The organism is Helicobacter bizzozeronii, assembly GCF_900196775.1.
Taxonomy (GTDB): domain Bacteria; phylum Campylobacterota; class Campylobacteria; order Campylobacterales; family Helicobacteraceae; genus Helicobacter; species Helicobacter bizzozeronii.
Map to the genome: position 1 here is coordinate 1 of NZ_FZLB01000016.1, position 57,671 is coordinate 57,671.

At 46.7% G+C, this 57,671-nt stretch carries 53 protein-coding genes (1 of these 53 running past the window's edge); 18 read left to right on the plus strand and 35 right to left on the minus strand.

From position 1 onward, the window contains the following. From C5684_RS02120 to ybeY, 4 genes are all read left to right on the plus strand, one after another. Positions 1-1,111 (plus strand): hypothetical protein (locus C5684_RS02120; protein WP_233708628.1); only part of this gene is annotated, 1,111 nt, incomplete at its 5' end. Next, positions 1,095-2,240, plus strand: coding sequence for a hypothetical protein (locus tag C5684_RS09450; RefSeq protein WP_158650174.1), 1,146 nt, complete (start codon positions 1,095-1,097; stop codon positions 2,238-2,240). The genes C5684_RS02120 and C5684_RS09450, both read left to right, overlap by 17 nt. Positions 2,241-2,266: 26 nt before the next feature. After that, positions 2,267-3,163, plus strand: a complete 897-nt coding sequence (locus C5684_RS02130; RefSeq protein ID WP_013891199.1) for a hypothetical protein — start codon at positions 2,267-2,269, stop codon at positions 3,161-3,163. Positions 3,164-3,259: 96 nt separating this feature from the next. After that, complete coding sequence (ybeY, locus tag C5684_RS02135) at positions 3,260-3,628, plus strand: rRNA maturation RNase YbeY (RefSeq protein WP_407645755.1); 369 nt, start codon at positions 3,260-3,262, stop codon at positions 3,626-3,628. Here the strand turns inward: ybeY and tilS are convergent. Beyond that, positions 3,585-4,631, minus strand: coding sequence for a tRNA lysidine(34) synthetase TilS (gene tilS, locus C5684_RS02140; protein ID WP_104639271.1), 1,047 nt, complete (start codon positions 4,629-4,631; stop codon positions 3,585-3,587). The genes ybeY and tilS overlap by 44 nt on opposite strands. 88 nt (positions 4,632-4,719) lie before the next feature. On the opposite strand from tilS, the gene C5684_RS02145 reads away from it, so the two are divergent. The 3 genes from C5684_RS02145 to C5684_RS02155 are packed head-to-tail and all read left to right on the plus strand — an operon-like array spanning position 4,720 to position 7,694. Continuing rightward, the gene (locus tag C5684_RS02145) at positions 4,720-6,030 is read left to right on the plus strand and encodes an NCS2 family permease (protein ID WP_104639272.1); all 1,311 of its coding nucleotides are present in this window, start codon (positions 4,720-4,722) and stop codon (positions 6,028-6,030) included. 10 nt (positions 6,031-6,040) lie between these two features. Then, positions 6,041-6,877: a type II restriction endonuclease gene (locus C5684_RS02150; RefSeq protein WP_104639273.1), complete on the plus strand. Its 837-nt coding sequence runs from the start codon at positions 6,041-6,043 to the stop codon at positions 6,875-6,877. Next, positions 6,867-7,694, plus strand: a complete 828-nt coding sequence (locus C5684_RS02155) for a DNA-methyltransferase (protein WP_104639274.1) — start codon at positions 6,867-6,869, stop codon at positions 7,692-7,694. Before C5684_RS02150 ends, C5684_RS02155 begins: the two co-directional genes overlap by 11 nt. Positions 7,695-7,700: 6 nt before the next feature. Here C5684_RS02155 and C5684_RS02160 read toward each other — a convergent pair whose 3' ends face one another. Together C5684_RS02160 and typA are read right to left on the minus strand one after the other, a co-directional pair. Then, a complete protein-coding gene (locus C5684_RS02160) occupies positions 7,701-10,061 on the minus strand; it encodes a ribonucleoside-diphosphate reductase subunit alpha (protein ID WP_104639275.1) in 2,361 nt (786 codons plus the stop codon). Positions 10,062-10,071: 10 nt separating this feature from the next. Next, complete coding sequence (typA, locus tag C5684_RS02165) at positions 10,072-11,874, minus strand: translational GTPase TypA (RefSeq protein WP_104639276.1); 1,803 nt, start codon at positions 11,872-11,874, stop codon at positions 10,072-10,074. Positions 11,875-12,034: 160 nt separating this feature from the next. Here typA and dnaE point away from each other — a divergent pair, with 160 nt between their 5' ends. The 3 genes from dnaE to C5684_RS02180 are packed head-to-tail and all read left to right on the plus strand — an operon-like array spanning position 12,035 to position 17,395. Next, positions 12,035-15,634 (plus strand): DNA polymerase III subunit alpha, encoded by a 3,600-nt coding sequence (gene dnaE / locus C5684_RS02170; RefSeq protein WP_104639277.1) that lies wholly within the window; start codon positions 12,035-12,037, stop codon positions 15,632-15,634. Further along, the gene (locus C5684_RS02175) at positions 15,634-16,389 is read left to right on the plus strand and encodes a pseudouridine synthase (protein ID WP_199764470.1); all 756 of its coding nucleotides are present in this window, start codon (positions 15,634-15,636) and stop codon (positions 16,387-16,389) included. The genes dnaE and C5684_RS02175 overlap by 1 nt, the downstream gene beginning before the upstream one ends. Next, positions 16,382-17,395: an oxidoreductase gene (locus tag C5684_RS02180; protein WP_104639279.1), complete on the plus strand. Its 1,014-nt coding sequence runs from the start codon at positions 16,382-16,384 to the stop codon at positions 17,393-17,395. The genes C5684_RS02175 and C5684_RS02180 overlap by 8 nt, the downstream gene beginning before the upstream one ends. A gap of 37 nt (positions 17,396-17,432) precedes the next feature. Here C5684_RS02180 and C5684_RS02185 read toward each other — a convergent pair whose 3' ends face one another. The 11 genes from C5684_RS02185 to greA are packed head-to-tail and all read right to left on the minus strand — an operon-like array spanning position 17,433 to position 26,734. Continuing rightward, the gene (locus tag C5684_RS02185) at positions 17,433-19,139 is read right to left on the minus strand and encodes a phosphoethanolamine transferase (protein ID WP_104639280.1); all 1,707 of its coding nucleotides are present in this window, start codon (positions 19,137-19,139) and stop codon (positions 17,433-17,435) included. Beyond that, positions 19,132-19,701 (minus strand): D-sedoheptulose 7-phosphate isomerase, encoded by a 570-nt coding sequence (gmhA, locus tag C5684_RS02190; RefSeq protein ID WP_013891211.1) that lies wholly within the window; start codon positions 19,699-19,701, stop codon positions 19,132-19,134. The genes C5684_RS02185 and gmhA overlap by 8 nt, the downstream gene beginning before the upstream one ends. After that, a complete protein-coding gene (rfaE1, locus tag C5684_RS02195) occupies positions 19,671-21,128 on the minus strand; it encodes a D-glycero-beta-D-manno-heptose-7-phosphate kinase (protein ID WP_104639281.1) in 1,458 nt (485 codons plus the stop codon). The genes gmhA and rfaE1 overlap by 31 nt, the downstream gene beginning before the upstream one ends. Further along, positions 21,128-22,096: an ADP-glyceromanno-heptose 6-epimerase gene (rfaD, locus tag C5684_RS02200; protein ID WP_104639282.1), complete on the minus strand. Its 969-nt coding sequence runs from the start codon at positions 22,094-22,096 to the stop codon at positions 21,128-21,130. Before rfaD ends, rfaE1 begins: the two co-directional genes overlap by 1 nt. A 40-nt stretch (positions 22,097-22,136) precedes the next feature. Then, positions 22,137-22,661 (minus strand): D-glycero-alpha-D-manno-heptose-1,7-bisphosphate 7-phosphatase, encoded by a 525-nt coding sequence (locus C5684_RS02205; protein ID WP_104639283.1) that lies wholly within the window; start codon positions 22,659-22,661, stop codon positions 22,137-22,139. Beyond that, positions 22,661-23,329 carry a sulfite exporter TauE/SafE family protein gene (locus C5684_RS02210; RefSeq protein ID WP_233708629.1) on the minus strand — a complete coding sequence of 223 codons (669 nt, stop codon included), beginning with the start codon at positions 23,327-23,329 and terminating at the stop codon, positions 22,661-22,663. The genes C5684_RS02205 and C5684_RS02210 overlap by 1 nt, the downstream gene beginning before the upstream one ends. A 35-nt stretch (positions 23,330-23,364) precedes the next feature. Further along, positions 23,365-24,006, minus strand: coding sequence for a type III pantothenate kinase (locus C5684_RS02215; protein ID WP_104639285.1), 642 nt, complete (start codon positions 24,004-24,006; stop codon positions 23,365-23,367). Next, positions 24,003-25,193 carry a hypothetical protein gene (locus tag C5684_RS02220; protein WP_104639286.1) on the minus strand — a complete coding sequence of 397 codons (1,191 nt, stop codon included), beginning with the start codon at positions 25,191-25,193 and terminating at the stop codon, positions 24,003-24,005. Before C5684_RS02220 ends, C5684_RS02215 begins: the two co-directional genes overlap by 4 nt. Next, on the minus strand, positions 25,190-25,810 hold the full coding sequence (locus tag C5684_RS02225) for a hypothetical protein (protein ID WP_104639287.1): 621 nt from the start codon (positions 25,808-25,810) through the stop codon (positions 25,190-25,192). Before C5684_RS02225 ends, C5684_RS02220 begins: the two co-directional genes overlap by 4 nt. 8 nt (positions 25,811-25,818) lie before the next feature. Further along, positions 25,819-26,253 carry a dUTP diphosphatase gene (dut, locus tag C5684_RS02230; RefSeq protein WP_104639288.1) on the minus strand — a complete coding sequence of 145 codons (435 nt, stop codon included), beginning with the start codon at positions 26,251-26,253 and terminating at the stop codon, positions 25,819-25,821. Next, the gene (greA, locus tag C5684_RS02235; RefSeq protein WP_104639289.1) at positions 26,240-26,734 is read right to left on the minus strand and encodes a transcription elongation factor GreA; all 495 of its coding nucleotides are present in this window, start codon (positions 26,732-26,734) and stop codon (positions 26,240-26,242) included. The genes dut and greA overlap by 14 nt, the downstream gene beginning before the upstream one ends. A 91-nt stretch (positions 26,735-26,825) precedes the next feature. Between greA and C5684_RS02240 the strand changes: the two genes are divergently transcribed. The 3 genes from C5684_RS02240 (at position 26,826) to C5684_RS02250 (ending at position 30,756) form a co-directional block, all read left to right on the plus strand. Further along, a complete protein-coding gene (locus C5684_RS02240) occupies positions 26,826-27,491 on the plus strand; it encodes a 5-formyltetrahydrofolate cyclo-ligase (protein ID WP_104639290.1) in 666 nt (221 codons plus the stop codon). Beyond that, entirely contained in the window at positions 27,439-29,007 is a 1,569-nt protein-coding gene (gene rny / locus C5684_RS02245) for a ribonuclease Y (RefSeq protein WP_104639291.1), read from the plus strand. Before C5684_RS02240 ends, rny begins: the two co-directional genes overlap by 53 nt. 72 nt (positions 29,008-29,079) lie before the next feature. Continuing rightward, positions 29,080-30,756, plus strand: a complete 1,677-nt coding sequence (locus C5684_RS02250; protein WP_104639292.1) for a methyl-accepting chemotaxis protein — start codon at positions 29,080-29,082, stop codon at positions 30,754-30,756. Position 30,757: 1 nt separating this feature from the next. On the opposite strand, the gene C5684_RS09455 is transcribed toward C5684_RS02250, so the two are convergent. The 21 genes from C5684_RS09455 to C5684_RS02355 form a co-directional block, all read right to left on the minus strand. After that, positions 30,758-33,574, minus strand: a complete 2,817-nt coding sequence (locus C5684_RS09455; RefSeq protein WP_233708630.1) for a hypothetical protein — start codon at positions 33,572-33,574, stop codon at positions 30,758-30,760. Between the two features lie 29 nt (positions 33,575-33,603). Beyond that, positions 33,604-34,509, minus strand: a complete 906-nt coding sequence (locus C5684_RS02260) for a DUF2156 domain-containing protein (protein WP_104639293.1) — start codon at positions 34,507-34,509, stop codon at positions 33,604-33,606. After that, a complete protein-coding gene (gene lysA, locus C5684_RS02265) occupies positions 34,478-36,487 on the minus strand; it encodes a diaminopimelate decarboxylase (RefSeq protein WP_233708631.1) in 2,010 nt (669 codons plus the stop codon). The genes C5684_RS02260 and lysA overlap by 32 nt, the downstream gene beginning before the upstream one ends. Then, positions 36,432-36,998, minus strand: a complete 567-nt coding sequence (locus C5684_RS02270) for a 2-oxoacid:acceptor oxidoreductase family protein (protein WP_013891228.1) — start codon at positions 36,996-36,998, stop codon at positions 36,432-36,434. The genes lysA and C5684_RS02270 overlap by 56 nt, the downstream gene beginning before the upstream one ends. 1 nt (position 36,999) lies before the next feature. Next, positions 37,000-37,824 carry a 2-oxoglutarate ferredoxin oxidoreductase subunit beta gene (locus C5684_RS02275; RefSeq protein WP_104639295.1) on the minus strand — a complete coding sequence of 275 codons (825 nt, stop codon included), beginning with the start codon at positions 37,822-37,824 and terminating at the stop codon, positions 37,000-37,002. Then, positions 37,824-38,954, minus strand: coding sequence for a 2-oxoglutarate synthase subunit alpha (locus C5684_RS02280; RefSeq protein WP_104639296.1), 1,131 nt, complete (start codon positions 38,952-38,954; stop codon positions 37,824-37,826). The genes C5684_RS02275 and C5684_RS02280 overlap by 1 nt, the downstream gene beginning before the upstream one ends. Further along, on the minus strand, positions 38,951-39,292 hold the full coding sequence (locus C5684_RS02285) for a 4Fe-4S binding protein (protein ID WP_013891231.1): 342 nt from the start codon (positions 39,290-39,292) through the stop codon (positions 38,951-38,953). The genes C5684_RS02280 and C5684_RS02285 overlap by 4 nt, the downstream gene beginning before the upstream one ends. A 156-nt stretch (positions 39,293-39,448) precedes the next feature. Beyond that, entirely contained in the window at positions 39,449-41,785 is a 2,337-nt protein-coding gene (locus C5684_RS02290) for a DUF7494 domain-containing protein (protein WP_233708632.1), read from the minus strand. A gap of 25 nt (positions 41,786-41,810) precedes the next feature. Then, positions 41,811-43,331, minus strand: coding sequence for an NADH-quinone oxidoreductase subunit N (locus tag C5684_RS02295; protein WP_104639298.1), 1,521 nt, complete (start codon positions 43,329-43,331; stop codon positions 41,811-41,813). After that, positions 43,328-44,836, minus strand: a complete 1,509-nt coding sequence (locus C5684_RS02300) for an NADH-quinone oxidoreductase subunit M (protein ID WP_104639299.1) — start codon at positions 44,834-44,836, stop codon at positions 43,328-43,330. The genes C5684_RS02295 and C5684_RS02300 overlap by 4 nt, the downstream gene beginning before the upstream one ends. A gap of 1 nt (position 44,837) precedes the next feature. Next, a complete protein-coding gene (gene nuoL, locus C5684_RS02305) occupies positions 44,838-46,688 on the minus strand; it encodes an NADH-quinone oxidoreductase subunit L (protein ID WP_199764467.1) in 1,851 nt (616 codons plus the stop codon). Positions 46,689-46,690: 2 nt separating this feature from the next. Beyond that, positions 46,691-46,993: an NADH-quinone oxidoreductase subunit NuoK gene (nuoK, locus tag C5684_RS02310; protein ID WP_013891238.1), complete on the minus strand. Its 303-nt coding sequence runs from the start codon at positions 46,991-46,993 to the stop codon at positions 46,691-46,693. Then, complete coding sequence (locus C5684_RS02315; RefSeq protein ID WP_104639300.1) at positions 46,990-47,550, minus strand: NADH-quinone oxidoreductase subunit J; 561 nt, start codon at positions 47,548-47,550, stop codon at positions 46,990-46,992. Before C5684_RS02315 ends, nuoK begins: the two co-directional genes overlap by 4 nt. Next, positions 47,543-48,172, minus strand: coding sequence for an NADH-quinone oxidoreductase subunit NuoI (gene nuoI / locus C5684_RS02320; RefSeq protein ID WP_006015842.1), 630 nt, complete (start codon positions 48,170-48,172; stop codon positions 47,543-47,545). Before nuoI ends, C5684_RS02315 begins: the two co-directional genes overlap by 8 nt. Positions 48,173-48,182: 10 nt before the next feature. Next, positions 48,183-49,172, minus strand: coding sequence for an NADH-quinone oxidoreductase subunit NuoH (gene nuoH, locus C5684_RS02325; RefSeq protein WP_104628913.1), 990 nt, complete (start codon positions 49,170-49,172; stop codon positions 48,183-48,185). Next, on the minus strand, positions 49,169-51,493 hold the full coding sequence (locus C5684_RS02330; protein ID WP_104639301.1) for an NADH-quinone oxidoreductase subunit G: 2,325 nt from the start codon (positions 51,491-51,493) through the stop codon (positions 49,169-49,171). Before C5684_RS02330 ends, nuoH begins: the two co-directional genes overlap by 4 nt. Continuing rightward, positions 51,481-51,735 carry an NADH-ubiquinone oxidoreductase subunit E family protein gene (locus tag C5684_RS02335; protein WP_104639302.1) on the minus strand — a complete coding sequence of 85 codons (255 nt, stop codon included), beginning with the start codon at positions 51,733-51,735 and terminating at the stop codon, positions 51,481-51,483. The genes C5684_RS02330 and C5684_RS02335 overlap by 13 nt, the downstream gene beginning before the upstream one ends. Next, positions 51,732-52,961, minus strand: coding sequence for an NADH dehydrogenase (quinone) subunit D (nuoD, locus tag C5684_RS02340; RefSeq protein WP_013891244.1), 1,230 nt, complete (start codon positions 52,959-52,961; stop codon positions 51,732-51,734). The genes C5684_RS02335 and nuoD overlap by 4 nt, the downstream gene beginning before the upstream one ends. After that, positions 52,961-53,758, minus strand: coding sequence for an NADH-quinone oxidoreductase subunit C (locus C5684_RS02345; RefSeq protein ID WP_006015828.1), 798 nt, complete (start codon positions 53,756-53,758; stop codon positions 52,961-52,963). The genes nuoD and C5684_RS02345 overlap by 1 nt, the downstream gene beginning before the upstream one ends. Before the next feature lie 8 nt (positions 53,759-53,766). Then, positions 53,767-54,276 (minus strand): NuoB/complex I 20 kDa subunit family protein, encoded by a 510-nt coding sequence (locus C5684_RS02350; RefSeq protein WP_006015822.1) that lies wholly within the window; start codon positions 54,274-54,276, stop codon positions 53,767-53,769. Next, positions 54,258-54,650, minus strand: a complete 393-nt coding sequence (locus tag C5684_RS02355) for an NAD(P)H-quinone oxidoreductase subunit 3 (RefSeq protein WP_013891245.1) — start codon at positions 54,648-54,650, stop codon at positions 54,258-54,260. The genes C5684_RS02350 and C5684_RS02355 overlap by 19 nt, the downstream gene beginning before the upstream one ends. Before the next feature lie 337 nt (positions 54,651-54,987). On the opposite strand from C5684_RS02355, the gene C5684_RS02360 reads away from it, so the two are divergent. The 5 genes in view from C5684_RS02360 to C5684_RS02380 are tightly spaced (each overlapping or abutting the next) and all read left to right on the plus strand, a layout consistent with a single transcriptional unit that may run on beyond the window. After that, complete coding sequence (locus C5684_RS02360; protein WP_233708634.1) at positions 54,988-55,671, plus strand: hypothetical protein; 684 nt, start codon at positions 54,988-54,990, stop codon at positions 55,669-55,671. Further along, on the plus strand, positions 55,671-56,024 hold the full coding sequence (locus tag C5684_RS02365) for a hypothetical protein (protein ID WP_013891247.1): 354 nt from the start codon (positions 55,671-55,673) through the stop codon (positions 56,022-56,024). Before C5684_RS02360 ends, C5684_RS02365 begins: the two co-directional genes overlap by 1 nt. Next, positions 55,999-56,193: a hypothetical protein gene (locus C5684_RS02370; protein WP_013891248.1), complete on the plus strand. Its 195-nt coding sequence runs from the start codon at positions 55,999-56,001 to the stop codon at positions 56,191-56,193. The genes C5684_RS02365 and C5684_RS02370 overlap by 26 nt, the downstream gene beginning before the upstream one ends. Next, the gene (locus tag C5684_RS02375) at positions 56,180-57,400 is read left to right on the plus strand and encodes a hypothetical protein (protein WP_104639303.1); all 1,221 of its coding nucleotides are present in this window, start codon (positions 56,180-56,182) and stop codon (positions 57,398-57,400) included. The genes C5684_RS02370 and C5684_RS02375 overlap by 14 nt, the downstream gene beginning before the upstream one ends. Then, positions 57,397-57,671 carry the beginning of a sulfite exporter TauE/SafE family protein gene (locus tag C5684_RS02380; protein WP_041602889.1) on the plus strand. Its footprint extends 571 nt past the window's final position, so the window shows 275 of its 846 coding nt (coding positions 1-275); the start codon lies at positions 57,397-57,399; its stop codon lies off the right edge, out of view. The genes C5684_RS02375 and C5684_RS02380 overlap by 4 nt, the downstream gene beginning before the upstream one ends.

A 57,671-nucleotide genomic window follows, 5' to 3' on the forward strand; every position in this document is an offset into this window, starting at 1 on the left:
TGTAAAGAAAACGGGTATTGTATGTAGCATGAGGTGGGTTTTTATATGCTTATTAGGGTTGGTTTGTTTGCAAGCCACCCCTTCTTTAAAAGCTAGAGATAAGCTCATCCAATGGACGGGGGACTTTGTCCAAAAGTCTGCAAACACTTATGACTATTACGAAGTTTCTTCAGACATTGAGCAACAACAAACAATCCACATACATGGCAAGTCCTATACTTTTCTTTATGCCCATGCGCAAACTTATTTGTCAGGGGGGCAAAAGGGCATGTCTAGTGTCTGTGTGGGTGTGGTGTTTGAGGGCAAATTATACAAGGGCTTTTGTTTGGAGGGCTTTGGGCGTGTGGTTTGGAGAAAAAACGACTCTTTAATCGATCAATTTTCCTTAAGACTCTTGCCCTCTATGCCAACCCCCACAGCCCCTCAAACCTCCAGCTTAGATGTTGCTTTCCACCTCATCTCAGGCACTTTTTATTTGTCGCGTTTGGAGGAAAAAATGGGCGATCAAACCCGTATCCTCTATTTGCAAAGCAGAGACGATCCAAGCAACGCCCAAAAGCTCCCCATGGCAGTTCTTAACGCCTCCTTTTTGGAGCGTCTCAAAGTCCTTAGTTCTTTTTCTACCCAATCCCCCATCCAAGCAAATTCCCTAACTCATCTCTCATTTGGGGGGCAAAAATACGCCCTCATCATCAACACCAGCCCCTCTAACTCTGATCTGACACAAAGTTTAAAATGCGTGGGGGTCGTGCAGATGACAGAAAATCTTTTAAAAGGGAGTTTCTGCATTTTTGGATACACCCAAGTGCATTTTTCACGCCAAGAGGATTTTTTGCGTTTTGAATTTGATAACATGCCCCAAAGCACCCTCCAACACAAGCTTTTTATCACCTTTAAATTTGACAAGGGGGCTTTTTGGTTGCACCAATTAGGCCGCCAAAATGTCAAAATCAACCATCAGGGAATCCAAAAGATTTTGAAAACCCAAATCATTTACCGCCAAGATCGCGACGATCCCAACCACCAAGCCCCCATGGGCATGGATTCCTTTAGAGCAGACTTAATCACCAAGCTTTTATCAAAATGCCGTAAAAATGGGTATTGTATATGAGGTGCAGATGAAAAACCTAGCTTTTCTATCCTTTTTGACTCTCTCTTGTGCTTACGCATGCACTTCTGCTTGCAACACACCCAGCCCAAGCTGGATAGAGAAAAAACGCACCCAAATGGATGCCGCGCTTAAAAAGAGTGATTGCCGATCATCTTGCTTTTCTGATGAAAGCGTGGCAGCCTTTACATGGATGAAAGATTTTTTTGCTAAGAGTGGTTTTGTGGGGTCTGCATACACAAACTATGTCTTTTTTGGGGATGACTACCAACAGGCTTTTAAGATTGGCGATCGATCCTACGCGTTCTTTTATTCTCGGGGCGAGAGTCGCCAAAAAGATGGGGAACAAAAAGACAGCCTCTGTTTGGGTATTTCTTTCCAAAAGCAAGTTTTTAAGGGTTTTTGCTTGGAGGGCTTTAACCAATTAGAGCTCAGTAGTGCCGATGGTGCTAACTCTGTGGGTTTCACCCTCTCTAAGAAAACACCCCCTACACCCACCACCCCCGCACACAAAACCAGTATCTATCTATCCTTCCAGCTCTTAGAGGGCACATTTTACTTGAGCCATTTTTCCAACCCCCAACAAGTTTTTTACAACCAACCCAATTCCAAACAAATCCCCCTCTTTGCGATCAATAATGCGCTTTTAGCCAGACTCCAAACCCAGCCTAAGGAACCCTTAGAGGCACAAACCCTAGAGATCAACACACAAACCTACTCTATTTCTAACCAAATTAGCGCCAACACAAATTGTGTTACCATCACAGAGGGCAAGACCTTACGCACCCAACGCGCCCATTTTTGCATGGAGGGCGTGGGCGAAGTTAGGGCAATCTATAATGAGGGTTACTTGACTTTGGAGTTTGCAAAAACCCTTTCTGACACAATCAAACGCCAATTCTACTTAACTTTTAAACTGCGTGGCTACAATGATTTTTATTTGCACCAATACAGCGCGCAAAATCTCAAAATTAATGCTAATGGTTCGACCCAAGTATTAAGCTCACAAATTATCTATAGTCAAGATCGCGATGACCCTAGAAACCAAAACCCCATCAGCCTCGATTCATTGCAAGATGGCTACCAAGCCAAATTACTAGCCCTGTGCCAAAAACGCGGGTATTGCATGTAGCCTAAATTACTTAATCAAGGATAGCCATGAAACTAGCTAAATTTGTCTTGCATTGTGATAACCATAGGGTGCGCAATTTAGAGGAGCTTAAAGAACATTTTGACATCTTAGATGTGTTGGAGCACTATAAAGCTAACACCTTGCAACGCTGGTTACAATCCCGCACGCTCCAAAGCGAGCTAGAGCAAGTTTTAGCCATTAACGCCACAAATGATGCGGACATTATCTTTGCGTTGTGCCAAATCTTTGGGGTGGGCGTGGAGAGGGAGACCATTGAGGCGGTGCTTAAAAGCCAACAAGCCCTAGCTAACAAACAAGCCCAGCTAGAGAGTTACCAAAGCCAGCAACTCAAGTTAGAAAATCTGATTAGAAAATTGATCCAAGAGGCGATTCAACCCAACATGGCTAATAAGGGCAAGCCCAAATCCTATCAAGCCCTTAAAAGCCGCTTGCTCAACGCCCCAGATTTAGAGAGCGGTAAGGCGATCTTGGTGGAATTGCTTAATCACCACTTTGAGGCACTGGAAAAAGACAGAAAGGAAGTGCTCAGAGGGCTTGCGATCAAACATAAGAAATCTCTATGGATGGGCACGCCCAAGCACTACCCCGCCCTCTTGCTTTATTTTTTTGCAAGCCCTATTTTTCAAGAAGATGAAGAACTTGATTGCTCGGGAGGGCGTTATTCCTTTTCACAAGCAGATTTTGAGACTTTTTTAGCAAGTTATCAGATCAAACCGGAGGGCGACTATTACACACCCAAACCCGATACCATGTTTGTGTGTGCTGGCGATTATTCGCTGGATTTTGCAAGAATCAAACTAAGCGATGGTTGGCTCAATATCCCACCCGATTTTTATGAACAATATTACTTGGGTGGCAATGAAAGGGCAGCCTACTATGAACTCCCCGCACTCAAAGCCTGAGCCTTGCCTACTTGTGTGATTGAGATCATTTGTGAGGTTCACCCAGAGAGTTTGCCCCCCGATTTAGAGGTCTGGCTAACCCCTAAACTTTTACCCATGATGGAGCATTTAAATCGCCCCGGGCATGTAGAATTAGTCTTAGTAGAGAGCGCACAGATCGCTAAACTCAACCAAGAGTTTAGAAACACCAACAAAAGCACCGATGTGTTGAGTTTCCCCATAGAGATGCCCGCCCAACAACTCTTAGGCAGTGTGGTGATCAATATAGATTTAGCCATCCAAGAGAGCCAAGCGCGCGGGCATGCACTCTTAGATGAAATCGCCTTGTTATTCGTGCATGGCTACTTGCACCTACTAGGCTATGATCATGAATGCGATCAAGGGCAACAACGCGCCCTAGAGCAAGAGATCATCACACATTTTAATTTACCCCTAAGTTTGATGGCGCGCACAGAGTGCCTTTAGCTTGTTTAATCGCTTCTAAATGTTCTTGCCACTGGGGGCTAAAGAGGGCATGGCGTAGAGTTTTGGGGATTTTAAGCGTGCGGCATTGATCTTTATAGATTTTGGGTAAAGCTATGGGTTTGGTGTGTGCCCTTGCCCCCACAAAGACAACCCCCCCCAAGTTCCCCACACAATAGATTTTAGTTTGGGTGCTAAAGATCGTGTTAAAGTGCTGGCGTTCTAACTCTAGGCGTTGTGAGTGGCTCAACACATAGCCCAAGCGTTTTAAGAGGCGATCGATGTAATAGACATTTTGGTTATTCTCTTTAAACACCCACACCCCCGCTATGCAAATCATCTTAATGGGGGGGTAGAGCTGGGTTTTTTCGGCGTGTAGAGCCTCAAAACTGCGTTTTAAGCCCTGAGGCGTGCCCTTGAGATTTAAAAACACATCGCTTAAGGCATGCCTAAAGACATTGCGTTTAAAGCGCAGATTAGCATTGCTGTGATCCTCAAAATAGCGGTAGTTATGGGCGTGCAAATAGTCTTTAAGCGTGCTTTTGGGGGTGTAAAGGAGTGGGCGTGCTAGGGTGTAGCGATCTCTATTCTCTAGGGCTTCAAATCCTAAGAGAGTTTGCAAACTCGCCCCTTGTGCAAGTTGCATTAAAAACCATTCGAGTTTGTCATTGAGGTGGTGGGCTAAGATCACGCATTCATAGCCAAATAAAAGGCTTAGGCGTGCAAAAAAGGCATAACGGCGTGTGCGTGCGCGCGCTTCCAAATTCCCTCCCCTTAGGGGCGCATAGCACACATGCACGCTTTTAGCATGTTGTCGCCCTAATTTTAAGGCATATTGCACCTCTAGGTGGGCTTGATCGCGCAGGGCATAATGCACGATGGCTAGATCAAAACGCACGCCCTGTTCTAATAACAAATAAAACAATGCCACGCTATCCCCCCCGCCTGAAAAGCCCAACAAACACCGCTTATTGTGCCAAGACTCCAAGCCTTCTAAGACGATCATTTAAGCCCCATCTTAAGCAAAATCCATTAGAATTTGCCTTTTTGCTCCATTCTAACATGAAAGCCACTAAATCCATAAGGAGCAAGCCATGCAAGCTTTAGCGCGTTTTTTCCAATTTAAAGAACGGCACACCAATTTACGCACCGAGATCACCGCTGGCATCACGACCTTTGTTACAATGGCGTATATTTTGGTGGTCAATCCCGCAATTTTGCAAAAAACGGGGATGGATTTTGAGGGGGTCTTTATCGCCACTATTTTAGTTTCGGTGGTGGGCACGCTCATTATGGGCTTGCTAGCCAATTACCCCATCGCCATTGCCCCGGGTATGGCGATGAACGCTTATTTTACATTTGTGATCGTTCTTGGCATGGGCATTTCTTGGCAGAGCGCTTTGGGGAGCGTGTTTTTAGCCTCGCTCATCTTTTTAGCCCTCTCTTTGACAGGCTTTAGGCAGGCTCTGATTGAGGCGATTCCCAATTCGTTAAAAGCGGGCATGAGTGCGGGGATTGGGCTTTTTATTGCCTTTATTGGCATGCAAAATGCCCATTTGATTGTTGCCTCACCGGCTACTTTGGTGACTTTAGGCAATTTTGCCCACCCAATCGCTTATATGTCTTTACTGGGTCTGCTTGTTGCCCTTGTTTTGATGATTTACAACATCAAGGCGGCGATCTTTTGGGGTATGTTCATCACCGCTCTACTGAGTTTTTTTCTAGGGCATATCCAACTCCCCGATCACCTCTTAGAACTCCCCACCCACACCCACACCACTTTTTTAAAACTAGATATTTTAAGCGCATTCAAGCCCAATTTAAGCGCGGTGATATTCACTTTCTTTTTGATCATGCTCTTTGACACCACCGCTACGATGATTGGCGTTGCCAAACAAGCTAACTTGCTTGAAAATGGGCGTTTTCCCAATGCCAAAGCGGCGTTATCTGCCGATGCGCTTGCCAGCACTTTGGGCGCGCTTGTGGGCACTTCGCCCACCTCAGCCTACATCGAATCGGGCACGGGGGTGAGTGTGGGCGGGCGCACGGGCTTTACTTGCGTGGTGATCGCTCTTTTGTTTGTGGGCATGCTCTTTTTAGCCCCCCTAGCCAAAGTTTTAGCCAGTATGCCCGCTATCACCTCCCCTGCCCTGATCGTGGTGGGTTTTTTGATGATGAGCCATTTGGGGCAAATTGATTGGCATAATTTAGAGGAATCCTTGCCTGCCTTTTTTGTGCTCTTTTGGATTCCCCTCTCTTATAGTATCACCAATGGCGTGGGCGCAGGGCTCATTCTCTATCCGCTCATTAAAATCTGTCGGGGCAAGTTTAAAGAGGTGCATCCCCTTTTGTATATTTTTATGATTCTCTTTATCCTGCAATTCATCCTAGATGCTAAGCATTGAGGATTGGTCCATGAAAAATGCCCTCCCCTTTGATTGTTTTGTCAAAACGCTTAAAAAAACCAACCGCACGCTGGATTTTTTTGTGGATTGGCAAAAATGCTTAGAAAAACGCCACGCCCTCCGTGTGTCTTTGCGGGTTTTAAATAACCTCTTGGGGGTGAGTCCCACCCATTTAGAATCCAAAGTCCAAGCCCTCTTTGATCAAAACCCCCAAGCCTTCCAAGCCCTGCCCCTCTTGCTGGCTATGCGCAACGCCCAAGAGATCGTTTTAACCCCAAAGCAAGAGGAGAAGCCCTTAAGTGGCTATTTGCAAAGCCCAGAAAAAATTTGCGCTTTTCTCTGCCAAAGCGGGCTTTTAGAACTTTTTAGCACCCGCAAAATTAAAGATTTAGATGATTTTATCTTGGACGTTGAGGTCGGGCTGGATAGCAACGCACGCAAGAATCGGGGTGGGTTTGCTATGGAAGCCCATTTGAGGGACATGTTTAAACATGCGCATTTGGAATTTAGCCAACAAGTGAGCGTTAAGCACTATCCGGACTTGCATAGGCTTTTTGGGGAAGATGTAAAGCGATTTGACTTTGTGATCTTGGGCAAACAAGGTCTGTATTTTGTGGAGTGTAATTTTTACACCAGTGCGGGGAGCAAGCTTAATGAGGTGGCACGGGCTTATCAAGAACTCGCCCCGCGTTTTGAGGGCTTGGAGGGGAAATATTTTGTGTGGATCACCGATGGGCAGGGCTGGCTTTCTTGCCAAAACAAATTAGAAGAGGCGTATAAAAGCGTGTGCCTTTATAATCTTGCCCATGTGGATCACTTCATTAAAGGCGTGCAAAATGGATTCTAGCCTGCAAGCACCCACTTTTGAGAGTGCGGACAAACTCGCCCCCTTCACGCTCTACCAAGCTGATTGCAACACGATTTTAAAGCAAATGCCCGAACGCTTTGATTTTATCTTTGCCGATCCGCCCTATTTTCTCTCCAATGGGGGGCTGAGTATCCAAAGTGGGGAGATTGTGAGCGTGGATAAGGGGCATTGGGATCAAAGCAAGGACTTAGAGAGCATGCACGCTTTTAATATGGCGTGGCTCAAAGCCGCTAAAGGTGCGCTCAAACCCGGGGGGAGCATTTGTATCAGTGCCACCCACCACAATCTCTTTTCACTCGGGCTCAGCTTGCAAGAACTAGGCTTTAAAATTTTAAACCTCATCACTTGGCAAAAGAGCAACCCACCCCCCAATTTTAGTTGCCGTTATCTGACCCATTCAAGCGAACAGATCATTTGGGCTAGAAAAAGCCCCAAGCACAAGCATATTTTTAATTACGAACACTTAAAAAAAATCAATGAGAATCGGCAAATGCGCGATGTATGGGTTCTGCCCGCCATCGCCCCTTGGGAAAAAAAGCAGGGCAAACACCCCACCCAAAAGCCCTTAAGACTCTTGGTGCGCTTGATTTTAATGGCAAGCCATCCAGACTCGCTCATTGGCGATCCCTTTAGTGGCTCGGGCACAACGGGCATTGCGGCTAATTTGTTGGGGCGTGCTTTTGTGGGCATGGAAAAAGAGAGCGACTTTATTGAGTTGAGTATCCAACGGCGCAAGGCATTACAAACGCATTTTGAGAGCATACGCTCCAAGATCAAGGATTTGGAGCTTTGCTAAACTGGATTACTGGCAATGGTGGCACTCAACGGAGCGATCCAACACGCTTTTATCATCTAGACTAGGGCTTTGGGTGCGTAGATAGTAGGTGGATTTGAGTCCGAGTTTCCATGCGAGGTGGTAGATTTCATGCAAGAGTTTGCCGCTAGCCTCTTGGGGGCGTAAAAAGAGATTCAAGCTCTGCCCTTGATCGATCCACTTTTGGCGCACAGCAGCCAAGCGGACAATATCCTTAGGATCGATGTCATAGGCGGAAGTGTAATAATTCCAAGTTTCTAGGTTTAAATTAGGCACCACAACCGGGATCATCCCGCTTAGATTTTCCTCAAACCATTTTTTTTGGTAAATGGGTTCGATGGTTTGAGTCGTGCCCACTAAAATAGAAATCGAGCTTGTAGGGGCGATCGCCATCAAATACCCATTTCTAAGCCCTTGTTTTTGCACCCGTGCCTTGAGGCTAGCCCAATCACACATCAGGGCATGGGGGCTTAACTCTAAGGCTTCTGGTTTGGCTTTATCCATAGGGAAAACCCCCTTACTCCATTCCGAGCCCTCAAAATGGGTGTAACTCCCCCGCTCTTGGGCAAGATTGGAGCTTGCTAAAATGGTTTCATAGCTCATTTTCTCCAAGACTTGATCGATCTTGGTTCTGTGTTCCACACTCCCCCATTTGATCTGATTTTGGGCTAACATTTGCGCCTCGCCCATCACGCCTAGCCCAATCGCACGGCTTTTTAAATTCGTGTTCTTTGCCTTAGCGGTGGGGTAAAAGTTCAAATCAATCACATTATCCAACATCCGCACCGCAATAGGCACGACCCGTTCAATGTCTTTTGGGGTGTTGATTTTACTCAAATTCAAGCTAGCCAAATTACACACGGCAAGCGTGCCTTCTTCAGGGACCTTAGTCGCCATGAAGATTTTTTTACCCCCCAAGCAATCATTACTGGTGAGTTTATTGGCTTTTTTAGACACGCCCGCATCGGTGCTAACCTCTGCTTGTTCCTCAAAAAACACGCAATCCCCCCCCTCAAATTCCACACGCATGCGGTAATGCCCCGCGCTGGTGTTTTGGTAAATCTCGGTGCAAAGATTAGAGGAGCGAATCAGCCCCACATGGGCATTGGGGTTAGCATGGTTGGCATTATCCTTAAAGCCCAAAAAGGGCAAACCCGCCTCAAAATAATTGGTGAGGATTTTTCGCCACAAGGTCTTAGCGTTCATTTTTTCCTTAGGGATGGTAGGGTCTTGCTCGTAATCTAGGTATTTTTGTCTAAATGCAGCCCCGTAACACTGGGTCAGATCGGGGCAAGCATACGGATCAAAGAGAGTCCAAACCCCATCTTGCTCTACGCGCTCCATAAATAAATCGCAAATCCAGAGGGCAGGGAAGAGATCATGGGCTCTACGGCGTTCATCCCCGCTATTTTTACGCAGGTCGATAAACTCCAAAATGTCCATGTGCCAAATTTCTAAATAAACCGCAATCGCTCCCTTGCGTGTGCCGAGTTGATCGACTGCAATGGCGACATCATTGACAATCTTTAAAAACGGAATCACGCCCGCACTCGCACTTTTATGCCCATCAATGTAGCTCCCTAAACAACGCACTTGGCTAAAATCCCAGCCAATCCCCCCGCCATATTTAGAGAGTAAAGCCATGTCTTTATAGCTATCAAAAATCCCTTCAATGTTATCGGGGGTTGAGCCCACATAGCAAGAGCTGAGTTGGTGGTTGGGCGTTCTGGCATTAGCCAGCGTGGGCGTGGCGCACATCAGCTCAAACTTGCTCAACACCCCGTAAAACTCCAAAGCGCGTGCATTGGGATCGCTCTCATTTTGGGCTAGAAACATCGCAATCGCCATGAACATGTGCTGGGGGAGTTCAATGGGGTTACCCTGAGAATCTTTGAGCAAGTAGCGATCATAAAGGGTTTTGATCCCCAAATAGTTGAATTGCAAATCGCGCTCAGGTGCTAGTGCCCCATTGAGTTGTTCTAAATCAAACTTATCTTTAAAACCCAGCGCAATACGCCCTTCTTGTTCGCCCCTCTTAAAATAGTCCCTCAAATGCGCATAGCCCCTAAAGCCATTCACTTGGTAGTAAAGATCGTAAAGAAATAATCTAGCCGCAACAAAACTCCAATTAGGCGCATCCACATCGATTTTATCCACTGCCATTTTGATTAGGGTCTTAGGAATATCTTGCGTTTTGATTCTGTCTTTAAAATAAAGATTGACTTCTAATTCCAAGACATTCTTATTGATCCCCTCTAAGCCTTCTGTGGCATCTTTTAAATACTTGCGGATTTTTTCTGTGTCTAAAGGCTCAACACACCCATTGCGTTTGGTAACAGATAATTGCATGGCATTCCCTCTAAGATTTTTTGACACGGCGGCGCGCTGTGGGGTCTAAAACTTTCTTGCGGATACGCAAGTTTAGGGGCGTAACCTCCAGCAGTTCATCTTCTTCAATCCACTCTAAAGCGCGCTCAAGTGCCATCAGTCTTGGGGGGGTGAGCTTGATCGCATCATCGCTCCCACTGGCACGCATGTTGGTTAGGTGCTTGGATTTAATGGGATTGACCTCTAAATCATTATCCCGACTGTGCTCGCCAATCACCATGCCCACATAGACCTTAGTTTGCGCCCCAATAAAGAGCGTGCCCCGCTCTTGGATATTAAACAGAGAAAACGCCGTCGCCTCCCCATTTTCCATGCTCACCAACGCCCCGTTTTTGCGCGACTCCACACTCCCACTAAAGGGGCGGAACTCCAAAAAGGAGTGATTCATCACCCCCTCGCCCTTGGTGTCCGTTAAAAACTCAGAGCGATAGCCAATCAGCCCTCTTGCTGGAATCTCAAATTCTAAACGGCTATAACCATCATTCATGGGATTCATCGCCTTCATCTCCGCCTTGCGCCGCCCTAAGCGCTCAATGATCGCCCCGCTAAAATCTTGGGGGGTGTCAATCACCAAGTGCTCAAAGGGCTCGAGCTTTACCCCATCTTGCACTTTAACGATGACCTCAGGGCGGGAGATGCTAAACTCAAAGCCCTCACGGCGCAAATTCTCAGCTAAGATGGTGATTTGCAATTCCCCCCGCCCACTCACTTTAAATTTGCCCTCGCCCATTTCCTCGCATTTCATGGCGATGTTGGTTTGCATTTCTTTGAGTAGGCGATCTTTGAGTTTATTGGCAGTAACATGCTTGCCCTCAGTGCCGGCTAGGGGAGAATCATTGATGGCAAACACCACGCTCATGGTGGGCTCTTCTAGGTGCATGGGATCAAGGGGCTGGGGATTATTGGGATCGACCACGCTATCGCCCACATCCATCGCATTAAAGCCCGCTATAGCGACAATATCGCCCGCTTGTGCTTGCTCAATCTCCATTCTAGCCAAGCCTAAAAAGCCAATTAGTTTTGTAATGCGCCCGCTCTCCTTGCTCCCATCGCTCTTATAAAGGGCGACCATGTCCCCCTTTTTGATCTGCCCATTAAACACCCGCACAATGCCGATCTTGCCAACATAGTTATCATAATCCAAAGTGAAAATCTGCATTTGCAAGGGTTGATCTGCCTCTCCGCTGGGAGCGGGCACATGGGAGAGAATGGTTTCAAACAAGGGTTCTAAACTCTTTCTCTCATCACCCAAGTCTTTAATGGCATAGCCATCGCGTGCAGCCGCATAGACAACCGGGAAATCTAGCTGGGTATCACTTGCCCCCATTGCCACGAACAAGTCAAAGACTTCATCGACTACCCGGTCGGGCTCGGCAGCGGGCTTGTCAATTTTATTGACCACCACAATGGGGCATAATCCAAAACTCAACGCCTTTTTGACCACAAATTTAGTCTGGGGCATCACGCCTTCTTGGGCATCCACTAAGAGCAACACGCCATCGACCATTTTTAACACCCGTTCCACTTCGCCCCCAAAATCGGCGTGTCCGGGGGTGTCAATAATATTAATTTTGGTGTCCTTGTAGTGGATCGCCGTGTTCTTAGAAAGAATCGTGATTCCCCGCTCCCTTTCTAAGTCGTTGCTATCCATCATGCGCTCATCAATCTTGTCGCGCTCACCAAAAGTGCCTGATTGGGTGAGCAAACCATCCACCAAAGTGGTTTTTCCATGATCGACATGGGCAATAACAGCGATGTTTCTAATGCTTGACATGCGAGCCTGATCCTATTTTTTGGATTTTTGAGGGGCTAGTATAACCAAACTTTACTTAAGGGGTAGTGTCTGAAAAGTCTAGGGTAAGCGTGGTTCCATGTAGGGTTTTTTAGACTTGATTTTTAAGTCCGCCTGTAATAGCATGGGATAAAGGACACACATGCAACAATTCACCCATTTACACTTGCACACCGAGTATTCGCTTTTAGATGGGGCTAATAAGATCAAGACCCTAGCCCAAAAGATCAAAGAGTTGGGCATGGAGAGTGTGAGCATGAGCGATCATGGGAACATGTTTGGCGCGATTGACTTTTATACATGCATGAAAAAAGAGGGAATCAAGCCCATTATTGGGATTGAAACCTACTTGCACAATGCCCAAAACTTGGGCGACAAACAATCAAGGCAACGCTTCCATCTTTGCTTGTATGCCAAAGATTTAGAGGGTTATCACAATTTGATGTATTTGAGCTCACAAGCTTTTTTAGAGGGGTTTTATTATTACCCCCGTATCAATAAAAAGCTCTTAAGGGAGCGATCTAAGGGGATCATCTGTTCGAGTGCGTGTCTGCAAGGGGAGATCAACTGGCATTTAAACACCAATAACCCTAAAAATAAACAATATGGGGCTAAGGGCTATGATGGGGCTAAGAGGGTGGCAGAGGAATACCAAGAGATTTTTGGGGATGATTTTTACATGGAGATCATGCGCCATGGCATTGCCGACCAGCTTTTTATTGATGAGCAACTCATTAGATTATCCTTAGAAACGGGCATTAAGCTCATTGCCACTAATGACACCCACTACACCAACAAAGAGGATGCCAGTGCGCAAGAGGTCGCCATGTGCGTGGCGATGGGTAAGACCTTAAATGATGAAAACCGCTTAAAACACTCCGTGCATGAGTTTTATATCAAAACCCCTGAGCAGATGGCTAAACTCTTTGCAGACATCCCTGAAGCCCTGCAAAACACCCAAGAGATCGCCCATAAGTGCCATTTGGAGTTGGATTTAAAAAATGATGCCAACCCGCCCACACCCCCGCGTTTTAAATTCACCCAGCAATACGCCCAAGAGGAGGGGCTGGACTTAGAGGACGACGGGGCTTACTTTGCCTATAAATCCAGAGAGGGGCTTAAAAAGCGTTTGGAACGGGTTGATCCTAGCCAACATGCCCTTTATCAAGAGCGGCTAGAATACGAAATCAAGATCATCAATGAGATGAAATTCCCCGGCTACATGCTGATTGTGTGGGATTTTATCAGGCATGCGCGTGAAAATGGGATTCCTGTGGGTCCGGGGCGGGGCAGTGCAGCAGGCAGTTTGGTCGCCTTTTGTTTGCAAATCACTGATATTGACCCCATCAAATACGATCTGTTGTTTGAACGATTCTTAAATCCCGATCGCGTGTCCATGCCTGATATTGATACGGATTTTTGCCAAAAACGGCGGGGCGAGATGTTGGACTATATGATTAACAAGTATGGCAAATACAATGTCGCCCAAGTGATCACCTTCAATAAAATGCTGGCTAAAGGGGTGATCCGCGATGTGGCGCGGGTGCTAGACATGCCCTATAAACAAGCCGATGAGATGGCAAAACTCATCCCCAATAAATTAGGGATCACTTTGCAAGAAGCCTTTGATCTAGAGCCCAAGATCAAAACACTCATAGAGAGCGATAAACTTGCCAAAGAGGTTTGGGATTTTTCCTTGCGTTTGGAAAATCTCAACCGCTCGGCAGGCAAACATGCGGCTGCTTTGGTGGTGGATAGTGAGCGCGAGCTGTGGTATAAAACCCCGCTTTATACCAGTGAGCGCACGGGGGGCATTGTTACCCAGTATTCCATGAAATATTTAGAAGCCATTGACTTGATTAAGTTTGACTTTTTGGGGCTTAAGACTTTGAGCGTGATCCATGACACCCTAAAGATCATTGAAAAATACAGCCACCAAAAAATCGATCTCTTAGGCGTGGATATGAACGATCCACAGGTTTATGCCACGATCCAAGAGGGCAACACGATTGGGATATTCCAAATCGAGTCCGGGATGTTCCAAACCCTAAACAAACGGCTACGCCCTTCCAGCTTTGAGGATATTGTCGCTATCATCGCTTTGGGGCGCCCCGGACCTATGGAGTCGGGCATGGTCGATGATTTTGTCAACCGCAAACATGGGCATGAACCCATCACCTATATGTTTGAAGCCCTAGAGCCCATTTTACGCCCCACTTATGGGACCATCATCTACCAAGAACAGGTGATGCAAATTGTGCAGAGCATTGCGGGCTTTTCTTTGGGCGAAGCGGATTTGATCAGGCGTGCGATGGGTAAAAAAGATGCCAGCATCATGGCGGCTAATCGGGCTAAGTTTGTGGAGGGCGCGCAAAAAAAGGGCTATGAGGTGCAAAAGGCGGGCGAACTCTTTGATCTCATTGTCAAATTTGCCGGCTATGGCTTTAATAAATCCCACTCGGTTGCCTATGCCATGCTCACTTTCCAAACGGCTTATTTGAAAACCCACTACAAGCACGAGTTCATGGCGGCCATGCTCAGTAGTGAGTGCCGCCACATTGAGGAAGTGGCGCGTTATGTGGAGGAAGCTAATTCTATGGGGATTGCCATTGAACGCCCCCATGTCAATCATTCCGATGTGAGTTTTAAGGTCGAACAACGCAAAAAAGATAAGATCATCATCTTTGGGTTAGAGGCGATCAAGGGAGCGGGCGAGGGACCGCTAGGGGCTTTAGTGGAAATGCGTGAAAAACACGGAGTCTTTAAAAATTTGGAGGATTTGATCAGCAAGTTAGATTTTTCCAAATTTAGCAAACGCATTTTAGAACCCTTGATTAAATCCGGAAGTTTGGATGGACTAGGCTATAACCGCCACACCATGCTAAAAAATTTAGATGCGATTTGCGATGAGGGGCGCAGAAAAGACAAAACCAATGCCCAAATGCGCGCGGGGCTATTCTCCCAGCAAGAAACGCATGAAAAAGCAAACTTGGATTTAAAATTCTATGAGGAATATGACAGCAACACGCTTTTAAATTATGAATACGAGTGCATGGGGCTTTATTTTTCTGGACACCCTTTAGATGGGTTTAAAGACCCCATCAAGGCGTTAAAAAATGTGGCTAAGAGCGTGGATATTCCCCGCATGGAGATTGGCTCACAAGCGGTGTTTGTGGGTAAGATTTTAGAGATCAAACGCAAATTGAGTAAGAAGAGCCAAAAACCCTATGGGTATGTGTCGATTGTAGATTTATCAGGGCGTTTTGAGTTGATGTTGTTTGAAAAACAGCTTAATGCCCTAGATACGCTCAATATAGAACAGCCCCTAGCCTTTAAATGCAAGATCGAGGAACAAGAAGAGGTCGCGCGCTTACGGCTCTTAGAGATGGATACCCTAGAGAATATCAAGGGTGTCAAAATCCCCAAAGCACGCTACAAAAACAACCCAGAGGAGGTGCAAATGCCCCAACCCTTAGACATTGCCAAAGATTTTCAAACCGATTCTAGTTGCTTGCTCACCTGCCAAGATGAACAGCACATCCCCTTATCTATCGTGCTGGATACTAGCGTATCTTTAGAACTCTTTGCACAACTTAAAGATGCCGCCCAAAGCCACAAGGGCGAGCGTGCTCTATCGCTGATTTTTCACGATCAAGACAAACGCTTTAAATTCAACACCGCCCTTAAAGTCAATAGTGCGATCAAGCAGAGTTTCCAAGCCTATGAATGGTTAGACCTCTAATGCGCCTAAACCAATTCATCGCCCACAATCTCCCTTGTTCGCGCCGCCAAGCCGATCGGCTTATCGCTGATGGGCAGGTCAAAATCAACCACACCCTAGCCACTTTCACCACACCCTTTAAGCCCAAAGATAAGATTTTTATTAATTCCCAGCTTTTACGCCCCAAATCCCAGCATTTTAGCGTGGTGATTTACCACAAGCCCAAGGGCGAGCTGGTGAGCTTGCGCGATGATCGGGGCAGGCGGACCATCTTTGAGAGCCTAGAGACACGATACCGCCATTTTACGCCCGTTGGGCGTTTGGACTTTGCCTCTAGTGGGCTCTTGCTACTAAGCGATAGTAAAATGGTGGTGGATGCCTTGATGCACAGCCAACTAGAGCGTGAGTATTTGGTTAAAATTGAGGGGAGTGTGGGGGCGCGCATGTTGGAGGCTATGCAAAATGGCATTGAGATTAAGGGGCTTGGGGGCGCACACCCTAAGAGCAAGCTAGAGAGCATGTATCTAGCCCCCATGTCTTGTCATATCATCAAAAACCACCGGCATTATTCTAAACTCAAGCTGACTCTTTGCGAGGGGCAAAATAGAGAAATCCGCCGTTTTTTTGCTTATTTTAAAACCCCCGTGCTAGACTTAAAGCGGGTGCGTTTTGGATTTGCCCATCTAAATGCCTTGCCTGTGGGCAAGACTCGCTACTTGAATCCCAAAGAGTATCGGCATTTACACCAATTCTTAGAAGGAGCAGAACATGCATAAGAAGACTTTATTATTTAGCCCGTGGAAAATCAGAAATTTGGAGCTGAAAAACCGCGTGGTGATGGCACCGATGGATCAATACAGCGCGATCAATGGCTACACCAACGAATGGCACGCCCACCACTACACAGCCCGCGCGATCGGGCAAGTGGGCTTGATCATCTTTGAAGTGGCGGCAGTGAGTGCTGGGGGGCGAATCGATCCGGGCGATCTAGGCATTTATGAGGAGGGGCATGTAGAGGGCTTGGCTAAAATTGTAGCAGAATGCCACAAATACGGCTCTAAGGTGGCGTTACAAATCGGGCATGCAGGCAGAAAGGGGCAACTTAAAGACACCCCGCTTTTAGCCCCCTCTGCGCTGCGTTTTAATGAACAATGTGCCATGCCCAAAGAGATGGACACAAGCGACATCAAACAAGTCATTTTAGAGTTTAAACAAGCCGGGCTTAGGGCAAAACAAGCGGGCTTTGATGCGCTAGAAATCCATGCTGCACATGGGTATTTGATCAGCAGTTTTTTATCCCCTCTTGCTAACCAAAGAAGCGATGCCTATGGCAAAAATCGGGCGTTGCTCTTGCAAGAAATCTTGCAAGCCCTAAGAGAAGCCATCGATTTACCCATTTTAGTGCGCGTGTCCGCCACCGACTACCACACACAGGGCAACACCCCCCAAACTTTGGCACAACTCTTAGAACCTCTAAGTCCCCTTTATGACGCTTTGGATGTGAGCTCTGGGGGCGTGGTGGAAGCCCCTATTAAGACTTATCCGGGCTATCAAATCCCCTATGCCTTGTTTTTAAAAGAGGCTTTGGGCAAACCCACCATCGGGGGTGGGTTGCTTGAAGAGCCCAAGATGGCGCAAAGATTGGTGGGCAGCCAAGCGGTGGATGCGATCTATCTAGCTAGGGCGTTACTCAAAAACCCCTTTTGGTGCTTTAACGCTGCGTTAAGTTTGGGGCAAGAGATCGATATTCCTAAACCCTATGCTAGGATGGTGTATTTGTAGGAGCTTGGAAGAAGGAGGCTTAAAACCTCCTCCCCTTTTAAGGTTTCCCCTCATACAACCGATCCCCACAATAAATTCTTTTCCTCTTAGTGTCAAATTGCGGGCTAAAGAGGTTTTTAGATTCTAAATTGTCCTTCGTGTGAATCCCCACCAAAGGCAAAAGTGAGTGAATCAGATCATCGCTCATGAAAGGTTTATTGACCGCCCCAGCAATAGCCTTGACTTTATCGGGGTATTTTTGTTTGAAAGTGTCAGTAACATAGATTACAAAGGGAATCTCTACGCCATAGGTCGAACAGCGGTGTGCGTAGGTTGTGGTGCTCTCAAAATTATCTTGAGCATGGTCGGAGAGATAAAAGATAATCGCATCTTTGTCTTTAAAAAGATCAAAAATCTCTTTTAAGATGTGATCGGTGTAGTAGATCGAATTGACATAATCGGCGATAATTTGCTTGTCTTTGTCATTTTGGACATGCAAACCCTGATAGGGAATGTCTTTGGGGGTGAATTTGGCGTAAGATGGGGGGAAGCGGTCTTGGTAGAAGTAATGACTGCCCACCAAGTGGAAAAGAACAAGATTTTTGCTCCCTAACTGCGCCCTAATCCGCATGTTAAAAGTATCTATGAGGGCTTGATCATAGCCTCCAAAATTAGTCCATATCCGCTCACCAAAACGATCGGACAGAAGGCTAAAAACATTGGTGGTTGCCAGTTGCTCGCGTTCTTGATTATCCAACCAAAAAGTCTTGTAACCTACAGCATTGAAAATATCTCCGATGTTTTTTTGATCATACCAAGGCACAGAGTGGTTTTCTACATCGCTGTAATTCAAGAGGGCCTTGAAAGTAGCGATCGTGTAGGCAAAAGGGGAGATGGCATCTTTAAACACGAATAAATTTTGCGATCTCTCTCTCTCTCTCTCTCTCTCTCTCTCTGCTAAGCCACTTAAAAAGGGTGTGTTGGGGACCGGATAACCATAGACTCCCATAAAATTACGCGAGGCACTCTCCCCCACGATCAAAACCACATTGGGCACGCTGTTATCATCCACTTTTAAATAGTCTTTGGGGAGGGGTTCTCTAATGGCCTGTAAAATGGCTTGGTTATTGCCATATTCTTTGAGGCTGGTATAGATCGCATGGGCTTCTCTGATAAGGGGAATCACACGCTGGGTTGTTTCGCACACACCATAGGGGATTCGAGCAAAGCCTCTTGTTGCCATCACGCCCCCACTTGTGTAGGACAGTTTAATTGCATGGGCACCAATCCCCAACACAAAGACCGCAACTAAAATGCGTTGGGTTTTAGTTTCAAGGGATATGTTAAAGCGCACAAAATAGAGAAACAACCCACAAAGAGCCAACGCTCCTAACAAAACCCCACTATGGGGAAGGACCATACCTTGAAAAAAAGCCTGACTCTCTTTAAGATTGGTGGCTAAGATCGTGTCAATCGTGCTAGGCGTTAAGAGCATGTCAAAATAACGGGCTAAAAAGAAATGCACCAAAGCAAATAAAACACTGAGGACCAGTAGCGTATTTTTAAGAATTTTGACCACGAGGGGGGATTTGATCAAGGCAAAGAGGGCATAAAATGAATAAAGCACAAAAAACCCATAAAAGGCAATCTTGCCCTCAAAGGCGATCAAGTGCTTTAATCCCCGAGCATAGGGAGAAAACAAGCCCGCTACCATAGGGGCTAGCCACATCAACAAAAAGCGGTTGTCTAAAACAACCCTACCCACAAAACGCCCTCTCAATTTGATCGCAAAGCATGTGGATGAGCAAAATATGCATCTCTTGGATTCTGGGGGTGTCTGTGCTGGGCACAATGAGATTAAAATCGCATAAAGCGCGCATTTTACCCCCGCCCCGACCACTTAAGCCCAAAGTGCTTAAACCCAACTCTTGGGCTTTTTGCAGGGCTAAGAGGATATTAGCCGAGTTGCCACTAGTAGAAATGCCAACAAAACAATCCCCATTTTGCCCCAAAGCCTCCACCTGCCTAGCAAAAACCCGATCGTAACCATAGTCATTAGCAATGGCGGTTAGGGCTGAGGTGTCCGTGCTCAGGGCGATGGCGGGCAAACCCGCTCTTTCCCTCTTGTAACGCCCGGTCAGTTCGGCAGCAAAATGCTGTGAGTCAGCAGCACTCCCCCCATTGCCCGCAATCAAAATCTTACCCCCCTTTTGCAGCGTGCCCACCAACGCATGCACGCTTTGCTCTAAGGGGAAGCTCAAAGCCTGCAAACTCTCTTGAGCGGTCTGTATGTGGGCTAAAAATTCTTGTTGGATGAAGTCTTGCATGCCATTCCTTGTATTTTATGGATAATATTTGTGGTGGAGTTGCCTTTGACAAAATCGATTAAAACCACTTGTTCTACTAAATCACTCCCCACCACCTCTTGACCTTGATAATCCCCCCCCTTGACTAAAATATCAGGCTCAAGGGTTTTGATGAGATCTAAGGGTGTTTGTTCCTCAAAAATCACCACAAAATCCACGCATTCCAGCCCAGCCAAGATAAAGGCACGGCTAGCTTGATCGTGAATGGGGCGGCTTGCCCCTTTGAGGGCGCGCACCGAAGAGTCGCTATTTAAGCCCACAACCAAAATATCCCCCAGCTTTTTAGCCTCTTGCAGATAATAGACATGCCCTCTATGCAAGAGATCAAAGCACCCATTGGTGAAAACCACCCGCTTAGGGCGGCTGGCTTGTAAAAGGGGTTTGAGGGCGTGGCGATCCAAGATTTTTTGCCCTTGGTGGTAGTGGCGTTGCAAAAATTCAAGCACCTCCGCATAACTAGCCCGGGCACTCCCCACCTTGCCCACCACCACCGCCCCGCTGGCATTGGCAAACAAACACGCTTGGTGCAAATCATAGCCCAAAGCCAAACAAAAGGCTAAAGCGGCAATCACGCTATCGCCCGCCCCGCTCACATCATAGACCTCTCTGGCGATGGTGGGGATTTTCACTAATTGGTGGTGATCCAAAAACGCCATGCCCTGTTCGCTTAGGGTGATTAAAGGGGTGCTAATGTGCTGGTGTGTCTTAAAATGCTCTAGGGCTTGTTGCAAACTGGCATCATCTGTGATTTCAAGCCTTGTGGCGATCTGGGCTTCTTTTTTATTGGGGGTGATAAGGCTTGCATGGCTGTATTTGGAATAATCCACGCCCTTAGGATCGCACAAAATGGGCTTTTTAGCCTTGTTGGCTAAAGCGATCAAGGCTTGGCACAAGGACGCGCCCAAGACCCCCTTATTGTAATCAGAGAGCACCAACGCATTAGCGGTTTGCAACAAGGAGCTGGCTAGATTCAAGATCGCTTGTTCGAGCTCAGGGCTCAAGGGTTCTTGGCTTTCACAATCAATACGCAAGACTTGTTGTTTGCCCACCATCACACGGCTTTTTAACGAAGTGGGGCGGTTAGGATCGCTTAAGACCCCAGCAGTGGAGATATTAAGTTGGGCTAATTTGTTTAAAAGCCACCCTCTGGGCTCATCAGCCCCCACCACCCCGCACAAGCTCACCCGTGCCCCTAGGGCGATCAAATTATCCGCCACATTCCCAGCCCCCCCCAAGCTGTAAGTTTCCTTTTGCACTTTCACAACGGGCACGGGGGCTTCTGGGGAGAGTCTGTCACTAGTGCCCCAAATGTAGTGATCCACAATGAGATCGCCCACGACCAAAATATGGGGTGGAGTGGCGGGGGGGCTTAAGAATGCATCTAACATCAACTAAGGTTGGCGTATTTTTTGATCACGGGCAGGTAAGCTTGAATCCCCTGCTCAAGGTTGTAAATGGGGGCATAGCCCAAATCGGCATGCGTGGCTTGGATGTCCGCACAGGTGTGTTTTTGGAAAAAGGAATAGGGGTTTTTGATGTAATTGACCTTGAAGTCCCCCAATTCCTTTTGCAAAATCTCCACAATCTCATTATAACTACGCCCCATGCCATAACCCACATTATAAACCCCACTCTTGGCTGCCACCATCGCCTTAACGCTGGCTTGGATCACATCTTCGATATAGACAAAGTCGCGCTGTTGCTCCCCAAACTCAAAAAGCTTCACTTCTTGATGGTGCATGGCTTGCAAGCCCAGTTGTAAGATCATGGAGGCACTTTTGTCCTTGTAAAATTCCCCCGGACCATAGACATTAAAATAGCGCAAGCCCACAATGGGCATGAAACTCTCTTGGGCGAAACTCAGCGCACTTTTATCCATGTGCAACTTGGAAAAGCCATAGATATTTTCTGGCACTTCATCAAAACCCACGCGGTTAGGCGCATTTGTGTTGCCATAAACCCCAGCTGAGGACGCATAGATCACCCGCGCCTCTTGTTTTGCCGCAATTCTTAAGATTTTCAAAAACGCATGGTGGTTGGTTTGCATCACCAGTTGTTGGTTGGTGTTGGTGGTGTCCGAGATAGCCGCTAGATGGAAGAGGTAATCAAATTCGATTCTTTTGAGCGGGTTTAAATTGTGTGTGATGTCTGCGCTGATGATCTCGCCCTCAAAGCCAATTAAGTTTTTAAAATGCCCCAAACTATTGGGCTCTCCACCTCTAAAGCGATCTAGAACAATCACGCGCGCCCCGGGGTGGTGCTTTTGGAAATAAAAGGCTAAATTGCTCCCAATAAAGCCCGCCCCCCCAGTGATCACAATCGTTTTATTTTCTAAGGTATTAGGGATATATGCCATGCCAGTCCTTTCTGCTAGGATTATAACACACAAGCCAAGCTTAGAGCTTTAAAAACTCTAGGACCTGCTGGAGATGATCCACTTTAAAAAGCCTTCTATGGGGCAAAAAGCAACTATTGGGCTTAAGCCAAAGATTGATCCCAAACCCACCACCCAAGCCAAATTGCATATCGCTCCATTGATCGCCTAGCATGATACTTTGATTCAAATCGATCTTAAAATCACGCAGAGCAAGTTCAAGCATGCCTAAATTGGGTTTGCGGCAAGCACAGCGCGCACCGGGCAGATGGGGGCAGTGATAAATGGCATCCAAGCTAACCCCCCCATAGGCGCGCAACAACGCTTGCATATAGGCATTTAATGCTAAAAAATCTTGTGGGGTATAATACCCCCGGGCGATGCCTGATTGGTTGGTTACCACGATCAAGAGATAACCCAAATCCTTAGCCCTTTTGCAAACATCTAAAATTCCGGGGATCAACTCAAAATCCAATGGGTGGGACACATAACCCTTATTGACATTAATCACCCCATCGCGATCCAAAAACAACGCCCTTTGCCCCATCAATGCCCCATGTGCATGTGGTGGGCGTACCCTTGTAACATCACCACGCCCATGTAAATGTTATAACCCCCAAAGCCTAGCATCATCAAAAAGGCAAGTTTCATGAATAAAGCCCTAAGAGCAGAGTTTAAAAACTGCCCCAAGAGCACGCCAAAGACAAACATGGGCAAGAAGGTCGCTAGACCCAGAGTCAATAACACCTCCAAAGAACGCATGGCATTAGGCTGGGCTAGGGCACTTAATACAAACCAATAGACCATAGAACAGGGCAAAAGCCCATTGATCAAGCCCAAAACATACAGACTAGAAATTTTGGGCGCGCCCAAAGTGGCTCTAAAGAGGCTCTTTAAAAAACCCATGCCAAGATTGGCTTTCAATCTCAGGGTGTAGCCCAACGCAAAACCCACCATCAGCACGCCCATGACGATAAAAATAATGGCTTGTAAATGCGTGCGATCCAAATCCCACACATGGCTAGCCCATTCTAAAAACCCTCTAAAACCCAAAGAGGCTAAGATTCCCACCAAAACATACATGCTGATACGCCCCAAAGAGTAGAGGGCATGCCCTAGTATTTGTTGTTTTAAAGAGGTGGTGGGGTTGAATTTGCTTTGGCAATAAGCCAGCACAATCCCCCCGCACATCCCCACACAATGCCCCAAAGACATTAAAGAGCCATTGATAAAATAGGCTAGAAGCTCCATTAAGATTTGAGGTTCTCTAATTCCTGGGCGATAGCATGTTGCATGCCCTCAAAAACCAATAATTCATTATAAATGGCTTGGGGGAAAAACGAGGCTAAGAACTTCCCATCCCCTCCGGTAAAATAAGCCTTTTGATCCCCGATGATCTCATTAAGCACTAATAACACCGATTTTAAAGCCCCAAAACTCAGGGCTTGGGCGGTGTTTTTAGGGAGATGATCTAGGGGCACGCGCACATTGATGGGGTGATCCAGCACTTTAGAGATACTTGTATAGGCTTGTTGGTAAGCCCCAAACCCGGGTAATAACACCCCACCCACATGCACGCCCTGATTGAGCACATCGATACTAATAGCACTCCCCGCATCGATCACCACCCCACTTTTAAGCCCCAAGCCCAAACATGCCGCCTTGCGATCCACACCCAAACCCTCATAAGCACTCTCTAAATGCAATAAAGAGGCGATGTTATAGCAAGGGTGGTGAGCCTTAATCAAGAGCTCCTCATTTTTGGGGCTCACGCTAATATAATACAAATCGCCCTTGAGCTTGCTAGTATCTAGGGCATTGGGGCTATTTTTCCACACCCTAGAACCATTGTAAAAATGCAAATGCGTGTTGCCAATGTCGCACAAAATCATGGGTGGCTCAAATCCAAATAGGCGCGATCATAATAAATCTTATCCTTGCTATAAAAGCTCATCTTATCTAGCTTGCCTAAAAAGCTTTTAGAAATCCCTTTGAGGCGATAGACGCGGTAATCATTGAATTGTTCTAAATTCACCTCCACCAAGTAGCCCTGTCTTTCTAGGGTGAAGAGTTTTTTATCGGTTACCACCAAAGAATTGAGGATCGCAAAGGGCAATTTGACCTCCTCCATGCTCTTTTCATTGAGGGTTTGATCCATCTGTAAAATACGCCCATCTAAGGTCAGCACATAAACATGGTGGTTATGGTAGAGCACATCTACAATGTCCGCATCAAAGTTAAATTCTTGCCCAGAGATGACGGCAACCAAACGCTTACCTGTAGCCGCAAACATGTTTTCATCTTGCACCTTTAGATAGATCACATTATTAAAAAACTTCTCGCTATTGAGCACGATATTACGCACCACGCGTGGTTCTTTTGCGCTCACATCCACCACCAACAAACGCCCATCTAACATGGGGAAGACCACTACCGTATCCAAAAACACCGGGGCGGCCACCAAAGAGTTGATTGCCGCACTTGAAGAGCCTTTTTCGCTAAAAATGAGCTTTTTGGTCTTGGTGTCATAAATGTTGGCAGAATTATCCGCTGTAACAATGGCTAGGCGATCCTTTTTGAGATTAGCGCTCAAAGGATAGGCATCTAAGGGGATGAGAATCGAGGCCTTGGCACTAGAGATCGCCACAAGTTCTAAATGGTGGCAACGATCGTGTAAGATCACATTTTGATCGATGGCTTCGATGTTCTCTACGATCTCTGTTTGGGCTTGCTTGTCCGTGAGGGCTTTCATTTTTTTCTTGGGGGCTTTGGTCTTACTCTCTTGGGGGGTGCGCCAACAATCCCGCGCTAAAATGTAGTAATCTTGGCTTTGGTTCAAAAAAGAGGTCTCTTTATCTAAATCTTTGCCTAACTTTAAGGGCGTGATGCCCTCTAAGTCGATCACACCCCCATTTTTTAAGATCGCCCCATAGCGGTTGGTGAAAACAATGCTATCGCTCAAGGGGTGGCTAAAGGAAAGATCGCCCTTGACCTTAGAGGCGGGGGGGGTGAAATTTTTACGCGCATTGCACCCAAAAAAGATTAAAGAGAGCAAAACAACCCAAAAAACCCCCCTCATGGCTTAGCCTTACTGACCCCTTGCACGCCCTGAGCGGGGTAGTGCTTGAGGATACTCACAACTTGATAAAGGCTGGATGTGGGATCGATTATGCCCAAAACTTTTTGGATTTCTTGGGGTTGTTTGTGTTCTTTGTAGAGCAAATAGGCTTTTTGCAAGGCGATCAAGTCTTGCATTTTGGGTAAATTAAGCGTTTGCAAGGTTTTTAAATCTTTCTGGTAAGAGGCGTAGTAGTAAGTGGCTAGGGCTCGCACTAGAGAGTTTGGCGAATTTTCAAGCTTTAAAAGGGCTTGGCTGTCCTGGCTTTTGAGGGCTTGGGCGTAGGTGTAGAGATCGTAGAGTTCTTGAGAGGTTGTTTTAAGCCGATCTAAAACAGCCACATTGTTGGGGTTTTGCAACACCTCGTTATAAACGGCTGTGATCTCTTGGTTTTTTTTCTCTTGCTTGTGTTCTAAAAACTTCATATAAGCCACCCAAAGCACCACCCCCACCACCACCACCAGCAGAACATACTTGTATTTGTGGTAGAGTTTCTCTAGGCGAAAAGCACTCTCTAAAAGTTTCTCATCGCCCCTAAACTCCTCTTGAACTTGTTTGAGATTTTTTTTAATATCCATTTAGCTCCCTATTGTATCCCAGAACTCCCAAAGCCCCTAGTTCCCCTCAAGCTCGCCCCCAACACCCCCACTTCTTCAAATTCTGCCCTATACACAGAGGAGAGCACCGCTTGGGCGATGCGATCGCCTGCTTTAATGCTAAAGGGCGCATTGCCTAAATTCATCAAAATCACCTGCAATTCCCCCCGATAGTCGCTATCAATGGTGCCCGGAGAGTTTAAAACCATGATTTGGTGCTTTAAAGCCAACCCCGATCTGGAGCGCACTTGCACCTCTAAACCCGCCTCTAGCTCCATGGCTAACCCCGTGTGCACCAAAGCGATACTTTTGGGGGCAATTTCTAAGGCTTGCAAAGCACACAGATCAAACCCGCTAGCCCCGGGGCTTTGGTAATGCGGGATTTTAGCATCCGGGTGGAGTTTTTGGATTTTAATCTTGGGCATAATTGATGTCTTGATAATAGATGTCTAAAATCTCAAACTCATTTTCTCCCGAGGGTAAAACCACACTCACCTCATCGCCCTTTTGCTTACCCATCAAACCTTTGGCAATGGGCGAACCACAAGAGATCAACCCCCTAGCCGGGTCGCTCTCCACACTCCCCACGATGGTGTAAGAATACTCTTTGTCTGTGTCCAAGTTGAGGATTTTAACCGTGCTCCCAAAACTCACTTTTTGGTGGCTCAAAGTGGAAGGATCGATCACTTGGGCGTTGGCTAAAAGGCGGCTCAAATCATTAATGCGTGCCTCAATAAAAGCTTGCTTCTCTTTAGCAGCATGGTATTCGGCATTTTCTTTTAAGTCGCCATGCTCTCTAGCCCGATCGATTTCTTTGACAATATGGGGGCGCTCCACTTCCTTGAGCCTCTTTAATTCGGCACGAATCTTTTCATAACCATAAACGCTCATGGGTTCTTTCATCAACTCTCCTTAGTGCAAACTCGGATTATATAAAAAGCATGGTTAAAGGGCTATTAAACACGCCTAAAGCAAAAGCGAGGGGGGTTGTGTTAATATGCGTTCTAGCAAACTTGAAAGGCGTAACATCCAAACTCTAAAAGACCCCCACTTTTCCAAAGAGAGTTTCCGGGCAGCATGCAAGAGGGTATGGCGTGCCCAAAGCGCATGGGACATTAGAGATCACAAGATCACCATGCGTTTGAAAGCCATTTTGAGCCCCCTCAAAGCCCGCCATATTTTGATCTACTCCCCCATGCCAAGAGAGGCAGACATTAGAGCCTTGATTAAATGGTTGCGCCCTAAAGCAAAGTTATTAGCACCCATCACCCAAGCACAGGGCTTGAAAATTGCGCCCTACCGCCTGCCCTTGCAAAAAAATGCTCACCAGATTTTAGAGCCACGCCTCTCAAGTTTAGCGACCCCAACTTTAGATGTGGTGTTGGTGCCGATTTTGGGCTTAGAGGGGGCTTTTTTGCGTATTGGTTTTGGCAAAGGCTTTTATGATCGCTTTTTTGCCACCCTCAAAACACGCCCCTACACGATCTTTATCAGCAGAAAACTTCTCTACACGCCCCAACTCTTAGGGCAAGCCCATGACATTTCTGCCTCTTTATGTGTGGATCAAAACCATCTCTACCAACTCCAAAACAAAATCAAAAGGAAATCTAATGACAAATATCGTTTTAAACACGCTGTCCTTATGCGTTCTTACGGGCGCTAGTGTCTTTTGGCTGACTCGGCGTTTTTTGAACACCCAACGCCAAAGTATCCTCAAGCAGGCAAGAGCGAAGGCGGATATGTTGCTTTATCAAGCCCAAGTGCTCTACCAAAGCAAAGAGGTCGAGTCCCAAACCTTGATCCAGCAACTCCAACAAGAATACGCCCGCCAAATGCAAGAAAACGCCCAAGATTACCAAAACAAATTAGACGCGCTCAAATCCTATGAAAACCAGCAAAAAAAGCAATGGAATCAACAAAACCAACAGCTCAACCAAACCAAGCAAGAGCTCCAAGCCTTCCAACAAGAGCTCCAAAGAGAAAAACACACCCAAGAACAAATCTCTTTAGAATGCGCCAAACTCAAACAAGAAGCCCTAGATGCCCTCATGGAATGTGCGGGTTATACTAAAGAGGAGGCTCAAGAGATCGTGTTACGCCGTTTGGAGGAGGATTTGATCTTGCAAAAAAGCGCGTTGATTCGGCGCTATGAAAAACAAGCCAAGAAAGAAGCCAAAGAGCGCGCACATTTTATCATCGCCCAAGCCACCGCGCGTTTTGCCAGCAGTTTTGCAATGGAGAATTTAACCAGCGTGGTTGCCTTGCCTGATAGCGAATTCATTGGGCGAATCATTGGCAAGGAGGGCAAAAACATCGACACCTTCAAACGCATTAGTGGCGTGGAAGTGATCATTGATGAGGAGTCTAAGACCATCACTTTAAGCTGCTTTAATCTGTATCGGCGTGAGATCGCCACCAAAACTTTAGAGCAGTTGATCCAAGATGGGCGTATCCAGCCTGCGCGCATTGAGATGGTTTATAAACGGGTGGAGGCGGGCATGGAGGAGGCGATTTTACAGGAGGCTGAGGAAGTGATCTTAGATCTCAAGCTAGATTCCATGCATGAGGAACTCAAACAGCTACTAGGGCGTATGCGTTACCGCACCAGTTACGGGCAAAATGCCTTGATCCACTCTATAGAGGTCGCTATTTTGGCTGGGACGATCACCGAGCAATTAGGGGGGGATTGCAAATTAGCCCGCAGAGCCGGGATTTTGCATGACATTGGCAAAGCTCTAACACCCGAACATGGGGGCGATCATGTGGAATTGGGGGCGGAGGTGTGCAGACGGCACAACGAACACCCGGTGGTGCTCAATGCCATCTTTGCCCACCACGATCGCGAGGAGATCAAGAGCATTGAATGTGCGGCGGTGTGTGCCGCCGATGCCCTCTCAGCTAGCCGCCCGGGAGCCAGACGCAAGGAAAATGAGAACTTCTTAAACCGCATGCAGGATTTGGAACGCATTGCCAGCCAAAAAAGTGGGGTGGAAAAGGTCTTTGCGATGGATGCAGGGCGGGAAGTGCGTGTGATCGTGTGCCCTGAGAAAATCAACGATGCCAAAATCCCCCTTTTAGCCCGGGATATTGCTAGAGAAATCCAAAACAATTTGCAATACCCCGGTGAGGTGGTGGTGCATGTGATCCGCGAAAGGCATGCCAGAGCGGTGGCGCGTTAAATCTTAGTCTTGCCAAAATCATGTTAAAATGCGATCGCTTCAAAGGTTTTAATCTTTTTTGAAAGGGGCGAGGTGAAATTGGGGACGAAAATTTTAGGGAACATTTTGTTGTCCTTAGTGATCATGGGGGTGATTGTCGTGATGGTGGCAGACTACAAACAACACCACTTGGTTAAAAATTTGGTGAATATCATGCAAGAAGATGGGATCAAGAAAAAAGAGGTCTCTTTGCGTTACATGTATGAGATCATCGAGGAGGGGATCAAACACTATTATAAGATCCAATCCAAAGAGGAGGCGTTAAAATCCACTCTGACCTATTTTCAAGAGATCAACGATGATCGGGGCATTATCTATATTGTGGCGGTGGATAGGCAGGGCAAGGTGCTTTTTGATCCAGTCAATCCAAGCACAGTGGGTCAAAGCGGGTTGGATTTAACCAGTGTTGATGGGGTGCATTATGTTAGAGGCTATATCGAGGAAGCCAACAAGGGGGGCGGATTCACCCATTACAAAATGCCCAAAGTAGCAGGGGGCGTGCCCGAGCCCAAAGTGGCTTATAGCCATTATGATCCCACCAGTGGCATGATCATCGTAACTTCCTCTTATTACAGCGATATTTTAAAAGAATTTGATGCCCTAGAGAAACAATCACGCAAGGAGGTTTTAGCGAACTCCCGGGTTTTGATGTTTTGGATTGGGGGCGTGATGGCGTGTTTGATTCTCATTTCCACGATTCTTATGCGCGTAACGGTTGTGAGGCAATTAAACAATCTAGTTACTAAAATACACAATTTCGGGCAGGGGGATAAGGATTTAACCAAGAGAATCGAGATTGGTAGCCGCAGTGATGAGATCGGGCAAGCTGGGCTTGGGATCAACACCTTTGTAGAAAAAATCCAAGCCTTTGTGAAAACCATGAAAAATAGCAGTGTGGGTAACAAAGCCCTAGCCGAGCAACTCAACTCCTTAATCACCAGTAGCCATGTCAATCTCAAAGAAAATGCCGGCATGATCAATGCCTTGCATTTGCAATCCAATGAGCTATCCTCTGGCGTGCTCCAATCCGTGCAAGAGGCTAAGGGGGTGGGGGAGAAATTATTGCAAACCCAACAAGCCATCGAGCAATCCAACACCTCGCTAGCCACCATGTTAGCCCGTATCCTAGAGGCAGCTAAGACAGAGGAGGAATTAGCCACCAAAGTGGAGCATTTGAGTAAGAATGCTGATAGTGTGAAAAATATCTTGCACATCATCAATGACATCGCCGATCAGACCAATTTATTAGCCTTGAATGCGGCGATTGAGGCCGCCCGGGCGGGCGAGCATGGACGGGGTTTTGCGGTGGTGGCTGATGAGGTGCGTAACTTAGCCGGGCGGACTCAAAAGAGTTTGGCAGAAATCAACTCCACGATCGGGCTTATCGTGCAAGAGATTAATGATGTGAGCACGCAGATGAATTTAAATTCCAAGAAGATCGAGGAATTGAGCATGGGGAGCTTGGAAGTGCAGGAGAAATTTAAGAACATGAGCATAGATGTGGGCGTGGTGGTGCAAAACACCCATGATTTTATTGCCAACTACACCCAAACCGGGCAGAGTATTAAGGACATGGCGGGCAAACTCACCCAAGTGGAGAGCACCACGCATAAAACTTTGGATAACGCCACGCAGATTGCCAATTTGGCAAAATCCTTACACACCTCCACCACAGACTTAGATGCCGACATCAACCAGTTTAAAACTTAAATCATTCCCTCAAAAAGCCATACGCCCAGACTTTGGGCTGGATTTGCTTGGCTAGGGCGTTGAGCGTGTCTTTGAGGGCGGCATAGAGGGTTTTATAGTGTTCATCTTTAGATGTGCTGGGGGGGTTAAGCACGCCCCGAGCATTGCGTCCGCTGAAAAATTCCTTGATGTCATAGAGTCCGGCATTGGGGTTATAATCTTGGGTGTGCCCGGCTTGGTGGTGGTAATAGGCATACAGAGCCTGCCCGGCTTGCAAGAGTTCAAGGGCTAGGGGGCTAAAGGTGGGGGGCGTATTAAGGGGGCTAAAGAGGTGGGCTTTTGGCTTGCCCTTTAGAAAATCTAGGAGGGCATGGCTTTTATAGGCGGCTTTGGCATTAATAGAGGTTTCGCTAAAGGGGATGAAGTGGTTGATCCCATGCACACAAGAGATGCGGTTTTTGGAGTGCAAAAGCATGAAAGCCAAGCAATCATGTAAAAATTCCAAATCATGTTGCCATGTATCATTATAGGGGGCGTGGAATTGATCGTTATGGTTGATCCATGTGTGGGGGGTGCAATGCCGCACGGCGAAATAGACAGACATGGGGAGGAGGTTTTTAGCACTCACGCAAGTAAAAAGGTGTTTTTTAATGTCATTGGGGCTTAGGGTGTTGGTAAAAAATATGGTGCTATTGTTTTGCATGTCTGAGCCTGCCATACGCATATAGGCTAGGGTGTCGCCTTTTTTGTCATAAAAGCCCCGCAACCACTCTATAATGCTTTTGGTGCGATCCAAATGCGCCCCAAACCCCTTGACCCCCAAAAAATTCCCCGCCAAATCGTAAATGTCTAAGAAAATGGGGGGATTAAGAGAAGTTAGGGTAAAATCGGTGTGCCCCCGCTTTGGGGGCAAATCCGGAACAAGGGAGTTAGCATGCGCAAGAATGCTAAAGACTCCATGCCCGTATTGTATATCAAGGTCTCTTTTTTGGGGCTTAAAATCTTGATTTACAAGAAAGGTTGATGGGTCTCCCCCCTCTTGGGGGGCTTCTAACTCTGGGTTTTTTGGGTAAGCCCCACGCCCCAAATCCCACACCAAAAACCCGATGGGGAAACTCCCCTTGACATTATCAAAACTAGAGGCTGGGACCATAAAGCCCCCCAAAAAACGCGCCTTAAAATGTGCTCTAAAAGTTTTGAAATTAGAGGAGTTTAAGTATTTGAGCGTGGAGAAACTGGCTAAGATGGGACCATGGATTTTAAGGGGGGATTTAGTAGAATCAGTGTGCCCCTGTAAGGGGGCAACATCCCACTTTAAGGAGCCAGCCATGGCTAAACATGGTAAGGGCTCTGAGCGCGTATTATACATTAAGCTCTCTTTTTTAGGGCTTAAGTTTGTGTGGTATAGTCGTTCATAAGAGCTCTCCCCCGCAAGGGGGGCTTCTTTTGGTTGGGATTTGACAAGGGCGATCTCTTTAATAATCCGCATGAAAAATTGGGCGAATAATTCGTTTTTTGCCTTGCCCAATTCTTTAGCATAAGTCTTAGCCATGGGCGAATTAGCTACGCCCCCTTTATTCCTACCCGTTTTGGCAATTTGGGTCTTGCTCCCGGCTTCGGCATAGGGGGGGTTGATGTAAATGATGAGTTTGGCGCATTTATTGGGGTCTTTTAAGATGGCTTGTAGTGTGTCTGGGAGTTTGTCAAACGAGTCGTCTAAAAAGTCAAATTTGAAAATGTGATCTTCTAAGATGGGGAGTTGCTTGTTTGCTGCCCTTTGTTTTAAAATCCCCACATCGTTTTGATCTAGGGTGCTCGCATAAATGCGTTCGGGGTTACTCAGTCCCAAGAGTAAATTACCCGTGCCAGCGGCTAAATCCCAGATGTAATATTCCTCTTGGAAATGCGCCCCCAAGCACGCCCGCAAATATTCTTGCGACTTTTCCACCCAAATTTTGGGGGTGAAAAACGCCCCCTTGCGTTCTCTCACATCTAGGGGCACTAAAAGATCGCGTCTCTCTAAGATATGATCCCAAAACTCCTGTGCGGGTGGGCGTTTATAAACGCTCCAAAACTCCTTGTGGGCTTGTTGGTTGTCCTTAAAGCCCGTGCTGTCGAAGTTAAAAAACCCGGCTAGATTTTGGATTTTATTGAAAGCATAATGATCGTTTTTTAAAAGCGTGTTGAGATTGTCTGGCAAGGTGTTATTTTCTGCGCTCAACAAATCGGCTAGATAAAAATCTGTATCTAAAATATCCCCCGCCTTTTTCCAATCAATGCTGATACTGGGTTTGACACTCTCTAACCACTTGTGATAGACATGCACAAAGTTATTCGTGTCAATGGGGATTTGCTCCAAAGGGGTATGGGCTAGGTTTTTAACAAATTCTGTCAGTTCTTTTTCTTGGGTGGCAAATTGGAAGTAAAGGGGCTTGAAGAAATCTTGAAAAAGTTGGTGGCATTGCAAAAACTCGGGGCTGTTGTGGTTGCTGGGCGTGGTGTTAAAATTGATGTCTTGGTAAAAAAGGGCGCTCATATCCGAGTCGTAACGCACAAAGGCAAAACAATAAGCGTCAAAAACCCCCAAGTAAAGCGGGGTTTCATGCGTGAAAAACCGGTGTTTGCCAATGGTTAAGAGTAATTGCGTGAAAGACTTTTGCAGATCGCTTTTGCCCTTCTTGCCCTCCGCCCAGATCAGGGGGATCAAGCCTTGCGGGTGTTTCTTGCTGATCACAAAGTCGATCTTGTGTGCGCTGTAGGCAAAACTCTTAAAATAGCGTTGGTAAAGTGCCGCTTTTAGGGGCTCTTCAGAGAGGGTTTGGAAATTATAATTTTGCATGCCCCATTGTAGCCAATATTAGGCAATGGTTATGGATTTTTCAAAATGGCGTGGTGTTTTTCTAGCAAGTAAGCGGGGTGATAGCCCATTTTGGCCTGCCTTAAGCCCTCAATGCCCAAATCTTCCTCCCGATTGACCCATGCACAAGTAGAAAAGGCATGGGCTAAAAGTTGTTGGTTGATCATCTGGTAAGCCCCACGCACATGGGGGCTGGCTTTTTCAATGTGGATTAAAGCCATGTCTTTTTGGATCATTTCTCCAAAACTCATCGCCACGATTTTATCCCCAATTTTGATCACCCCCCCTTGCATGCCCAGCTGGTCATAGACTTGCAAGGCTTCTAAGATGCCTTTATGTTCTTGGGCTAGCCCCACATCTTGGGGATCATCTAGGGCATGCCATTCTTGCAAAACTTCCATGAGCGGGTCTATATTGTGGGGGCTAATGGACTCAAAGCTAAAATGCGGGTGAGTTTTTAAAAATGCATTGAGGTGGTTTTTCTTTTTATGGAATTTCTTACCACTTAGGGTGATGAGCTCAGACACGCTGTAAATGTAGTCAAAGCGATCCCGTATGGGCGTGATTGCAAAGGCATTGGGGAAAAATGCTTCTAGCTGGGCTACATGTTGGCTTTGCAGGGCGCGTAATTCTAGGGGGTGGGGGGCATGCGCGATCAAAGCTTGCAAGACGGCTTTTTTATCCCCAAGCCCGATGGGGTAAAAATAAAAGGGGGCTTGATCGGGGTATTTAGTGGCAATAATCAAGCAATCATGGATGATCGTGTAGCTAATTTCTCTGGCTTTACGCCACAGATATAAATTATTAAAATGCACATCAGAAACGCCAAAGGCATCACGGGCTAAAAAACCATCAATCAGGGGTTTATCAGCAAGTCCAATGGGTTTAAAATCCAAATCGAGGCTCCACACTGGCATAAGTGCCCAAATTGGTGGGTTGGCAAAAAGTGAGGGCATCTAGGATACTTTGGGGGGCTGAGGTGTGTGCCACTTCTAATAATAGGTGCGTGCCCAAAGGGTGGGCATGGCAGAGTTTAGCAGGCTTGAGGCTTTGGGTTAAAAATTCTAGGGTTGCATGCAAGCAATACAGCGCACTTTTTTTCTCTAAGATGTCCTCCGCATGCAGGGCAAAATCCGCCCTAGCCACCACCAAATACCAACGCTTAGCAAATTCCAAAGAGTGGATCGCCTTGATTTTACCAGCAAGCAGGGCAGGTATCATGTCTTTTAAGCACTCTTGCACTAAGAACGCCCCAAAGTCTATCCCCCCTTCTTGCAGGGCTTGGATCAAAGCTGGGGGGTCTAATTCCTGCAAAGATGCACTTTGCCCAAAGGCACGGCGTATATCCCCCTCCAAACCACAAAACCCGATTTTCTCTGGACCTAGCAAACTGCGTGAAACCCCTAAGATTTCCGTAAAAATGCTCTCCAAGCCCTTACCCACTCCCTTAAAAATCTGGGCTTCACGCACGGGATAGTAGCTCTTGAGCCCCAAGCTTTGCTTGTGCTGGGCGATTTGGCGCGCGATTTGCAAGCGTTGTTGCAACAATGTGCTAATTTGTTGATCCAAATGATCGATTTGAGCGCGGCTTTGCCCTAAATTCTCCACGCCCAAACAACCCAACTCATCGCTGATCATGTGGGCTAATTTTTCTTTGGGTTTAAGCACTTTAAGCATGCCTTGGCTTAAGCCTAACTCTAGGATTTTAGGGCGGCTATTATAATGGCTAGCCATGCTCGCCCCATAAGCCCCCACTTTATCTAGGATCACCAAGTCTCCCCGTTTAAGCGTGGGTAATTGCACCCCCCTAGCAAAGCAATCCGCACTTTCACAAATGGGTCCCACTAGATCGTAAGTTTGTTTGGGGTTAGTTGGATCGCTGGTGGTGTAGATGGGGTGGGTGGCTTGGTAGAGGGCAGGGCGTAAAAAATCATTCATCCCCGCATCGATGATCGCAAAATGCTTGCGTTCATTGTGCTTGGTGTATTGGACTTGGCTAACCAGCACCCCGCTATCCCCGACAATTTTACGCCCGGGCTCACAGATGATGGTTAAATCTAATTCCTTGAGGGCTTGGAAAATGGCACTAGCATAGGCATTCAAATCGATTAAGCTTTGATTTTGCTCTTGGCTATAATCAATCCCAAGCCCCCCGCCCACATCAAAAAATTTGAGCTCCACCCCACTAGCCACCAAAAAACGCGCCAACGCCCCCATCTTGGTGCAAGCCTCGCTTAAGGGGGCTAGGTCGGTGAGCTGGGAGCCAATATGAAATTGCATCGCAATTGGCTCTAAAAAAGCGGACTGCTTGGCAAACATGAACATCTGCACCGCTTCTTTTTCCTCCACCCCGAATTTATTTTCCCAAAGTCCAGTAGAGATATAGGGGTGGGTGAGTGCGTCAATATTAGGATTGACACGCACAGAGATACGGGCTTGTAGCCCCAAATTGCGGGCGATACGCTCGATCAAATGCAATTCTGCAAAGGACTCCACATTTAAAAATAAAATCTTGCTAGTGAGGGCAAGGCTGATTTCATGTTCTAATTTACCCACCCCGCTAAAAATGATGTGGTAGGGCTTGATCCCAGCTAAAAGGGCTTTACGCACTTCATAGATGGAAACACAATCAGCCCCACAGCCCAATTTTGCCAAGTGTTGCAAGAGGGCTAAATTAGAATTAGCCTTGAGCGCATAGCAAATTAAGGATTTTTTGCCCTTGAAAACTTCTTTAAAATCGGCAAACCTACTTTCTATGCGATCCAAATCGTAGAGATAAAAGGGCGTGGCATGTTGGGTGGCGATCTCTTGGATTTGGGCTAGCTCCAGCATGGGGGGTTTAAGAAATCTTTTGGGCTTGTAGGGCTTTGAGGGCGTGGGCTTCCCCGATCTCAAAGGCTTTTTTGTTGAGCTCGGCTACTTTTGCGGGGACTTTAGAGATCATCGTTTGGATCACCTGATTGCGATCCACGCATTCCATTAAAATAGTCGTGATCGCCAACGCTACCACCGATTGCGTGATGATATTACCCACCTCATCTTTAGCGATGCTAATAATGGGGATTTTATAAAGTTGCAAGCGCGCTTCATCTTGTGCGCTGGGTTTGACAAGGTTGGGATCGACCACCACAACCCCCCCATCTTTGACATCGTCCTTAAACAGTATGTAGCTACTTTGTGCCACAGAGAGCATAAAATCAATCTCCCCACTTTTGGCATAGGGGTAAATGATCTCCTCAGAGTTCAAAATAATATCCACTTTGGTGGGTCCGCCCCTAACTTGGCTGGTGTAGGTAGAAGTCTTGGTGCCAAACCCTCCCGAGGCGATCTTAGCTTCTGCCAAAATTTCACCGGCTAAAAGCACCCCCTGCCCCCCCACGCCCGTAAATCGTAATTGCAATTCCATGTTAGCTCCTCTCTTTTTTAGCCTTTTTGATCACGCCCGCATACGCCTCGCAATATTCCACTTTAGATAGGTCTTGTTTTAAAATGCCCGTGGGGTATTTATCCTCCCTCTCTTCAGGGCTTAACTGCTCATACGCACGTTGGCTCACCAGCCTAGAGGCGATCCATTCCAAAGTTTGGGCGGCTTGTGCCATTTTATTTTTACGCCCCAAATTGATATGGCAATTACTATGCACATCCACAAAGCTAAAGCCCTTGTGCTTAAAGCCCTCTACTAGCACCCGTTCTAGCTTTTTAGGGTCTAAAACACTCTCACGGGCTACAAAGGTTGCCCCAGCCGCCATGGTGATCTGGCATGGATCAAAGTGGTTATCAATATTGCCACTTTGAGCGGTTACCGTCCACATGCCATTGGGCGTGGTGGGGGAGGTTTGCGAATTAGTCAGCCCGTAGATGAAGTTATTCACCAAAACCAAGTTTAAATCAATGTTACGCCTACAAGCGTGGATGGTGTGGTTGCCTCCAATGGCAAAGCTATCCCCATCGCCAGAGACCACGATCACATGCTTACTGGGGTTGGCCATTTTGATCCCGGTGGCATAGGCTAATGCGCGCCCATGCGTGGTGTGCACGGTGTTACAATTCACATACGAACTCATCCGCCCGCTGCACCCAATCCCGCTCACCAAGCACACATCATCCATATTCCAGCCCAAGCTATCGATGGCACGGATAATACACTTTAAAATAACGCCATCCCCACAGCCCCAACACCAAAGCGTGGGTGTGCGCTCGACACGCAAATATTCATCGTAGTTAAACGCCATTATAACTCCTTGATTTTAGCCATGATTTGTTTGGGGCTGAAGGGTCTGCCATTGGCTTGCAATAAGCCCGTAACTTTGCGGTGCATCACATGCTCGATCTCATGGATATACTGCCCCTTATTGAGCTCGACCACCAAGATTTTTTCAAATTGCTTGCCCAGCTCTTGTAGCCGTTTGCGTGGGCTAGGCCACAGGGTCAGGGGTCTAAAAAAGCCCACTTTCTTAGGGTAATTCTGTGTTTTCAAATCCCTTAGGGCTTCTTTGATGCACAGGGCACTAGAACCATACCCGATCACCAACAAGTCCGCCCCCTCTATGTCGATCTCTTCATTCAAATTCACCGACTCTGCTTGGGAATTGATCTTATTAAAGAGGCGATCCATCAATTCGCCCCCCACTTTGGCATCCTCTGTGGGGAAGCCGATCGCATCGTGGTGCAACCCGGTTACATGGTAGCGATAACCGGTAAAAAAGGGATTGAGGATGGCAGACTCATCTAAAGGCACGCCATAGGGTTTATAATCCTTAGGATCGCCCTTAAACACACGGCGGTTAATGATACTTTTTTGCACAGCCTCCAAGTCGGGTAACTCCACCCGCCCATACATATGCCCAATGGTTTCATCCAACACCAAGAAAACCGGAGTCATGAGTTTTTCAGCCAAATTAAAGGCGCGGATGGTCTCTGTGTAGGCTTCTTGCAAGTTGCCCGGAGCCAAGGTTACAGATTGGAAATCACCATGGATGGGGTGTTTTAAAAAGCTAATATCCCCTTGTGCGACCCGTGTGGGCATGCCCGTTGAAGGACCTGAGCGCATGACATCCACGACCACTAAGGGCGTTTCAGTCATGTAAGAATAGCCGATCTGTTCCACTTTTAAAGAAATCCCCGGACCCGAGCTAGCCGTCATAGATTTTACCCCGCTCATGCTCGCCCCCAAAGCCACGCAAATCCCGCCGATCTCATCTTCCATTTGCATAAAATGCCCCTCATGGGCGGGCAAAAGCAAACTCATCGCATGCATAATATCCGAGCTGGGCGTAATGGGGTAGCCCCCAAAAAAGCGACAACCCGCATCAATAGCCGCCTGAGCGACTAATTCGTTACCATCTGAGATTAATTCTCTCATTGTCCCCTCCCTTGTGCCACACTTTCTTCTAGCAACATATAATGATTAGCGCGCACCTTGATGCCTCTTTGCTCCGCCTCTTTAGAGACTTTGGCAAACTTAAAGTCTTTTTTCTCAGCGACATAAATGGCAAAATCAGGACAACCCAATTCGCACTTGCAACACCCAATACAGCTCTCTGGGTAGGCGACCTTAGCCACCTTACCCAAGACATGGTCTAAGCGCACACCCATGCCAAGCACCCCCGCTGGGCATACCGAGACGCATAGATCGCAGCCCTTACACCTCTGCTCATTCACCCAAACCGGCACACCCTCAGGGGCTAGCATTTTAGACATTTTAACTCCTTATGCCCTTAGATCGTTTAAAATTTGGAGTCAGCATGCTAGCATTTAAATACTGAATTAGAACTAACAAGAAGGGCTTTATGTGGGACTTGGCACACTCTGCAACAAATTTGTAGATTGTGGGATCATCTAAACCCAGCACCACCTTCAGGGTTTGGATAGGTTGAGGGCCTGGGAGCATAAATCTTTCCATGCCGAATCAAGAGGGATATTCAAGCAAGATTGAAAGTTTTCTTGAGCCCCTTTTAGATCATTTTCTTGTCTTAAAATGGTGGCTTTGCTATACAAAACCCTTTGGCGATCTTTGGGATCGAGGTTTCTATCTAAAAGGGCGTTGCTTTCTTGCAAGGCTTCTTGGAGTTTGTCCCCTCTGATCAATGCGCTGATAAGCTGTTCTTGGGCATAGGGCGTGTAGCTGTTGTTTTTATATCGTTTTTGCAAAGCGATAAGATTTTTAGCGTAGATTTCTAAAGTGGTGGGGTTGTTCTTGCTCTTGCCTTCATACTCAAGCAAAAACGCATAAACCTCAATCATGCGTTCATCGTCTTTGAAGTGTTCTTGCAATTTATTATAAATCTTAAAAGCCTCTGGGGCGTTATTGGTTTGCATGTAGTCAAAAAACAAGGTAAAGGCGATGTCATAATATTTTTCTTGCTTGTTGAGGGTGGCTAGCATGAATGCGTCTTTGGCTGCCAGCACGGAGTCTGGGTAATTATTGAGCGCATAGAGGTTGCGCCCTGCTCGATAGAGCCAAGCGAGCTTATTGGGTGTATTGTGTTGCAATGCCCCTTGAGAGAAGATGGCGGCTTGTTGGTAGAGGGCGGCATCATAAAGACAATCAAAGGCACTTAATTGCTTAGGAGGATCGAAGTTTTTAGGTTCTAGGGGGTGGATTTGCACCGCATAGGTGTTAAATCTGGGGCAATCCCCACTTTGTAAAGCCGATCGACTCAAATGCAACAAGGCCTCTTGCATGTAGGGCGAATTGTTTTTCAAATCAGGGGCTAGGGCTAAAACCTGTGTGTAGTATTTGCGGGATAATAATAACTTGGCTTTGTGATCGAGTGCCTTTTGGTGTTCTTTGGAGCCTAGAGGGAACTCCTGTAAGATTTTGTCATAACGCGCCATTTTGTCATCAAAATTCCCATGCATGGAGAATAAAACTTCTTCATCTCTATTTTTGACCAAACCCACATGGATAGCATTATTATAGTTATCTAAATATTCTAGATTAGCGCGGTGGGCTTCATCGGGTTGGTTATTCTTGGCATAGAGTGCGCCTAGTTCAAAAGCAGCCTTTTCTTTAATGATGGGATCGTCATCTTGATCGGCTAAGAGCTGGGCGATTTTAATGGCAGGCTCAAAAATGCCTTTTGCCTTTAAGTCTAGAAGTGTTTCATAGGATTTTGCTGGGTTTTGGGCGAAAAAAAGAGGGTTGGCTTCTAAGACTTTGTCCAAGATCAGTTGGGTGTTCTTGCCCCCATTGTCTTGGAGATCAAAACGCGCCCAGTTGAAGGCAATGTTGCTCGCACTCTCAATGTCCTTTGCTTGACCATAAGCCTTCTGGAATCCAGCTAAGGCGGCACTTTTATCCCCCCGATTGCTTGCTTGCTCGGCTAAGTGCATTTGTGCGAGTGCGGCATAACGATCATGGGGATACTCCATAATAACACGCTTAAAACTCGCTACAGCTTGCAAGTCATAATTAATTTGACTATAAGCTTTACCCATCATGTAGAGCACATGGGGGACTTGGGAATCAGCGGGGTAGAATTTAAGCCATTGGTTTGCAATTTGGATGACTAAGTCTTGTTTCTTTTTGAGGCTACTCAAAGCAATCATCTCATAGAGGTAGAGGTCTTTTTTAAAGAGGGTGTTAGGATAAACCCTAAAGATACGGCTAATGGCTTTGAGGGCTTGCAGATATTCTTTTTGCTGGATGGATTGTTTCACGCCCAAATATTCTTCTAAATCCTGCCCCTTAGAGTAGGTGAGGGGTTTATTATCCACATCTAATTCTTGGATCAAGGGGGTTTGGGCATTTTCAATGAGAATGGGGAAATTGATTCCTTGATTGGAAGCCACTAGGGGGTTTTGTGGAGTCAAAAAGGGGATTTTGCTATGATAGCCCACAATCTGCCATGTTTTAGACATATTAGGTTTAAGTTTTTGGATAGGGATGTGTCGTTTATAGTCATAGGGGATGGCAAAGAGTTTTTCTTTAAATTTGGGCTTGATGTGCAAATGAAAAACCCGCTCTTGCATGGTGTAGGAGATGCTGAAAAACTCGGTATCCACAGGCGTGAAACCAGCTTTGGGAATGGCATCTATAATACAAACGATTTCTTTGGGAGGTATCTTGGCTTGCTCGCATTTAAAGGGTGTGCTGTGCGTGAGGGTGAGGGTGGCAAAATCTTGTTCTTTTTCCCGCCCCTTAGTGATGGTCATGTTCAGGGCGTTTAAAAACGCGCCCCACAGAAGCAAAAGAGCAATGGCTTTTAGCATTGATTCAAGGCATCAAAAGGCGGAAGGGCCACACCCAAGCAGGGGTTACCCCTAACCCCCAGTAAAAGCCCAAACCGATTAAGGGGCATACAGACAGGATCGCCATCAAAATGCCCAACGCGCTAATAGCAGGGCTTGCGTTGCTCAAGGGGGTAGGGGTTTGCGGGGCGGGTTTGAAAAACATCGCCACCAAGATTTTAAAATAATATGCCACGCTGATTGCGCTGTTGATCACAATCACCATGGGCAAAAACATGCCTTGACTCATCAGGGCTTGTAAAACAATGAGCTTGCCCCAAAAAAGCGAAAAGGGCGGGATTCCAGCTAGGGAGAAAATAAAGATAGCCCCTAGTAAAGCCAATGCGGGGTGGGTTTTGATGAGCCCATTGAAACGCTCATAGGGGTAGGCGTAGTTGGAGGCTTGGGAGTCTTGCTTGTTGGCTAATAACCAAAAAAACGCAAACGCCCCAATATTGGTGAAGAGAAAGTAAATCCAGTAGGTGAAAACGATAGAACCATTGGTGATCACCCCCAAGAGCGCAAAGCCGGCATGGGAGATCGAGCTATAAGCCATCATGCGTTTGGCGTCCTTTTGCAAGAGGGCAAGCACATTGGGGATGGTGATGGTGAGGGCAATTAAGATTGTAGCAAGGTTTAAAATCGCGGACTCAAGTGGGGGCACTAGTGCGTAGTTTATAATGCGTATAAGAACCGCTAGCCCTGCAATTTTAGGCACAATGGAGATAAAGGCAGCAAAGACAGGGTTATTCCCCTCGTAAATATCGGGCATCCAAGTGTGGAAAGGCACTAAAGACACCTTAAAGCCCAGCGCACCGATGATAAAGGCTAAAGAAAGCGTGGTGAGCAACAGCGAATAGGTATCCGAATAATCCCCAAAATGCCAAAGCCTAAATTGCCCCGTTTTAAGATAAAACAAAGCCGCCCCCAAGACAAAGAACACGCTAGCTAGCATGCCCATTGTGAAATATTTTAAGCCCGCCTCAATGCCCACTTTTTTATTATTGAGTGCCATCAGCACGCACATCGCCAAAGACGCGCTTTCTAGACCAATGAGGATCAATAAAAGATGTTGGCTAGAAACCATCAGCTCAAAGCCAGCCACCATGAACAAATAGAGGGGGTAAAATTCAGGAGTTTGGAACTCGGCAAATCTCTCTTTGGAGAAAACCAAGATGATGAGCAACAAACTGGCCAGCACGATCAAAGTTTGGGCAATAAAGGTGATGGCATCATTGTCCAAAGCATGCCCTACCAACCATTGCTCCCATGCACCAAAATACCTGAAATTAAACCCAGACCAATGCGCCCACACAGCCAATAAATTCAGGGCTAAGAACACGATCACCAAAGAGACATTGAGGTCTCTTGAAAAACTGCGTTTAAACGCATTCAACAAGAGCAAGCAAATCCCCCCGCCCGCACTGATCAAAAGGGGCAAGAAGGTGAGCAGGTTAAACTCTTGCATGGTTTGCGTGTCTGGAAAAGAGAGTAAAGAGTCCATCATTGATCCTTAAGGGGTTGCGTTGTGTTTAACAAAACCTGCACGCTCTTTTCAATGGGTGTTAAAATGGGCTTGGGGTAAATCCCAAAAAACAAAATGGCGGCAATCAGGGTGCCTAAGATGAATTTTTCACGCCCGCATAAATCCTTGAGGGCTTGGGAAGGGCGATTAGGCACGCCAAAAAAGACTTTTTTATACAGATTGAGCATGTAGATGGCAGATAAAATGATGGTGCTCCCGGCTAGTAGGGTGATCAAAGGAGAGACATTAAAAAAGCCCAGCAAGCTTAAAAACTCGCCCACAAAGCCACTGGTTAAGGGCATGCCCACATTAGCCAGCAACACGAACATAAAACAAGTGGCAAAGGCGGGCATGGAATGTGCCACCCCTTGATAAGCCACGATTTTACTAGAGGGGTGGCGCTCATAAAGCATGCCCACCAACAAGAACAGCCCAGCACTCACTAGACCATGCGAGAACATCGTAAAGATCGCACCCCCCACGCCCTCCACATTGAGCGCATAGAGCCCCAAGAGAGCCACGCCCATGTGCGACATGGAGCTATAGGCAATCAAGCGTTTCATCTCAGTTTGCGCACAAGCCAAAATGCCCGCATAGATCACCATGCACAGGGCTAGCAAACTCAAGGGCAATAAAAAATGGGGGAGCAAATGGGGCAAGAGAGGCAAGAGCAAACGCACAAGCGCATAAGTCCCCATTTTTAAAAGCAAGGCAGAGAGCACCACCGAGCCCACAATGGGGGCATTCCCATAAGCATGGGGCATCCAGCTATGGAAGGGGAAAATGGGGATTTTAACGGCTATGCCTGCAAAGAGGGCTAAGAACACCCAAAATTGCGTTTGCAAGGGGATATAGGCACTCAAATTGGCAAAGTCGCTAAAGGTCATCCCCCAAATTGCCACTGAAGAAGGGGCTACTCCAGAACGCGCAGCCAAATAGCTTGCATAAGCCCAGTAGAGGAAACCCACCAACATGATTAAAGAGGCTAAAAAGGTGTAGATGAAAAATTTAAGCCCCGAATAGACTCGATCCTTGACCCCAAAACGCCCGATCATATAGAGCACGGGCAAGAGCGACACCTCCCAAAACACATAAAACATCAAGAGGGTTTGGGCTAAAAACACGCCCATTAAAATGCCCTCCAAGAGCAAGAGGGATAAGAGCATGTGTTTTTGGTTTTCATGCACCGCTAGGGTGGCTAGGAAAATCACTAGGGCATTGAGAATCACCAAAAAGAGCGAAATACCATCAACAGCCAATATAAAGAGAAACAGCCCATTGCCAAGCAAGTCGATATTGCTTTGGAATTGCAAATTCCCCTTGCTGTAATCAAAAAGAGACCACAGACACAGCACCAACAAAAGCTCAATACCCGCCACCACAACCGCATAGGCGCGTGCATGTTGTTCGCCAATCTTAAACATGGGTAATGCCGCCAAGAGCGGGAAGAAAACCAGCAGATTTAACAAATAACTACCTGAGCTCATACTAACTCCAAAATCTCAACAAAGCACACACCAAGAACACCAACACCCCAAGAGCCATCCACCTTAAAGCCGCGCTCAAATTCCCACTTTGCATAGGTCTTATTAAAGTGCCCACAAAGGCGGGGATTTTCACCAACGCATCGATCAACTGATCGAGCAGGCGCACCTCCACCTGACGCCACAAGAACAGACAAAAACGCAAAAACCCCCGTGCCAAACACGCATAAAGCTGGGGGATATAGTATTGGTTATAAAGCAAGTTGTAAAAAAAGCCATGCCCCTTGCCTTTGCAGATAATGCCTTTTTGGTATTTTTTAAAGGCATAGATGATCGCTGCAGAAACCAAAACAAGGCTCAAGCCCACCAACAGCCCCTTAGAGGGGTAGTAATCCAAAAAGGAGGGCACGCTGATGGCTTGGGAGACAAAATTAAAAAAGGAATGTTCAAAAAAGCCCGCCATAATGGCTAGGATCACAAGGGGCAACATGGCAGTGAGCATGAAATTGGGGGCTTCATGGGGGTGCTCGATGCTATGCACTTTGGGCGCAAAGAAAACCAACATCAAGAGCCTAAAGCTATAAAAGGCGGTGAAGAGTGCTCCAATGAGTAGAGCCAAAAAGAGCCCATGATGAGCCGATCCAAAAGCCACTTCTAAGATTTTATCTTTGGAGAAAAAGCCTGCAAAGGGGTAAATCCCACACAACGCCACAGAGGCGATAATCATAAAAATGGCGGTCATTTTCAAGGGTTTGTAAAGCCCGCCCATTTTGCTAATGTCTAACTCATCGTGCATGGCGTGCATGACATTGCCCGCCCCCAAGAACAAGAGGGCTTTAAAAAAGGCATGCGTGAAGAGGTGGAAGAGGGCGACCCAGTAAGCCCCCAATCCGGCGGCTACAAACATGTAACCTAGTTGGGAGAGCGTGGAATAGGCGATGATGCGCTTTAAATCTTTATTGACTAGAGCCATGCTCGCCCCAAATAACGCCACAAACGCCCCCAAACACGCAATGGCATAACCCACTTGGGGAATCGCACTATAAAGCGGGTGGGCGCGCACCAATAAATACACCCCTGCTGTAACCATCGTGGCGGCATGGATCAAGGCAGATACGGGCGTGGGACCCTCCATCGCATTGGCTAGCCAAGTGTGCATGGGGAATTGTGCGCTCTTACCCATCGCCCCCACAAAGAGCAAGACCCCGATCCAAAAGAGCACATAGGGGTCGATTGAGCCAATATTAGCAAAGACAACAGAATATTGGAGCGATCCCACACTCCAATACAATAACAAAATGCCCATGAGCATGCCCAAATCCGCCATGCGATTCATCACAAAGGCTTCAATGGAGGCGCTATTAGCACTACTCTTGTGATACCAAAAACCAATTAAGAGGTAAGAGCATAGCCCCACGCCCTCCCAGCCCACAAAGAGCCCTAAAAAATTATCACTCAGCACCAAAAAGAGCATGGAAAACACAAAGCCAGAGAGATAACTAAAATAGCGGTTATAGCCCTTGTCATGTTGCATGTAGCCAATGGAATAGACATGCACCAAGAAAGAAACCAAAGTTACGACCACAATCATCACGGCGTTAATGGGATCGAGCATGAAAGAAAACCCGATGCGAAAATCCCCCATGTTGATCCAATCCAGCAAAAACGCCTGATAGGAATAGCCTTGCAGTGCCTGAATCAACAACACCAAAGTACTCAAAAAGGACACAAATAAGAGCAAGGAATTAACCACCCCCACATGCAAATGCCGGCGACACCCCCCCCAAAGCCCCGCATAGATCGCCCCGCCTAAGGGCAAAAACAACACCGCTAATAAGAGCCAATACGCATCCATCTCTAGCCTTTCATGCTATTGAGTGTATCTATATCTAGGCTTTTGTGCTTTTTAAACCACAAGATCACCAAGCCTAAACCCACCGCCACCTCACTAGCGGCTAGGGCAATCATAAAAAGGGCAAAGACTTGCCCTTGTATGTTGTGGATATAGTGTGCGGTGGCGACTAGGGCGACATTGATGGCATTTAACATGATCTCAGTGGAAAAAAATAACATTAAGATATTCTTACGCCTCAACAGCCCTGCTAGCCCAATACAAAACAATAGCCCCGCAAAAACCAAGTAATGCCCCAGTGTGATCACGCCTCATCCTTTAAATGGCTTTTTCTTAAAGCACTGGCTATACCGCCCACCAACGCCACCAAGAGCATCAGCCCCCCAGCTTCAAAAACAACTAAATACTTCCCAAAGAGGGCATAGCCTAGCAGTTTGAGTTGGGGGACATCTTTGGGGTTAGTGAGCAAGTCTTGTGTGGCGTGGTATTCTTTGGCATAATAGGACGCTTGCGCGCTCACATGGTCATTGATCGCCGGCGCGCCCAAAGCCAACACCAGCACCAAGCCCACACCCCCAGCCAAAAACCACGCCAACTTAGGGGCATGCGCGCGCTCAAAGACCTCTTCAGAGGCATTAAAGAACATCATGCCAAAAGCATACATCACAATCACCGCCCCCACATAGACTAAAATCTGCACCACGCCTAGAAACTGCGCATTGAGCAAGAAAAAGAAGGCAGCCACAAAGACCATCGTTACAGCCAGTGCGCTCATGGCATATAAAATATTTTTGGTGGTGATCACCACTAACGCCATGCTCAAAGTGAGAATTGCAAAGAAGTAAAAGGCGATTGTATCAAGCATCTTTGTTTTCCTCTTGGCTGGCTTGTTCCTCTTTGCTGGCATAATCTAGGGGCGTTTGTTGCACCCGTTGGCTAGCATCTACACTGGGCGCACCAAAGCCAGCAAATTCCACATGGCTATGATCTTTAGCGCTCGCCACATCGGTTAAAAACTCCGCCTTGCCCCCAAATTGGGAGCGTTGCACGCTACTATTTTCAAAGCGTTGCCCCATTACGATCGCTAACTCTGGGCAAACCTCTGCACACAATCCGCAATAAATGCACCGCCCTAAATTAATGGTGTAGCTATCAATGTGTTTGCGTTCATCTGCGCCCTTATGGGTGATGATTCGGATGCAATTACTCGTGCAAATCTTCTCACACAACCCACACCCAATGCAACGCTCCGAGCCAGAATCCAAGAGTCGTTGCAAGTGATGCACGGCGCGGTAACGCGGGCTTAAGGGCAAGACCTCCATAGGGTAGTGGATGGTAACCTCTTTGCTAAAAAATTCCTTGATCGTCAAGCCCAAACCCTTAAAGAGGTCTAACCCAAAGCTAGATTTGAGCGTGCCCCATACTTTTTTGGGTGCGCTGTCCTCTTGGGGAGGGTCTTTGAGCCACTTATAAGTTTGTTTTGCCAAGCACTCTCCTTTAAAGCAAAATCACAAGCCCCGTGATGAGGATATTCACTAGAGACAAGGGTAACATGATCTTCCAACACACACGCATGAGCTGATCGGGACGGACATGGGGGAAGGTCGCGCGCGCCCACATCGCCAAAAACACAAAGAAACAGACTTTCAACAAGATCATCACCCCGCCCGGGATAATCCACAACGGATTATACCCCCCAAAGAAAATCAGCGAGATCACAAAACAAAAGGCAAAAAGATGGGCGTATTCGGCTAAGAAAAACATACCCCAACGCAAGCCACTATATTCGGTGCAAAAGCCCGCCACAATTTCGGCTTCATGTTCGAGCAGGTCAAAGGGGGTGCGATTGAGCTCCGCATAGCTGGCAATTAAAAATAAAAAGAAAGCTAGGGGTTGTTTGAAGACTAGCCAATGGGTTAGTCCGCCAGCTTGGTAGTTGTTGATCTCCACTAAAGAGAGCGAGCCTACCACCATCAAGGGGGCTAAAATCGTCAAGGTGCTCACCACCTCAAAGCTCAAAAGCTGGATAGCTGCGCGCGCTGATCCAATTAAAGCGTATTTGCTATTAGAGGCTAGCCCAGCTAGCAAAGGCGCATAAATGCCTGCCGAGCCCACCGCTAGGAAAAAGAGCAGACCGACATTAATATCCGAGATAATGGGCTTAATGGTGTAGCCAAAAATTGTAAAATCCCCAAAAAAGGGAATGGGAGCCATGCACACAAAGGCACTCACCATCGCAATTACGGGGGCTAGAGAAAAGATCAAGCGGTTGGCATGTTGGGGGATCACATCTTCTTTGGTGAAAAGCTTGATCGCATCGGCGATCACTTGCAAGAGCCCAAAAGGACCGACATAGGTCGGACCTAGTCGGCGTTGGAAAATGGCTAACACCTTGCGTTCTAAATAAGTCCCAAACGCCCCTAAGCCCGCAAAGACCAAGATAACCACTAAGATTTTGAGTAAAGTCTCTATGATATAAGCGCTCATGCGCCCTCCACTTGTAAATTCGCAAACCAGCCATCTTTGAAAATACCTGCCTTGTCTAAACTGGGGCTCACCACGAATACAGCTTGTTCTAAGGCGCGATCGACAAACAGCGGACCTTCTAGCTTTAAATCCCCACAACTCAGGCAGATATTCTCCCCCTCTTTAATCCCTAAACTCTCCAAATACGCTTGGGAGGTATAAATCCCCTCTTTGAGCTGGAGATTTTGGCTAAACAGAGTGCCTAAGCCAAATTGGCTTTGGGGATATTGGCAATAGGCATTGAAAGCAAGGGGTGTGTTTGGGCTAATGGGCTGGGCTTGGGTGGGGCTTTCTTGTTGGGGGATTTTAAGGGTATAGCCCCTTAAATTGCTTTTGTCATTGCTATAGGCATTGAGCAGATCATCATAGGCGATGGGTTGGTAACCCTTTTCTTGGGGCAATAGGTGGGTATAATCTATTAAACTCTCGCCCAAAAGCCCAAAATGTTGGGCGATGTCGCTTAGATCGTAGCCCTCAAATTTGAGTGCGGGTCTTAGGGGCAACAAACGCCCTTCAAAATTGGTGGTGCTCCCCTCTAATTGGTTAAAACTAGGCAAAATAAAATCCACCCGGTGGGCTTGGTTAAAATCACTATCTAGGGTGTAATCTGCCCGTGCGCGCACGCCCACGCTAGGACTCTCTAAGCCCTCTTGTTTGTCTAGTTGGCAGATGGAGGCGATGCCCAGAGCATTGGGTGTTGGGGGGATCAAGATGATCTTCACTTTGGGGTGCTTGGCGATCTCTTGGAGCATTAAAGCCATGTTTTTGGCTTGGGGGTGGGTGTAAATTTCTTTGCCAATAATGAGGGCAATTTGATTAGCCTTGCCTAAAAAGCTATGCATTTTGTCATAGATTTCTAATCTAAGCTCGCTATCCTTGAATAATTTGTAGAATATCTTAGGCTCGGTGGGCTTTTCTAGGTCGCAAACTTGCGGGACTTCAAAAGAGCTCGCCAAGATGGGCTCTAGACAGGGGCTAGAGATACCTAAAGCTAACATCAAAGCCCCCAAAATCAATTCTTCAACCCCATACATGCAAATGGGTAACACACTGCGGCAAATCTTGGTGATGTCTTGATCTAAGATCGGATGGGCGTAAATTAGACTAGCTTTATTGACCTTGAGCGCATTAGAGATGGCGTATTTGATGAGCGGGTTTTCGTTTCTAATTTGTGATCCCAGGGTGAAAATCGCATTGGCACTTCTAATACTCTCTACACTCTCACAAGGCATGCCAAATGTGTTTAAAAACTCTTGGAACAGACGCACGGGCTCATTATAAAGCTTAAAGCCCAATTTGGCACGCATGTATTCGATCAAGTAGGCTTCTTCATTGAGCAAATCGCCCCCGATTAATACAGATTTAGCCTCCTTGAATCGTTGCACCGCCTCTAATAAGTCCGGGCTACCCTTTTTGCTCGAGGAACAATCAAAGGCAAAACGCCCCGCCCCACAGATGGGATTATGGTAAAAGTCATTACCCACACGGAAGATTTTTTGATCCTCACCTAAAGTGTCAAAATGGCGCACCTCATAGTCAATCAAACACCCTGCCGCACAATGCATGCAAGTGGAGTCGATGTGTTTGAGCTCCCAAGCATTGGCTTTATAGCTAAAATCCTTATAGACAATCGCGCCCACCGGGCACACAGAAATACACTCCCCGCAATCAAAACAAGGGGTGTTGCCTACAAAGCCAATCATCCCCTTTTGTTTGCGACTCCACACGCTAAAGGGGTCTTTGGGCATGCTAGCTTTAAATTTATCCGGGGCGTGCAAATCCGCCTTCACTGCCTTTAAATTAGCATCCCCGATATTATCGCTACAAGTGGTTACACAGCGTTCGCACATGATGCACAAATTGGGATCGTAAGAGGCTTGCGCCCAAAAGGCAAAGGGCTTTAAGTTATCCCGCACACTAAAGGGCTGGGTTTCAACCTGCATGCGCATGGTCATATCCTGCAACTCGCACTCCCCGCTTTTATCACACACCCCACACTCTAGGGGGTGATTGACATCGTAAGTTTGCATGATCATCTTGCGCTCGGCTTTGATAGCGGGGGTGTTGGTGCAGATTTTACTATTGGGTTTGGCTTTGGTGTTACAACCATAAACCCGCTTGCCATCCACCTCCACCATGCACATCTTGCACGCCACGGTGGGGCAACACCCACTCAGATAGCAAATAGCCGGGATATACACCCCCGCACTCCTAGCGGCCTCTAAGATGGTTTGCCCCTCTTTAAACTCGATGGTTTGCCCGTCTATCTCTACGCTTGGCATGCACTAGCCTTTTTAACCACTAAAGTCCAATCTACGCGGTTAAACCGCAAAGAATTAAGCAAGAGATCGCCCCTTTTTTGGATAAATTCCGCACTCTGCTCCACAATATCAAAATCCACCACTTCTAACATGAAAATCACCACCTCATCTGCAGCCACGCTAGCATCCATGATCGCCCCTAAGCGATTCAAGACCGCCTCATTGGGCTCATCTCTTAAAGGGCGTAAATCAAAACGCCTCATCGATCCACCTCCCCAAAGACGGCATTACTCGATCCGATGATAGTAACCGCATCGGCTAGATACTGCCCCACCAAAACATCTTGCAACGATCCAATATGAAAGAAACTCGGGGCGCGGATTTTGAGGCGATAAGGGTAGGGCTCACCCTCTGAATGGATAAAAAAGCCCAGCTCGCCCTTGGGCGATTCGGTGGGGGCATAAACCTCGCCCTTGGGCGGGCGCATCCCTTGGGTTACTAAGACAAAATGTTGCATCAAGGCGTAGTTTTGGGTCATGATATCCTCTTTGGGCGCGCTGATATAGTGGGGGGCGTGTGCCATGATCGTGGTGTTGGTGGGTGCATACAAGGGGATCAGCTGTTCTAACATCCGTAAGGATTGCTCGATCTCAAACATATAGAGCAAGTAGCGATCGTAGCTATCCCCGTGGTTGCCCACCGGAATATCAAAATCCAGTTCGCTATAAAGTTCATAGGGCTCTTCTTTACGGATGTCATAGGCGATCCCAGTCGCGCGCAACATGATCCCACTCGCCCCCCACGACTTTGCCTGTTCTTTAGTGAGCGTGCCCACATTCTCCAAGCGTGCGCGCCAAATGCGGTTACTATCTAGCAAGCCACTAATGAGTTTGTGCATCTCACGGACCTCTTGGATGAATTTTTTTAAACCCTCTAGCCAGTTAGGCGGTAAATCCAAAGGCACGCCCCCAATGCGGATCGCATTATGTGTGAGCCGTGCCCCGCAATAATCCTCCATCAAGTCTAACCCATATTCACGGGTTTTAAAGCAATACAAAAACACCGACATTGCGCCCACATCAAGGGCATGCACGCTTAAGAAAAACACATGGGAGATCACGCGGTTTAGTTCTAATAAAATCGTGCGGATCACTTGGGCACGGCGGGGGATTTCTAGCCCCAAGAGTTTTTCCACCGCATAGGCAAAGGCGTAGTTATTGCTGGTTGATGAGGTGTAATCAAGGCGATCGGTGGTGGGCATGTATTCATTGTAGATCATATTCTCGCCCAGCTTTTCACAACCCCGATGCAAGTAGCCAATATCAGGCGTGGCTTTAATGATTTTCTCCCCATCCAGCTCTAAGATCAGACGCAGTTGCCCATGTGATGAGGGGTGTTGGGGACCAAAGTTGATCACCATTTGGTCATCATCGCGTTCAAAGATCACATTTTCAAACTGGGGTTTGAGTTTGGTAAAAATCTGTGCCATTAGGGACGCTCTTTAAGCTCTGTGGGCTCTTTTGTGTGTAAGTCTTTGACAAACAAGGACTTTTGGAAGGTGTATTTACTGGGGTTATCCTCCAAAGGCAAACCCTTAGATTGTTCATGCCCGATCTTAGAGAAGTTAAAGGTGTCTTTTTCATCCACCCGTGCGCTATCTCTTTGCTCGGGTCCAATAACTTCGCGGTATTCCTTGCCAAAAATCTTATCCACCTCATACCAAGCGGCATGTTCATCCCCCTTAAGCGGATAAGACTTACGCAAGGGGTGCCCCACCCAATCCTCGGGCATTAAAATACGGCACAAATGCGGGTGATCTTTAAAGATGATCCCAAACATATCATAAGCCTCTCTCTCACTCCACAAAGCCGATCTAAAGAGATGGCTGAGAGTGTCCATTTGTTCGTTCTCTAAGAGCGTGCATTTCAAGCGCACCCGCCGTTTCCCCGCAAAGTTAGGGGCAAAGGACACAAACTGGTAAAATAGCTCAAACTCCCCTCTTTTTTCCAAAAAGTCAATTGCGCTCATCTCGCTCAAGGTTTCATACCCCAGCCGTTTAAGATAACCCGCTACACCGACCAAGTCGCTTTTTTGCACCCAAAAGACCGCACAATCTAATTCTAAAAAGTGTTGCAAAATCGGGTAAGAATAGCTCAAATGGTTGTAGATCACCTCATAGGGCGTGCCAATCAAAGATTTCTTAGGCGTGTCAGGGACGACATGGAACCTATCAGAATAATGCACTTGCCTTTGCATATTGGCATTGGGGCGTTGTTTTCTAATCATTATCAGCCTTAGATCAAGCGTTTGGGGTTAGGGGTGGGGAGGGCTTTAGCCCGGCGGATCTTATCTTGCAACACCATAAGGGCATATTGCAGGGTCTCTGGGCGGGGTGCGCACCCGGGCAAGTAAATATCCACGGGGATAATGCGATCCACGCCCTGCACGGTTGCGTAGGTGTTAAACATCCCCCCCGTGTTCGCACATGAGCCCATTGAGATCACCCATTTGGGTTCGGGCATTTGGTCATAAAGCCTACGGGTGAATTCGGCATGCTTTTTGGTCAAAGTCCCGGCGATAATCATCACATCGGACTGGCGGGGGGAGGCTCTAAAGATCGTGCCAAATCTATCAAAGTCAAAACGCGAGCCCCCGGTCGCCATCATCTCAATGGCACAACATGCCAACCCATAAGTGAGGGGCCAAAGCGAGTTGCTGCGCCCCCAGTTTAAAAGCTTGTCTAGCGTGCTAAGAGCAATGGGCAACCCGCTATTTTTCAAATAACTTATTTCATGCTGTGCCATTCGAGTGCTCCTCTCTTTAAAGCATAGATAAAGCCAATGGTGAGCAAGAAAAGAAAGCTCAACATCTCAAAAAAGCCAAAAAAGCCCAATTCTTTAAAATCCAACGCCCACGGGAACATGAAGACAATCTCCACATCAAAGAGGATAAAGAGCATCGCCATCACATAGAACTGGTGGGAGATGCGGTTTTGTTGCTTTAGAGCAATGGGCCCGCATTCATAGGGCGCAAGCTTGAGTTTTTCATTCTTGCGTTTGGCTAAAGCACGGCTGATATAACGCTGGATTTTTAAAGTCCAATTAAAGACCAAGAAACTAAAGACCAATAAGATAAAGACCCCAAAATAGGGGTGTTCTACAACGCCTTCTGCTTGCAAACACTAACTCCAACTAAACCAATCTAAATGAGTATTAAAGCATAATTTAATTAATTAAAACTTTGAAAACCCTCCTAACCTATAAAACATTTTTAAGTTTTTTTCCATACCAGTCTTTATGCCTATCGCTTGCCTTTAAATCTTGCATGCACCTTGTAACCAAAATACAAGCACAAACATGCTACAAATCCCCATATCTTGGGTTACCAAAAGAGATGGCAAACAAATTTTTATGGATTAAAATGGATCAAAATATCATAGAGAACTTGTATCTTCGTTGCCTTGATAAAGGATATTGTCAAGACAAAAGCGATAGTGATTAATGGTGGAGCTAAGAGTGGGGAAAATTTTAGGGCTTTTGTGTTTCTTGGTTAATGTGGCGTGGGGTTTGGGTTGTAAGACTAACCCAAATTACCATTGGGACGCTGTGCTCGATGTTGCAAGTGATTTTGCGAAAAAATTTAAGGATAATGACCAAAGTACATGGGGCGTGCAATATGTGCTAGAGAAAAGTCAAGCCGTGGTGGGTGGGATCACTTATTGCGGGGCTGTGGTGCGTGGTTATCAGGCCGGCAAAATCATTAACTATAATCCCTCCCATGGTGGTCCGACGGCTGGACTTGACTTGAGCTTCATGTGTTTTGGATTTAGTCGGGGGACTAAGTGGTATAAGGGCTCTTGCCTGATGTTAAACAATGAATCTCCCTTATCTATCATTGACATGGAGTTTAAAAAAGATGCAGTTCTCTTGCACTTGCGTGAGGACTATCAGGCATGCGCTGATGAGGCAGATACGATAGGTCGAGAAAATGGCATCGACCGCGCGCACTTTACTTTTAAACCCTTTAAGGGTCGTTATGTTTTGACAACACTCGATGTCCAAAACAACGACAACCCAATCGATCCTGTTTATCGCCAAAAGAGAGATCGCATGAAAATTTTCATGGACACCATGGAAGAAAATATTTTGGAAGACTTAGTGATGCGTTGCGAAGATAAGGGGTATTGCAAGGAGGATTAATGGCGAGGCTAAGAGTGGGGAGGGTTTTAGGGCTTTTGTGCCTTCTAGTTAATTTGGCATGGGGCTTGGAGTGTGCTTATAATACCTCTTATAACAAAATAGAGCGTTTTGCCCAAAAGCTTGATTCTAATTTTGACCCCGATGGGGGCAACTATTCTAAAACAGCCCATATCCTAGAGGTGAGTCGAGCCTATGTAGGGAAGACTTTGTATTGTGGTGTTGTGATGCGTTTGTTGGTTGCTGAGGAAAATATGCGCTTGATGTGCTTTAATATCAGCTTTCAAATCACAGACTCTGCTCTTCAAGCAAGAGGGCGATCGCTATGTTTTGTACAGCTACACCGGCACTATTGATGAAGACAAGCCCGATCCCTTTTATCGCCAAAAACGCGATGGCAAGAAAATTTATATCAAGAAAATTTATATGGACGCAATTGATAATGGCGTGCTAGACACACTAGAGGATCATTGTTATAAAAAACATGACTGCCAAACATGGGATGAGAAACATGGGATTGAGTAAGTGGGCATGGGCTTTAGTGCTCTGCCTTACTTGGGGTAACACGCAACCTTGCGCCTGCCTGACAGACTATTCTAGTGCATTAGACACTTTGGGTACGCAGCTATCTAAAGCACTAGCCCCAAATCCTAAGCTAAACCCAAAAGATTACCTCTCTTATGTTGTCAAGGGCACTATCCAGTTTAAGACCCCCGATCCCTTTGTTCTCTTTGGCTATGCTGCACACAATCAAGATTACAGCAAAAACGGGTTTTGTGTGGGTTTGGGCACCCGATCTAATTTCCATACAAATTTTTGTCTAGTCAGCACGCGCTCTAAGGGTTGGTATATTAGTCCCTTTTGGCTAGATAAAGGGTTATTGCACATTGAGTTTAGCAGGGAGCAGAGTGGGCATTTAGAATACAACCATCTAATTTTTACTCAAAAAGATCAAACCTTTTTCTTGCAACGCTTTTATCGCCAAAACTACCCTAGCCAAACCTCCATCTCCCCACTCTATGACAAACTTAGAGTGGGGATCAAGAGTGCCACTTTGTATTATAGCTCCAAGTATAGCCCGACTCAAATCCCAATGGATGACATCAGCGACACACTCTTAACGCGTTTGCAAACAGAGTGCCCACACAGCCAACCCTGTTTAAAGGCACGCCAAGAAGAACCCCTAAGCCTTGAGCAAATGCGCGCCCACATTGACCCCTGGCTTAAAGAGATAGCCCAACAAATAGGCATGCCAACAAATTCTAAGAAAATGTGGCTCGTCTCTCAAGCCCTCATTTTTAACCAACAAAAGTATCTGCTAGGCATAGACAGCCTCCAAGACAAAAATAAAAGCATTTTTTGCTTGGGGATTTTCCATGGGCAAGAGGTGCGCAAGGGGTTTTGTTTGCAAGCTTTCACAAAAGAACCTAGCATTGAGCTTTCATGTGAGAAGTCTTTGTTAAAAATCCAAATAAATACCAAGTCAGCCATCCAACGATACCTTATTTTCCAAGCTATTCAAGATCAATTTTATTTACGCCAATACTATGAGGTGTTTTTAGCCCAAGATGATCTTAAAATCCCGCACAAAATAGGAGAAAAATTGTATTACAACCAAGAGAGAGACAAGCAACAAATCCCCATGCAAACTCTTAGTACCCCGCTTTTAGAGAAACTTAGGCTTGCATGCGTGCAACATAACTTATGCCAAACCCCCTTGCTGGAACCATGAGCGCAGCACTTGATTGGATACAAGCCTTGATCTTGGCTTTGGTGGGCTTCTTTACGGGTGTTACAGCGGGTTTCTTTGGCATTGGTGGGGGCGAGATTGTCGTGCCTGCGGCTATTTTTGCCGGCTTTAGCTACAGCCATGCAGTGGGGATTTCTCTCTCCCAAATGCTCTGTTCCTCTTTAATTGGCTCGATCATCAATTATAAAAAGGGCTTGTTGGATTTAAAAGAGGGGTTTTTTGCTGCCATTGGGGGATTGATGGGGGCGATCTT

What these genes read in the sequence shown, in the direction of transcription:
- C5684_RS02285 (WP_013891231.1), bottom strand. Translation starts at nt 39,292, where the DNA reads ATGTCTAAAATGCTAGCCCCTGAGGGTGTGCCGGTTTGGGTGAATGAG.
- C5684_RS02280 (WP_104639296.1), bottom strand. Translation starts at nt 38,954, where the DNA reads ATGAGAGAATTAATCTCAGATGGTAACGAATTAGTCGCTCAGGCGGCT.
- nuoL (WP_199764467.1), bottom strand. Translation starts at nt 46,688, where the DNA reads ATGGATGCGTATTGGCTCTTATTAGCGGTGTTGTTTTTGCCCTTAGGC.
- rfaE1 (WP_104639281.1), bottom strand. Translation starts at nt 21,128, where the DNA reads ATGTTAGATGCATTCTTAAGCCCCCCCGCCACTCCACCCCATATTTTG.
- ybeY (WP_407645755.1), top strand. Translation starts at nt 3,260, where the DNA reads ATGATGGAGCATTTAAATCGCCCCGGGCATGTAGAATTAGTCTTAGTA.
- C5684_RS02145 (WP_104639272.1), top strand. Translation starts at nt 4,720, where the DNA reads ATGCAAGCTTTAGCGCGTTTTTTCCAATTTAAAGAACGGCACACCAAT.
- C5684_RS02295 (WP_104639298.1), bottom strand. Translation starts at nt 43,331, where the DNA reads ATGATGGACTCTTTACTCTCTTTTCCAGACACGCAAACCATGCAAGAG.
- C5684_RS02215 (WP_104639285.1), bottom strand. Translation starts at nt 24,006, where the DNA reads ATGATTTTGTGCGACATTGGCAACACGCATTTGCATTTTTACAATGGT.
- C5684_RS02345 (WP_006015828.1), bottom strand. Translation starts at nt 53,758, where the DNA reads ATGATTAGAAAACAACGCCCCAATGCCAATATGCAAAGGCAAGTGCAT.
- C5684_RS02300 (WP_104639299.1), bottom strand. Translation starts at nt 44,836, where the DNA reads ATGAGCTCAGGTAGTTATTTGTTAAATCTGCTGGTTTTCTTCCCGCTC.
- C5684_RS02240 (WP_104639290.1), top strand. Translation starts at nt 26,826, where the DNA reads ATGCGTTCTAGCAAACTTGAAAGGCGTAACATCCAAACTCTAAAAGAC.
- dut (WP_104639288.1), bottom strand. Translation starts at nt 26,253, where the DNA reads ATGCCCAAGATTAAAATCCAAAAACTCCACCCGGATGCTAAAATCCCG.
- C5684_RS02205 (WP_104639283.1), bottom strand. Translation starts at nt 22,661, where the DNA reads ATGGGGCAAAGGGCGTTGTTTTTGGATCGCGATGGGGTGATTAATGTC.
- rfaD (WP_104639282.1), bottom strand. Translation starts at nt 22,096, where the DNA reads ATGGCATATATCCCTAATACCTTAGAAAATAAAACGATTGTGATCACT.
- C5684_RS02155 (WP_104639274.1), top strand. Translation starts at nt 6,867, where the DNA reads ATGGATTCTAGCCTGCAAGCACCCACTTTTGAGAGTGCGGACAAACTC.
- C5684_RS09455 (WP_233708630.1), bottom strand. Translation starts at nt 33,574, where the DNA reads ATGCAAAATTATAATTTCCAAACCCTCTCTGAAGAGCCCCTAAAAGCG.
- typA (WP_104639276.1), bottom strand. Translation starts at nt 11,874, where the DNA reads ATGTCAAGCATTAGAAACATCGCTGTTATTGCCCATGTCGATCATGGA.
- C5684_RS02270 (WP_013891228.1), bottom strand. Translation starts at nt 36,998, where the DNA reads ATGGAATTGCAATTACGATTTACGGGCGTGGGGGGGCAGGGGGTGCTT.
- C5684_RS02175 (WP_199764470.1), top strand. Translation starts at nt 15,634, where the DNA reads ATGCGCCTAAACCAATTCATCGCCCACAATCTCCCTTGTTCGCGCCGC.
- C5684_RS02375 (WP_104639303.1), top strand. Translation starts at nt 56,180, where the DNA reads ATGGGATTGAGTAAGTGGGCATGGGCTTTAGTGCTCTGCCTTACTTGG.
- C5684_RS02180 (WP_104639279.1), top strand. Translation starts at nt 16,382, where the DNA reads ATGCATAAGAAGACTTTATTATTTAGCCCGTGGAAAATCAGAAATTTG.
- tilS (WP_104639271.1), bottom strand. Translation starts at nt 4,631, where the DNA reads ATGATCGTCTTAGAAGGCTTGGAGTCTTGGCACAATAAGCGGTGTTTG.
- C5684_RS02160 (WP_104639275.1), bottom strand. Translation starts at nt 10,061, where the DNA reads ATGCAATTATCTGTTACCAAACGCAATGGGTGTGTTGAGCCTTTAGAC.
- gmhA (WP_013891211.1), bottom strand. Translation starts at nt 19,701, where the DNA reads ATGCAAGACTTCATCCAACAAGAATTTTTAGCCCACATACAGACCGCT.
- dnaE (WP_104639277.1), top strand. Translation starts at nt 12,035, where the DNA reads ATGCAACAATTCACCCATTTACACTTGCACACCGAGTATTCGCTTTTA.
- nuoD (WP_013891244.1), bottom strand. Translation starts at nt 52,961, where the DNA reads ATGGCACAGATTTTTACCAAACTCAAACCCCAGTTTGAAAATGTGATC.
- C5684_RS02130 (WP_013891199.1), top strand. Translation starts at nt 2,267, where the DNA reads ATGAAACTAGCTAAATTTGTCTTGCATTGTGATAACCATAGGGTGCGC.
- C5684_RS02315 (WP_104639300.1), bottom strand. Translation starts at nt 47,550, where the DNA reads ATGCTTGATACAATCGCCTTTTACTTCTTTGCAATTCTCACTTTGAGC.
- C5684_RS02275 (WP_104639295.1), bottom strand. Translation starts at nt 37,824, where the DNA reads ATGGCGTTTAACTACGATGAATATTTGCGTGTCGAGCGCACACCCACG.
- C5684_RS09450 (WP_158650174.1), top strand. Translation starts at nt 1,095, where the DNA reads ATGGGTATTGTATATGAGGTGCAGATGAAAAACCTAGCTTTTCTATCC.
- C5684_RS02365 (WP_013891247.1), top strand. Translation starts at nt 55,671, where the DNA reads ATGGCGAGGCTAAGAGTGGGGAGGGTTTTAGGGCTTTTGTGCCTTCTA.
- C5684_RS02210 (WP_233708629.1), bottom strand. Translation starts at nt 23,329, where the DNA reads ATGTCTTTGGGGCATTGTGTGGGGATGTGCGGGGGGATTGTGCTGGCT.
- nuoH (WP_104628913.1), bottom strand. Translation starts at nt 49,172, where the DNA reads ATGAGCGCTTATATCATAGAGACTTTACTCAAAATCTTAGTGGTTATC.
- C5684_RS02220 (WP_104639286.1), bottom strand. Translation starts at nt 25,193, where the DNA reads ATGAGGGGGGTTTTTTGGGTTGTTTTGCTCTCTTTAATCTTTTTTGGG.
- C5684_RS02350 (WP_006015822.1), bottom strand. Translation starts at nt 54,276, where the DNA reads ATGGCACAGCATGAAATAAGTTATTTGAAAAATAGCGGGTTGCCCATT.
- C5684_RS02150 (WP_104639273.1), top strand. Translation starts at nt 6,041, where the DNA reads ATGAAAAATGCCCTCCCCTTTGATTGTTTTGTCAAAACGCTTAAAAAA.
- rny (WP_104639291.1), top strand. Translation starts at nt 27,439, where the DNA reads ATGACAAATATCGTTTTAAACACGCTGTCCTTATGCGTTCTTACGGGC.
- C5684_RS02225 (WP_104639287.1), bottom strand. Translation starts at nt 25,810, where the DNA reads ATGGATATTAAAAAAAATCTCAAACAAGTTCAAGAGGAGTTTAGGGGC.
- C5684_RS02260 (WP_104639293.1), bottom strand. Translation starts at nt 34,509, where the DNA reads ATGCCAGTGTGGAGCCTCGATTTGGATTTTAAACCCATTGGACTTGCT.
- C5684_RS02335 (WP_104639302.1), bottom strand. Translation starts at nt 51,735, where the DNA reads ATGAGGCGTTTTGATTTACGCCCTTTAAGAGATGAGCCCAATGAGGCG.
- C5684_RS02330 (WP_104639301.1), bottom strand. Translation starts at nt 51,493, where the DNA reads ATGCCAAGCGTAGAGATAGACGGGCAAACCATCGAGTTTAAAGAGGGG.